This window comes from Streptosporangium sp. G12 (assembly GCF_052983175.1).
On record NZ_JBRIQO010000028.1, the window covers coordinates 1 to 54,146 of the forward strand.

The window sequence follows — 54,146 nt, forward strand, 5'->3', positions numbered from 1 at the left end:
AGGTGACGGCGATCTTGACGTTCGGGTTGTTCTGCTTGACGATCTTCAGGCCGTTGAGGATGCGGTCCTGGACGGTGAAGTTCTCGAACTCGTCGTTGTTCTCGATGTCGAAGTCGACGACCGCGGGGCCGACGGCGTCGATGACCTGCTGCACCGCGCCGGCGTAGGCGGCCGGGGTGGAGCAGTTCGGGCCGAGCTTGTTGCCCGACCAGCCGCCGAAGGAGACCTGCACGCTGCCGCCCGCGGCCTTGATCTGGTTGATCGCGGCCTGGTCGGTGCCGCCGGCCAGCGGCCTGGAGCCGTCCCAGCGCGGGGTGCAGCCGCCGCCGGACAGGATGAAAGCCATGGTGAAGGACTTCACGCCGGTGGTGCTCATGATCGTCGCCGGGCTCGGCGGGTTGCCCCAGCCCATGTAGAGGTACGGGGCTCCGGCCATCTTGCCGGCCGGCGGGGGGTCCGTGGGCGGGTTGCCGCCGTCGCTCGGGGCGTTCCACTTCTGGTTGGCGGTGCCGGTGCAGGTCCAGATCTGCAGGCGGGTGCCGTTGGCACTGGACTGGCCGGTGGCGTCCAGGCACTTGTTGGCGGCCGGGTTCACGAGATCCCGGGCCGCGCTGTAGGTCCACTGCTGGGCGGCGGTGCCGTTGCAGTCGTACAGCTGGATCTGCGCTCCGTTGGCGGTGGAGGCGGCGGTGACGTCCAGGCACTTGCCGAGGGCGCGCACGGTGCCGTCGCCGCCGCGGGTCCACTGCTGTGCCGCGCTGCCGTTGCAGTCGTACAGCTGGATGGGAGTGCCGTTGGCGCTGTTGGCCGCGGCGACGTCGACGCACTTGCCGCCGATGCCGGTGATCTGCCCGGTGGCGGCGGCGGCCGGCGTCGCGGTCGTCACGCCGGCGAGGGCGAGGACGACGACGGTGAACATCCCGCCGAGGGTGGTGGGAAGCGACATGCGACGGCGCCGGCGAGGCGACTGTCCGGTGTCCATGCGCGGATTTCCTTCCGTCTTGGGGAGTGACGTACGGGTGACGCCACGCCCCGGTGGGGACGCGACGCGCGCGCGTGACGTCACGACCCGTATCAGGGGGGTGACATGCGGGTGGTGCCGGACGCGGCGAGCGTGCTTTCCACGAGCGGCCGCACGGTGGCCCGGGGGCGGGCCCGCCCTGCGGCGGCACGCGCTTGCTCGGCGCGTCCTGGGCCCTGCCGCGACGGATACGGCAGGGAGAACGGGAGCCTTCACGGGCGGGGGGCGGCCAGTGCGCCCCGCACTCGTGACGGGGTGTGGTCAGGGCGGCGGGGCGAGCGTGATCACCACGCCCGCCGCCGTCCGGCGTCAGGGGAAGCGAGTCATGGGGGTCCCTTCACGGCAAGGTCTCGCTTGCCCGGGACCTTAGGCCAGCCTTCATTCTCAAGTCAATACAAGGAGTAAAAAAAGCATCACGGCTTCGGGTTCCGGCTTGTGCGGAACGCTGTGAACTGGTGGTAAAAAGGAAAGTTTGTTTACCGTGGAACCCCTGAAGGGAACGTTCCAGGAAGCCTTCCTGTCAGGATCTCCTGTCAGGGAATCCGGGGGCGGCGGTGGGAGAGGCGCGTGCGGCACCGGATCACAGGGCACGGCGCCGTACCGGCCGCGGCGCCCTGTGATCCGGTGCCGCGTGCGAGGCTCCGCGCCCGTGGCGGGACGGCGTCCCGACCATCCGCGGCGTGACGTTATTCAGTGTTCTTTCCGACTTTTCGTATGGTGTGATGTCCGGTAGGTGGCGAGTCCTCTCGCGCGCCGCCGCCGATCGACAGTGGGGTTTCGCTGATGCTTCGTGGAGACAGGGTCCTGCTCAGGGCCATCACCAAGGAGGACCTGGTCCCGCTCCACCGGTTGAACGACGAGGTGGAGACGGCGGCCGGAGCGACCACGGCGCCCTGGGTTCCCGAGACGATCGACCAGGTCATCGCCCACTACGAGCAGCGCAAGCCCGATCCGGCCAACGTCGGCTTCGCCATCCAGTCCCTCTCCGGGGATCTGCTCGGATCCGGCAGCGTCTGGGGGATCGACACCCTCAACCGCAACGGGCACCTGGGCATCTCGCTGCTTCCCGAGGCGCGCGGCCACGGCTACGCCCCCGACGCGCTGAGGCTTTTGTGCGACTACGCCTTCCGCATCCGCGGCCTGAACCGGCTGGGCCTGGAGACGCTGGCCACCAACAGCGCGATGATCGCCGCCGCGGAGAAGACCGGCTTCCGGCGCGAGGGCACGCTCCGCGGGCACGCCTGGGTGGCCGGGTCCTTCGTCGACGAGGCGCTGTTCGGCCTGCTCGCCTCCGAGTTCCACGACCCGCGCACCACGAAGGACGTGTGAGCGATGAAGACCTGGCTTCCGATCGGCCTCGGCGTCCTGCTCGTCCTGGCGGGCGGCCTCTGGGCGCTCCAGGGCCTCGGTTACGTGGGCGGCAGCTCCATGAGCGGTGCGCGGGAGTGGTTCTGGATCGGCCTGGCCACCCTCGCCGTCGGCCTCGTCCTCGCCGTCTCCGCCTTCCGCCGGGGCCGCCGCTCCCGGTGAGCGTGGCCGGTGCCACCGGCCGCCGGTCCCGCGCCGGCGACACGGCGCCGGGTACCGGTCGCCGGCGGGGGCTCCACACGCCTGGCATTCGTACGGTGACCCGGTTCAGGTGAACCCGGCCAGACGGTAGGGCTCAGAGGTGACGGCAGGGCACCGCCGTGTGAAGGCGGTGGCCCTGCCGGTCCCGAATGCCGCTCGGGTGCCTGCGGTCGTCGCGGCACCCGATCCGCGCATCCACGCGGGGCGGTGTGTCCCGTGCGGGGGCGCGACGGGTGCCTAGCGCTTGCCGCCGGAGCCGTCGAGCCCGGCGCGGCGCAGCGCGTCGGCCATCGCGCCGCTCGGCGCGTTGCGCTGCCGGCCGCCGCCCTCCTGGCGCTGCCGGTCGCCGCGCCCCTGCCCGCCCTGTGCACCCTGCCCGCCGCGACCCTGTCCGCCGCCCTGCCCGCCACCGCGCCTGCCGCCGCCGTCGCCCTGGCGCTGCCCGCCGCCGCCCTGCTGGTCGCGCTGGTCGCGCTGGTCGCGCGGCCCTCGGGGGCCTGAGGGCTTGACGTCGTCCTCCAGCCGGAGGGTGAGCGAGATGCGCTTGCGCGGGATGTCGACGTCGAGCACCTTCACCCGGACGATGTCGCCGGGCTTGACCACCTCGCGCGGGTCCTTGACGAAGGTGTGCGACAGCGCCGACACGTGGACCAGGCCGTCCTGGTGCACGCCGACGTCGACGAACGCGCCGAAGGCGGCGACGTTGGTGACCACGCCCTCCAGCAGCATGCCGGGCGTGAGGTCGGAGAGCTTCTCCACGCCCTCCTTGAAGGTCGCGGTCTTGAAGGCGGGACGCGGGTCACGGCCCGGCTTCTCCAGCTCGGCGAGGATGTCGGTGACGGTCGGCAGGCCGAAGGTGTCGTCCACGAACTCCTGCGGGCGCAGGGCCCGCAGCGCCGTGCCGTTGCCGATCAGGGACGCGAGGTCGCCGCCGGTGCTCTTCAGGATGCGCCGCACCACCGGGTACGCCTCCGGATGCACGCTGGAGGTGTCGAGCGGGTCGTCGCCGCCGCGGATGCGCAGGAAGCCCGCGCACTGCTCGAAGGCCTTCGGGCCGAGTCTGGGGACCTCCTTCAACGCCTTGCGGGAGCGGAACGGGCCGTTGGCGTCGCGGTGCTGGACGATGTTCTCCGCGAGCCCGGAGCCGATGCCGGAGACGCGGGTGAGCAGCGGCGCCGAGGCGGTGTTGACGTCGACGCCGACCGCGTTCACGCAGTCCTCCACCACGGCGTCGAGCGAGCGGGAGAGCTTGGTCTCGGCGAGGTCGTGCTGGTACTGGCCGACGCCGATCGACTTGGGATCGATCTTGACCAGCTCGGCCAGCGGGTCCTGGAGCCGCCTGGCGATCGACACGGCGCCGCGCAGCGACACGTCCATGCCGGGCAGCTCCTGCGAGGCGAACGCGGAGGCGGAGTAGACGGAGGCCCCGGCCTCCGACACCACGACCTTGGTCAGCCCGGGAACCAGCTTCACCAGCTCGCCCGCGAGCTTGTCGGTCTCGCGCGAGGCGGTGCCGTTGCCGATCGAGACGAGCTCCACGTCGTGCTTCTTCGCCAGCGCGGCGAGGGTGGCCAGCGACTGGTCCCACTGGCGGCGCGGCTCGTGGGGGTAGATGGTGTCGGTGGCCAGCACCTTGCCGGTCGCGTCGACCACCGCGACCTTCACCCCGGTGCGCAGCCCGGGGTCCAGCCCCATGGTCGTGCGGCTCCCGGCGGGCGCGGCGAGCAGCAGGTCGCGCAGGTTCGCGGCGAACACGCGCACCGCCTCCTCCTCGGCGGCCTGCCACATCCGCATCCGCAGGTCGATGCCGAGGTGGACGAGGACGCGGGTGCGCCAGGCCCAGCGGACCGTGTCGGCCAGCCACGCGTCGGCGGGCCGTCCCTGGTCGGAGATGCCGAAGTGGTGCGCGATGCGGCCCTCGTAGGTGCCGGTGGGCTCCTGCTCGGGCTCCAGGGTGAGGGTGAGGATCTCCTCCTTCTCCCCGCGGAACATCGCCAGGATCCGGTGCGAGGGCAGCTTGGTGAACGGCTCGGCGAAGTCGAAGTAGTCGGAGAACTTGGCGCCCTCCTCCTCCTTGCCCTCACGGACCGCCGCGACGAGGCGGCCCTTCGTCCACATCCGCTCGCGCAGCTCGCCGACCAGGTCGGCGTCCTCGCCGAACCGCTCGACCAGGATCGCGCGGGCGCCGTCCAGCGCGGCGGCCGCGTCGGCCACCCCCTCGCCGACGAACGCCTCCGCCGCGGCCCGCGGGTCGACCGACGGGTCGGCCAGGAGGCCGTCGGCGAGCGGTTCGAGCCCCGCCTCCCTGGCGATCTGCGCCTTGGTCCGCCGCTTGGGCTTGTACGGAAGGTAGATGTCCTCCAGGCGGGCCTTGGAGTCGGCCGCCAGGATCTGCGCCCGCAGGGTGTCGTCGAGCTTGCCCTGGCCCTGGATGGACTCCAGGATCGCGGTGCGCCGCTCCTCCAGCTCCCGCAGGTAGCGCAGCCGCTCCTCCAGCGTGCGCAGCTGCGTGTCGTCGAGCATCTCGGTGGCTTCCTTGCGGTAGCGGGCGATGAACGGCACGGTGGCCCCGCCGTCGAGCAGGTCCACCGCCGCACTCACCTGTCGCTCGCGCACACCCAGCTCTTCGGCGATCCGCTGATGAATAGACGTGGTCACGATCTCTCTTCCTCTGTGATGGCGGTCTCCAAGCTACCGCCTCACCCCCTGGAGGGCCGGAGAGCTGGAGGGATGAATCACCTGAGAGCAGGAAAAGAACCGTGCGGTCGTACGGGGAGCGGGGAAGTCAGGGCAGTGCCTCGAGGGTGGGGGTGAGCCGGGTCCACTCGACGGTCGCCCCGGCCGCGTTGCCGCCGGAGGTGCCGGTCACCCAGTGCGTGAGCTGGGGACTCTCCCTGCTGTCCTGGATCACCCAGGTCGCCCCGGTGTCGGCGCCGTCCCTGAACAGCCGGGCCGTCCCCGCGCTGTCCACCCGTACCCTCCAGGTCGCCGTGCGGCCGGCCGTGTCCAGCGAGTAGACCTTCTCCCAGACGGCGGAGCCCTTGCGCATCGTCCAGACCCCGCTGCGCTGGACGGTCAGCATGAGCCGCCTGGCGCCGTTGGCCACCTTCGCGCCGAGGCACACACCGTTGCCGGTACGCGGGTCGAGCGCGCTGTCGTCGTCCACCCGGCCGCGGAACTCCAGGGTGAAGTCGCATCCCTTGGAGGCGTCGAGGGGGAAGGACGCCCGGCACGCCGCGGTGCCGGTGCTCGCGAGCCGGAGCCCGCCGCCCGCGATCCGCGCGCCGCCGCCCAGCGTCCAGCCTCTCGCGTTCGCGCCGGTGGTCCAGTCGCCCGCGGCGAGGGGCGCGGGCGAGACGGGACGGGAGATGTCGAGCCTGGCGACCTTGATGTTGGTCTGGTTGTGCTCCCAGACGACGAAGAACCGGCCGGGCTCGTACTCGTCGGCGCTGGGGTAGACGTCCCATCCCCGGGCCGCGCCGCTCGTCAGCCGGGGGCCGTCGGCGAAGAGCCGCGCCGGCTCCCAGGGCTCGCCGGGCCGCCTGACCTTGTAGTAGAGCACCTCGCGATACTGGTCGGGCTTGCTCGCCGAGGAGCCGGTGAACGGCCCGGCCAGCGTGTTGAAGATGGCCAGGTGGCGGCCCGCCGAGTCGTGCGTGAAGAACGTCTTGACGTAGTAGTTGGGCAGGTCCGCGTCCAGCCTCAGCGGCGACCACGTCAGCCCGCCGTCGGTGCTGGTCGCCGTGGCGCTGTGGGCCGCTCCCGAGCGGTAGCGGGCGTCGCGCGCCGCCGCGGAGGTCCCGCTCCTCAGGTCCAGGGCGCGGGTCACCATCACGAGCGTCCCGGGGTCGTCCTGGGAGAGCGCGATCTGCGGCTCCTCGATCGCCACCCCCGGCGGGTTCTCCGCGATCCCGCCGGAGGTCCAGGTCACCAGGTCGGCGGAGCGCAGCACGCCCGCCTTGTTCGTGCCGCCCGAGTGCCGCCAGTACGGCACCAGCCACACACCGCCGAACCGCAGCGGCCTGCCCGCGACGACCACGCCCCTGGCGTTGTCCGGCACGTCGACGGTGACGGGGAAGGCGGTCCACGTACGGCCGCCGTCGGTGCTCCTCCTGACGGCCAGCGAGGTGGGGAAGCCGTCGACCTCGCCCTCCCGGTCGCGGTCGCGCTCGACGGAGATCACGCCGAGCAGCGCGTACAGCGTGCCCGCGTCGTTGAGGAGGATCACGTAGTGGTAGCGGGTCGTCGCGGTGGCGGCGGCGAGCGTGCCCACCGTCCACGTCAGGCCGCCGTCCTGCGAGCGGGCGTACATGATGGATCCCTGGTCGGTCGGCGCCGGGTCCCGCGCGTCCCGGACCCCGGCCCGCCAGGCGACCACCAGCCGCCGGTGGTCCAGGGCGACGATGTCGGGAACCCTGTTGCCCTCGTGGGCGAGCTCCCCGTCGGGACTCCTGTCCACCGTGCCGTACACGGTGACGGGAGGGCTGACGTCCGATCCGACGATCTCGGTTTCCGGCCACGGCATGGATCACAGCGAACAGGGGGCGGATGGACGGGAGGTTACCGGGGGGTGACGCCCGCACGGCCGTCGTCCCGCGCCCGGGAACGGTGCCGGCCCGCGCCCGGTGCGCGGTGTCACCGTCGGGACGTCACCGTCGGGACGTCACCGTCGGGACGTCACCGTCGGGTCGTCACCGGACGGGGCCGGAGCCGGGGCCGCCGGTCGCGATCTGGGGCCCGTGGGCGGGAATGTTCAGCAAATGAAAACCGTTATCATCGGCATCGTGCGACCCGTCAACCCGAGAGGAGCCGACCGTGGCCAGGAACGAGGTGCGCTCAGTGATCAAGCTGAGGTCGACCGCGGGCACCGGTTTCACCTATGTGACCCGCAAGAACCGGCGTAACGACCCCGACCGGCTCACCCTCGTCAAGTACGACCCGATCGTCCGCCAGCACGTTCCGTTCCGAGAGGACAGATAGCCATGAAGAAGGGCATCCACCCTGACTACCACCCGGTCGTCTTCCGCGACCCGAGTGCCGGTTTCGCCTTCCTGACCCGTTCGACCGTCGGCAGCCGCAAGACCGTCGAGTGGGAGGACGGCAACGTCTACCCGGTGGTCGACGTCGACGTCTCCTCGGCGAGCCACCCCTTCTACACCGGGCGCAGCCGGGTCGTCGACACGGCCGGGCGCGTCGAGCGATTCAAGCAGCGCTACGCCAAGCGCTGACACCGGACCGACCGGCCGGCCCTGTTCGGGCCGTGCCGGTCCCGTCAGCCGCAGGTGATCTCGGTGAAGGTCGGGGGAGTGGCGGCGGCTCCCACGAAGCCGATGTCGGAGACGGTCTCCCCCGGCGGCAGCGACGGCTTCTCCACAGGAGCATGGATCATCGCGACGGGACCGCTCTGCATGTGGGTGCCGTTCCAGGACTGCCTGAAGGTCGCCTCGCGCGGCTGCATCCACTGGATGTACCAGCCGTGCATCGGCCGGTCGGTGGTGTTGCTGATCGTCGCGGCGCCCCGGTAGCCACCCGGCCACGACTCCACCAGGGTGACCGTCGCCCGGCACCTCGCGGAGGCCTTGGCGGTGGTGTCGCGCTTGGAAGTCGCGTGAACGGGCGTGGGGGGTGAGGACGCCGGGGACGCCGGGGATGCCGGGGTGTCTCCGCGGACGGACGGGGACGCCGGGGCGGCGTGGTGGGAGGACGAGGAGGGCTGATGCGCCACGGTGTGCCCGCCCTCCGGCGTCCGGCCGGCGCAGGCCGCCACGATCAGGGCCACCGCCGCTCCGAGCGAGACGAGACCCAGCAGTGGGGCGATCTTCGTGGTGGGCGGCACGAAACTCCCTTCCGCCCTTTCGCGAGGGCGCGGCGGCCGTGGGGAGGCGGTGGTCCGGAGCGGACGCGGCGGCCCGGTGGTCTTTCCGTTCCGCCGGTGCGGGGCGGGGACGGAGCCGGGCGCGCGTCGGTCCCCGCCGGTACGCACCGGCGGGGACCGCGTCCCATTAGGGGCTGCTACAGGTGACGGAGGGGGAGCCGCTGGTTCCCGTTCCGGTGAATCCGAAGGTGGTCGAAGCACCACCCGCTATCGTCCGGTTCCACTCGACGTTCTTGGCCGTGACGGTGGACCCGGATGTGGTGTGCGTGGCGCTCCACAGACTGTTCACCGTGCTGCCGCTGTTGAGCGTCCATCTCGCCGTCCAGCCGTTGAAGGCGGCCGTGCCCGTGTTTCTCACGGTCACCTCCCCCTGGAAGCCGCCCGTCCAGGTGGTGACGATCCGGTAGGTGGCGGCGCACGCGCCGGGTCCGGGCGTCGGGGTCACGGTGGGAGTGGGAGTGGGGGTGGGGGTCGGGGTCACAGTGGGGGTGGGAGTGGGCGTCGGGTCGGTGCCCGTCCGGCCGACGCCGGTCACCTCGCCGTTGCCGCCGTCGAAGACGACGTCGGAGCAGTTGTAGAACGTCTCCGCGCTGTCGGAGCGCTTCCACACCGAGTAGATGATGTGCCGGCCGGACTTGCCCGACGGGAGCCTGGCGTTCCAGTAGTAGTGGGCGTCATTGGTGCCCGGCGAGCCGACGCTCTGCGGGTGGTCGGCCGTGTGGAACGGCTCGCTCTCCAGGTCGTCCCAGGTCAGCGCCCGGTTTGGGTTCCAGCCGTCCTTGGTGATGTAGAGGTAGAACCAGCCGGGGTGTGCGGCCCACTTGTTGTACTTGAACTGGATGGACGCGCCCGAGGTCAGGTGCGTCACCGGCCAGTTGGGGCTCGGGAGGTCGAACCCGCTGTAGCCGGGGTTGCCGCCGCTGCACACCTGGCCGTCGGGGATGAACCCGCGGGTTCGCCCGGCCCCGTCGGACCGCAGCAGACTGAACCAGTTGTACAGCGAGTTGGTCCCGCTCTGGGCCACCGCCGCCGAGCATGCCTGGTTGATCGGCACGATGTTCCCCTGCGGGGAGAGACCGTCCTGCCAGCAGAAGAAGGTCCGGCTGCCGGGCGTCATCATGGCGCCGTGCGCCGAGGCCGGTAGGGGAACGAGGACGACGGCAAGAAGCGCGGTCATGAACGTGACCACACCGGCGACAGCCATACTTCGCCATTTACTCACAGAATTACCCTCCCTTTCGAGGGGTGACGAGTCGCTGATCAATGGCGGTGAGGCGCTCACGCGAGACGGACTCTAGGTCGCCGATCCCGGCGTGTAAACGGAGTGTTTCCTCCGTGGTGCGGCAACGGCTCGTCGTACCAGTTCAGGGCGGGTGTGCGGCGGTTTCGCGAGATGAAAGGTTCACGGCCGGAGCGTGTCTTGGCGGGGTTTTCACGCGCGGGCCTCCGGAAGGTGGGAGAACGCCGTACGACAGAACGGAGGACCGGCCGGGAGGGTGTTCCGGCCGGTCTTCGCCGTGAGGGCGGGCCCGGGACGAGTTCCTTTTCCCGGTACGGCTACCGCGTGCTTCCCGCCGCGACCTTCTCCAGCGCGGGGCCGGAGAGCCGGTACCTGTCCCATTCGTCGACCTGTTCCGCGCCGATCGCCCGGTAGAAGTCGATGGCCGGGGTGTTCCAGTCGAGCACCGACCATTCGAAGCGGCCGTAGCCGCGCTCCACGCAGATGCCCGCCAGCGTGGCGAGCAGTTTCTTGCCGTACCCGCCACCCCGGTGCTCGGGGTGGACGAAGAGGTCCTCGAGATAGATGCCATGGGTGCCGAGCCAGGTCGAGTAGGAGACGAACCAGATCGCGAACCCGGCGGTCCTCTCCCCGTCGACGGCGATGTGGCAGAACACGCTGGGGGAGGGGCCGAAGAGCGCCTCGTGGAGCATGTCGGGGGTGGTCTCGACCTTGTCCAGCGCTCTCTCGTACTCCGCGAGTCCGCGGATCATGTCGATGATCGCCGGGACGTCGTCCGGCGTTGCGGGGCGAATCATGCCCGAAGTCTAGGCGCGGGCCGAGGACGAGCCGATCCTTAAAAGGGATTTTTGATGATAAAGCATGTTATATGGGGCCGCTTGGCTGGACGGAGGGTTCCTCCCGTAAGTTGTCTGCTGATCGAAGTGCGGGTCGTTGAGAGAGGTGGGTCCCATGTCGACAGAGCCCAGCGGGGAGCGGTTGGCGGAGCTCAGGCAGGCGTTCGCGGCCATCGACACCGATGGCGACGGGTTCATCACGGAAGGCGAGCTCCGCGAGCACTTCCCCGCCCTGCCCGCCGAGGCCATCGGGTCGCTGAACCAGAACGGCGACTCCGACGGCGACGGCCGGTTCTCGTTCGAGGAGTTCGTCCGCCTGGTCGCTCGCGACTGATCCGCCTCCGGCGCCCGGCAGCGGCCCCCTCGCCCGCTGCCGGAACCGGCGGCCTCCTCCGGGAGCGGGTGTCGCCGTACCCGCCCTCCGGGGGTCTCCGGCCAGGACCTCCGCACGCCACCGGCGATCGGGATCAGCGCGAGACGGGGACGACCCCGTCGGAGACCTCGCGCAGTGACTCCTCGACGGTGGAGTCGATGGGGAACGCCTCTCTCAACCTGGTCAGGTCGAGCAGGCGGCCGAGGAATCCGTGCACGCCGACGAGGCGCAGCCAGCCCTTTCGCTCGTAGGCGCGCCGCAGGCTCGTCAGCAGCACCCAGATGCCCGTGGAGTCGCAGAATCCCAGCCCCGTCGTGTCGACGACGAGGCAGACGTGGCCGCGCCTCATGAAGTCCGCGAGCCTCTCCTCCAGCAGAGGCGCCGATGACTTGTCCAGATCGCCGATCAGGGTCACCACGGAGAAGTGTGGATGCGCGTCCACAGTGACGGATAGTCGAGTCATATCGCCCCGCTGTCTACGGCAGTTGGCGACAGCGCCCTGTCGGGAGCCGTACGAAGGACGGGTGCCACTGGCCCCACCGTACGCCCGTGGCTCATGACAGTTCAACAAGAGATTACGAACAACCGGTGGTCAGGAAGGCCGGTGACCGGACGCCGCGGCCTGTTCCCGCCACCTGGCCCGGACGTCGTCGTCCCAGGTCGGCGCGGTCGAACGGGCCTTGACGCCCTCACCTCGGACGCCCACGCGGAGTGACGGGCGAGGACCCGTGGCGGGGCACCGTTTGCCCCGTCCACCCCCGGGCACGCCAGGAGGATGGGAACCACTGATCCGGCGGTGCTCACCGTCAACGCGGGATCGTCGAGCCTCCAACTTCACCTCGTCCGGGACGGACAGGTCCTGCGCACCGAGCACAGCGAGCAGAGCCCCGACCCCGGAGCGGCCGAGCGGGCGATCGCGGACTTCCTCGACGCCGCCCCCGGCACCGGCCTCGCCGCGGTCGGCCACCGCCTCGTCCACGGAGGCGAGGCCGTACGCGAGCCGACGGTCGTGGACGACGGCGTGCTGGAGGCGGTACGGGAGTACGCCGACCTCGCCCCGCTGCACGTGCCGCCCGCCCTCGCGCTCGTCGAGGCCGCCCGGCGCAGGCTGCCCGACGTCCCGCACGTGCTCTGCCCCGACACCGCCTTCCACGCGGGACTTCCCGACGCCGCCGCCACCTACGCGCTGCCCGCCGAGTGGAGGAGCCGCTACGGCCTGCGCCGCTACGGCTTCCACGGCCTGTCGTACGCCTGGGCGCTGGGACGGGCCGCGGAGCTGCTCGAGCGGCCCGAGGGAACCCTGCGGGTGGTGCTGGCCCATCTCGGCGGAGGCTCATCGGTGTGCGCCGTCCGCGAGGGGCGCAGCGTGGACACCTCGATGGGGTTCACCCCGCTGGAGGGGGTCCCGATGAGCAAGCGGTCGGGGAGCGTCGATCCCGGCATGCTGCTGTGGCTGCTGTCCGGTTCCCGGCTCACGCTCGACGAGCTGCGCGACGGCCTGGAACACCGGTCGGGACTGCTCGGGCTCTCGGACGGCAAGTCGGGCGACACCCGGGAGCTCGTCGCCTCCGGGGATCCCGCCGCCGCGCTGGCTCTGGAGGTGTTCGAGCACCGGGTGAGCCGGGAGGTCGCCGCCGCCGCGACGAGCCTGGACCGGCTCGACGCGCTCGTGTTCACCGGGGAGATCGGCTGGGACCAGCCGGAGGTCCGCGAGGCCGTCTGCCGCAGGCTCTCGCTGCTCGGTGTCGAGCCGCCCGCCCGTACCGACCTCGACGCCGACGGCACGGTCAGCGCGCCCGGCGCGTCCGTGCCCGTGCTGGTGGTCCGGCCGAGAGAGGAACTGCAACTCGCCAGGGAGACTCTCGGCGCGCTCGGCCGGCACGCGTGAGGAACCGATGCGGGGTCCGGCCGCCGCTCGGGGAGCCGTTCAGGGAAGGTGGGAAGTGATCGTGACCCGTGATCTCGTCAGGGGCGCCGAGAGCGGCGTCCTCGCCACCGCGGCGATGAGCGCGGTGATGCTCGCCGGAGACCGCGCGGGTCTCATGAGCGACCAGCCGCCCAAGAGGATCGTCCGCGCCCTGCTACCGGGCCACAGGCACCGGCCCAAACGGGGAGAGCGGGTGCTGGGCGCGCTCGCCCACTTCGGCTTCGGCGCCGCGGGCGGGGCCGCGTTCGCCCTGCTGTGCGGGGGACGCCGTGCCCCGGTGACGCTCGGGGTGACGTACGGGCTGGCGATCTGGTTCGTCAGCTACCAGGGCTGGGTGCCGAAACTGGGGGTCCTGCCCCCGATCCCCGAGGACCGGCCGGGGCGTCAGGCGGTGATGGCCGCCGGCCACGTGGTGTACGGCGCGACGCTCGCTCTCGCGGCGAACGGCCTCCGCCGCGAGACCTGACGGCCCGCACGGCACGTGCCGGGTTTCGCGGGGGAGCGGTCTCCCCGCCCGGGGCCCGGCGGGTTCGCCCGCGAGTTCCCGCGGGGCGGTCCGCCCCTTCCGTGTCCCTGCCGGGAGGGGACGGGGCGGACCGTCACACTGATCGCGGAGACGGTGGAACGGTCTGCCCCGCGAAGGGGATCCCGTCCTACGAGCGGTCACCGAGATACTAGGAGGCGGCCACCGAGGCCGAGACCGGCTGCCCGGCAGAGAGCGTCTGCCGCATCGGCTTGCCGACGGTACCGCGCGCCGCGCTGGGGCCTTCCGGCGCCTCCTCGACGTCCGCGGGGTTGATCCGGCCGCCGTGCTCGTCGTGGTGGTCCGCGTCCGCGTCGTCGAACCACACGCCGCCGTCCGCGAGATAGCGGAAGCGGATGGGCTGCCGTGCGGGGACCATCAGGCTCACCTGGTAGGTGCCGTCGTCCCTGCGCTGCATGGGATGGGCGTAGGGGTCCCAGTCGTTGAAGTCGCCGACCAGCGAGACTCCTCCGACGGTCGGGCTCTCCGTTATGCTGAAAGTCAGCTTGACCTGGCCGTTCTTGGTCGGCTTACCGCGCTTGATCACTGAAATCCTCCTGACATCACTGTCTCCGTGCGTAACGTGCCGTGATCTTGGTTGCGGAAAGACGTGAAGATCACGCCAACTACCGGATCGCGCCGACATGGACGTGACGCGACCAGGAGGCCGACGCCCAGTCACGGCCGAGCCGTCGATCCATATGGATCGTTACCGCCCGTAGCGGCAGGACAACCCGGACAGACCGATATTTGATCGGCATCACGTCCGACCTTGACCCGGCCATGATGCTTGACCGGCCCTGACCGGAGGCGGGCGCGCGTCGGCCAGGATGGTGGGGTGAACATAAGGCCGATCTCCCCGTCGTCGCTGGTGGAGGAACTCGCTGACCGGGTGGCCGCGCGACCTCGCGACTCCTGGGTGCGCGTCGCGCTCGACGGAGCTCCGGCGGCGCGGCCGGAGAACCTCGCCGACGCGCTGGCCGACCCGCTCCGGCTCCGCGGCAGGGAGGTGCTCCGGGTCTCCACCGCCGACTTCCTGCGTCCGGCCTCGCTCCGCTTCGAGTACGGCCGGACCGACCCGGACTCCTTCTACGCCGACTGGTTCGACTACGGGGGGCTGGCCAGGGAGGTCCTGAGACCGCTCGACCCCGGGCGGTCGGGGAAGGTGCTGCCCACGCTGTGGGACAGCGTCGTCGACAGGGCCACTCGCGCGCCCTACGTCACGGTTCCCCCGGGCGGGGTGCTGCTGCTGGCCGGACCCCTGCTGCTGGGCCGGGGACTGCCGTTCGAGCTGACCGTGCATCTGCGGCTCTCACCGGGCGCGCTCGCCCGGCGCACCCCGGACGAGCAGCGCTGGACGCTGCCCGCCTACGCGCGCTACGAGGAGGAGGTGACCCCGGCGGAGGCCGCGGACGTGGTCGTCCGCGTCGACGACCCGAGACACCCGGCCCTGGTCACCGTGTCATGACGCGTCTCCGGGCGGAACGGAACCCGAGACCGGGACGTGGGAGCGGGACGGGGCCGGACCTGGGAGCCGGGCGGGAGCGGCGGCGGGGACAGGGCCCGGACGGGCGGGGCCGGAACCCGGACGAGGGTGACGGGCGGACGCGGAGGCAGGACGCGTCCCTCGGACGCGCCCTGCCTCCGATCGTCCGACGGCGGGGCTACACGCCCGCGCGCGAGGGAATCCTGCCCTCGGTGTCGGTGTACGAGCCGCGGAGTGACTCCTGCTCGGCGGAGGACCGCATCTCCTCGCGGTTCTCCTCCAGACGCAGGGCGACTCCCATCGCGAAGAAGGTCGGCGCCCACTCGCCCACGAAGATCCCCCACCGGTCCGCCCGGTCGACTCCCGCGTGCTCCTTCGAGTTCGACGTGAACCACGCCGCGACCGACGCGCCGATCGAGGCGAGCCCGGCGACGTACATCATGCTGGACTTCACGCCCATCTTGTGAAGCATATTGATCATTTCATCCCCCTGATGATGGTTCGTTCTTATGGTTACCCCGGGAAATGGCGGATAACCGAATGTGACGAACCGCAGGTGGAGGTATCTCGGCCGAGTGGATCTCGTCGTCCTATGTCGTCTCGCGCGGTCTCGCGTGGTCGCGCTCGCTCTCCCCGCCGAGGCGTTTGAGGAGGTCCTCGCGCCTGGCTTCGAGCTCGCCGACGAGGATCTCCTGCTCGTCGGCCTGGTTGATCATCATCGACCGCTCGGTGGGGTCGGTGGGACCGACCTCCCCGACCTGCCTTCGCATGTCGGCGACCTCGGCACGCAGTCTCTCCAGGTCCTCTTCGACCTGCCGCAGTTCTTCCTGAACGCTCATTTGCTGTCCATACCCCTGCTTCCGGCCTCGACTCCACGGTTCTGGCCGTCTCGCCCGGTCCCGCTCGCCGGTCCCGCGATCTCGGCGTCCGGGAGGCGCTCCGCGCGGCGGCGGGAACCCGGCAGGCCCGGCCGGTGTACCTCCCGCATGAGAAGAATCCTTTTCCTCCTGGCGTTCATCGTCCCCCTGCTCGCCCTCGGCGCCCCGGCACGGGCGGGAGGCTGGGCACTCACCGTGATGGACCCGGTCCCGGTGACGAGCCCGGACACGACGTACACCCTCGGCTTCTGGCTGCTCCAGCACGGCACCCACCCGTACGAGGGCGGCGACCTGGGCGAGGTCGCGCTGAAGTTCACCGACGGCACGAGGAGTTTCACGTTCTCCGGCGTGGAGCTGAAGGAGCCCGCCCACTACGCCGCCGCGGTCTCCCTGCCCAAGGGCACCTGGGAGGTGGAGGGGATCCAGGGCTGGTTCGCACCCCACCGGATCGGCACCCTGACGGTGCCCGGCCGGCTGGAGGTCGCCCCGATTCCCGAGGACCTCAAGCGGTCGATCGCCGCCCAGCCGCAGCGGGACTACTGGGGCGTGATCCGCCCGCCGGGCGTCCCCGTCGGCGACGGCACTCCCTCCGAGTTCGCCGGCCCCACGCCCGCCGCCACTCCGGCGGCGGCGCCCGCCGGAGGCTCACCGGTGGAGACGACCACCGTCGCGGTCGTGGAGCAGGAAACCTGGTGGCGGCCCCCGTACGTGCTGGCGGCGCTTGCGGGGATCGCCGCTCTCACGGCTCTCGCCTACCGGGTACGGCGACGCTGACCGCCGGGGGCGGGCCGGGCGGCTCGCCCACGGGGCGGGTCGGGTCTGGAGTCTCGCCCGCGGCTGGGGGCGGCGGAGTCTCGCGCATGGCCCGGGTCGATGGAGTCTCGCCCGCGGCCCGGGTCAGCGGAGCAGGGATCTCGCCGTCGGCGTCAGGTTCAGCCGCTCGGGAGGAGCGACCAGGCGCGCCGACAGCTCGGGAAGCACTTCCCGTGTCCACCTCGCCGAACGCGCGAGCCGTGCGGCGTGCTCGTCGTGCCGTTCCCGGCTCGCGAAGGCGGAGAACCACACGAAGACGTCTTCGCCGGTCCGTACCGGCAATGCGGGGTAGGTGTTCTCGGCGTGTTCGGTCCGCAGGCGGGCCAGCGGGGCGGCGCCCGTCTCCGCCAGCAGCGGCGCCACCCGGTCATCGAAGAACCGGGCGAACTCGTCGCCGGGTACGTCCGGGTGGCAGACGGTCGCGGTGAACCACGACGAGGTCGCCTCGTCGCTCGCAGGGGGACCGGCCGTCGCCGCGCCGCCCGCCGCGGGACGGGCGGCGCCCGACAGGTCGAAGCCCGCTCCCGGGGCCGACGGGCGGAGCAGCAGGACGTCGTCCGAGTCGATCATCGTCCCGTTGGCCTCGTCGCGGTGGGCCTTCCACGCCGGTCCTCCGTAGAAGGCCGCCAGCGCCCCGGCCCGCGACTCCATGTCACGGAACCCGCGCAGCCAGACGAACCGCTCCGGGTCGTCCCGGTCGCGGAACTGGCCGACGACGCGCATGCCCACGGCCTCCTGGGACTCGACGAACTCCCTGTCGAACAGGGTGACCAGGTCGTCCCTCCTGCCGGGGTGCAGCGTGTACCGCCTCAGTTCGAGGATCGGGCAGCAGGTGTTCTCCGCCTGCCCGTGACGGGCGTCGTTCGTCACCGTGATCGGTCCTTCCCGGAACTGCTCAGTGGTGCCCGCATGCTAGGAGCAGGTCACTGACACCTTGCGTCAGTGACCTGCTCCCGTGGCCGGGCCGCCACCGTCGTGTCCGGCCGGTTCGAGCGCGGAGCCCGTGACACGCGAGGTGTCACGGGCTCCTTCGCCGTCAGTCGTAACCCCGTCAGTCGTCGTCCTGGTCGTCGGTGTCGGTGTCGGTGGCGTCGTCGGCGGCGTCGGCGGCCCGCTCGGCGGCGGTCTCGGTCTCCTGGTCCTGCTCCAGGATCGCGCCGCTGGTGGCGTCGACGTCGAACTCGTGCTCGACGTCACCCTCGAGGAGCTCGATCTCCCAGCTGGTGGGAATCTCGTCGCCGTCGAACTCGGCCTTGACGAGCTTGGCGCCGGGCACCTTGTCCTGAGCGATCTTGATGGCCGCGTCCCGCTTGACCTTGGCCTCCGCCTCGCCGGGCGCGGGGGTCGCGGGAGTGGTCCGGGTCCCGGGCGTCTCGGTCACCGGTACGGGAGTCGTCGCCGTACCGCTGGGGGCCGGGGTGGGCGTCGCGGTTCCGGCGAAGGCTACTGCGCCGCCTCCGGAGACGACGGCGAGAAGTCCGGCGGCGGCGATGGTGAGTTTCGTCGTGTTTCGCATGTCCCCAAGCCTGCCGGGGCTCCCGTTAGCGGCACGCTGCGGAAACCCTAAAGGCAGGTTAAGGCCGTCGAGCGGCTCCGGCTCCCTGTCTTCCCGCACCCGCCTCGGTGCGATCCGGTCGCCGGGGACCGCACGGGAATCCGGGAGATGACCGCGGGGACATCACGAATGGGGTCTTGCCGAAGTGCGGTCAGAGGATCACTGTCGGAGCAGGGGGGTTCCAACCCTGGAGGATCGCCATGACTGAAGTCACCCGGTCCCATCCGCTCGGAGTCAGCCGCCCGGATCTCGCCGTCGCGGACCTGCCCGAGCCCGAGGAGGTCTTCGGAGTCTCCCGGCTCGGCAAGAAGGAGTTGTTCAAGTACGCCGTCGGTCCCAGCCTCATCGCGCTCGGCATCTCCATCGGCAGCGGCGAGTGGCTGCTGGGACCGCAGGCCGTCGGCCAGTACGGGTTCGTCGGGGTGGGCTGGGTCATCCTGATCTCGGCCATCCTGCAGACCTTCTACAACGTCGAGTGCTCGCGCTACGTCGTGGCCACCGGTGAGGCGCCGGTGGTCGGCTGGGGGCGGGTCCCGCCCGGCTTCCAGCTCTGGGTGCCGCTCTCGGTCTTCGTCGTGATCTTCGCGTTCATCGCCGGAGGCTGGGCCGCCTCCGCCGGGCAGGGCGTCTACGCGCTCGTCCACGGGGAGATCGCACCCGCCGGAGCCGAGGAACCCCGGCTGTGGGCGATCGGCCTGCTCCTGCTCGTCTTCGCCATCACCGCCGCCGCCCGCAAGATCAGCCGGGCCCTGGAACTCGCCAACTGGGGAATGATCAGCACGATCCTGGTCGCGCTGCTGGTCATCGACCTGTTCGTGGTGCCGTTCGAGATCTGGTGGGACGCGATCCGCGGTTTCGTCACCCCCGCGGCGCCACCGGCGGGGATCACCGCCACCCAGCTCGGCGCGCTGGCCGGGTTCACCGCGCTCGCCTCCGGGCTGAACTGGTACGTCATGGGCCACTACCGCGACAAGGGCTACGGCATGGGCTACCGGACCGGGTTCATCGCCGGGATGCGCGGGCCGAAGAGCGAGCTGCTGGCCAGCGGCGTGACCTTCCCGGACGACGCGGCGAACGCGGGCCGCTGGCGCCGCTGGTACCGCCTGCTGCTGGTCGACATGTGGGGCGTCTTCTTCGTCGGGGCCGTCCTCGGGATGCTGCTGCCCACCATCCTGATGGCCAGGGCGGTCGAGCTGTCCGGCGAGCGGCCGACCCAGGAGAACGTCCCGACGTTCGTGGCGAGTGCCCTGGGCGACGAATACGGCCAGGCCATGTTCGTCGGCGCGCTGATCCTGGGAGTGCTGATCCTCTTCTCCACCCAGCTCGGCATCTTCGAGGCGATGGTCCGGGTGGTGACCGACGCCGCCCACGCCACCAGCCCCCGGCTGCGGGTGCTCATCGAGGGTGATCCCCGCAGGTTCTACTACCCGTTCATGTTCGGGCTGCTGGTGGTCATCGCCGTCGTGCTGCACCTGGCACTCCCGGTGAGCCTGGTGCAGTGGTCGGCCAACATGTCCAACCTGGGCGCGCTGATCTATCCGTTCATGCTCATGTACCTCAACGCCAGGTTGCCCCGCCCGGCACGTCCCCGCTGGTGGCACTACGTGATCCTGGTGCTGAACTTCCTGTTCTTCGGTTTCTTCTTCGTCAACTTCATCGCCGACTTCATCGGCGATCCGCTGGTCACCTTCTGACCCCTCCCGAGCCCGCCGATCCCTCTCCGGCCCGACCGCTCCTGTCCTGGCCGGTCATGTCCCCGCGTCCCCCTGTCCCCGCGTTCCCGTGCCGGACCTCCGTCGCGGGGACGCGGTGCGATGGCGGGGGAGGACGGCGGTGGAGGGGGCGGGTGACGTCGGCTGAACCCGGCACGCCGATCCTGCGTACCTGCTGGCGAAAGCGACCTCGAAACCGGTGGCGCGAGGCTGGACCCGAGCTGTGGTCCCGGCTCGCGGCCGGGCGCGATCCGCCGTCGTGCCCGCACACCCTCGATGACGCGGACCTCCACGCTGGAAGGATTGGGATGGACGACATCACGGCCTCCGTCGGGACTCTTCACCCCCGCTCTGGGGCTTCGTGCCCCTCGTGGTGCGAGCGCGAGCACTCCACCACGTACGTCACCCACGCGGCCGACATCGCCGAGTTGCGCAATCCCGACGGGTCCACGGTGACCGTCACGCTCTCCCAGCACGTCCAGCCGGGGTACGTGGGGGAGCAGGTGGTGCGCGTCTACACCTGCCTTGGCGAGGAGACCGGCATCGCCGACCTGTCGCCGGACTCCGCCGAGGCGGTCGGGCGCTCGATCGTCTCCTTCTCGCCTGACGGATCCATGCGCGCGTACGGGCTCGCCCTGCAACGGGCCGCCGCCCACCTGCTGCTTCCCGGGCTGGAGGTGTCCCGTGACGGGGCGGACGCGGCGAGGCCGGTCAAGGTGCCCGGCCGGTCCTCCGCCGAGTCGCCCTCGCAGGAGAAGCTGTTCAGGATCGCGTTCCTGTCCGGCTATCTCAACGTGACGAGGGCGCCGGAACCGTTGAGCGGGGGCGTGGTCGAGCGCCGTCTCAGCCGGGTGCTGTCGCCGAGGGAGATGAGCGAGCTGCGCGACATCGTGCGTGGCATGTTGTCGCGCCGTGCCGCCGCGAGCCGGGGAGCCTTCCGCGGCGACGCGCACGGCGACATGCGCGAGAACACGTACGACCTCGCGTCGGGACTGTAGCGCCGTGCCGGGGGGTTTCGGACACGGTCCGCCGGGTGGGAAAGCGGCGGAAAGGAGATTTGTCTCGGTATGCACTTGCGGTTGCAAGTGCATACGCAAGTGCGTGTGCAACGGAGCTGTGCGAAACGCGTTGTATATGTGAAACTGTGGCACCGTAGAGAGGTGCGACAGGGAGCCCACATGGCCAGACAGACCGCGGAAGACAGCGGCGAGCAAGGCGGCGTTCTCGCGTACGCGGGCGGTGGCGGCCCCACCATCCTGCGGATTCTCCTGGGTGCCCAGCTGCGGAGGCTGCGCGTCGCCAGGGACATCACCCGCGAGCAGGCCGGCTACGCCATCCGCGCCTCCCACGCCAAGATCAGCCGGCTGGAGCTCGGGAGGGTCGGCTTCAAGGAACGCGATGTCGCGGACCTGCTGACGATGTACGGGGTGACCGATACCCAGGAAAGGGCCCCGCTGCTCACGCTGGCCCGCCAGGCCAACGCCCCCGGCTGGTGGCACAAGTACGGAGACCTGCTCCCCAACTGGTTCGAGGTCTACGTCGGGCTCGAAGAGGCCGCCTCGATCGTCCGGACCTACGAGGTGCAGTTCATCCCCGGCCTCCTGCAGAGTCCCGAATACGCGCGGGCCGTCATCATGCTCGTGCACGGCGGCGCCACCGCGGACGAGGTCGACCGCCGCGTCGCGCTCCGCATGGCCCGCCAGGAGCGCCTGACCAGGCCGGACGCCCCGACGCTCTGGGCCGTGATGGACGAGGCCGTGCTGCGCCGGCCCATCGGCGGGCCCCAGGTGCTGCGCGCCCAGATCGACCACCTGCTCGACGTCGTCGAGTTGCCCAACGTCAGGCTGCAGATCATGCCGTTCGATCGGGGCGGTCACGCCGCGGCCGGTGGCCCGTTCTCCATCCTGCGCTTCCCCGAGCGGGACCTGCCCGACGTGGTCTACATGGAGCAGCTGACGAGCGCCCTGTACGTGGACAAGCTCGAGGAGACCGACCACTACATGCAGGTCATGGACCGCCTGTGCATCCAGGCGTACTCCGTCTCCGAGAGCAAGGGGTTCCTGCGCGACCTCCGCGAGGAGCTCTCGGACTGACCGGGCTTGCCATGGTTTCAGGGGAATCGCGATGTCCGATGACTGGGAGCTGACTTATCCAGTCATCAGGCGAAATATCGGTTCATGATCTAAAGGTGTCGGTCGCTCGTCTACCATGCGGGAAAGACGTGGTGAAGGCGAGGATATGACCGAGCACGAGCAGGCTCCGCCGGGAATCGACCCTGCGGTCCCGAGTGTGGCCCGTATGTATGACTACTACCTGGGCGGCAAGGACAACTTCGCCTCCGACCGGATCGCCGGAGAGAAGATCGTTGAGCTCGTCCCCAACGTCAAGGACGTGGCGCGCTCCAACCGGGCCTTCCTCGGGCGCACCGTGCGGCATCTCGTCGCCGCGGGGATCCGCCAGTTCATCGACATCGGCACGGGTCTGCCGACGCAGGAGAACGTGCACCAGGTCGTCCTGCGCGAGGCGCCGGACTCCCGGATCGTGTACGTCGACAACGACCCCATCGTGCTCGTCCACGCCCGCGCGCTGCTCGCCGACAACGCGCAGACCATCGTGATCCCCGGGGACCTGCGGGAGCCGGAGGCGATCCTCGACCACCCGGACGTCCGCGAGCGCATCGACTTCGACCAGCCGGTCGCCGTCCTCATGGTGTCCATCCTGCACTTCGTCGCCGACGACGAGGCGGTCTCCGGCATCGCCGCCTCCTTCGGGAAGCGGCTGGTCTCCGGCAGCCATGTGGTGATCTCCCACGTCACCTCGGGCGACCTCACCGAGGAGCAGGTCCGCCAGGGCCGCGGCGTCTACGGCACGACCACCGCGGGCGGCATCTTCCCCCGTACCCTCACCCAGATCCGAGGTCTGTTCGACGGGCTGGAGATGCTCGAACCCGGCCTGGTGCCCGTCTACGACTGGCGGCCCGACTCCGGCGACGTCGTCATCCCGCCGGGAGCCGGAGCCGTCACCGTGGGAGCCGTCGGGCGCGTCCCGTAGGACCGTCCAGCCCCCGTCCGCGCTCCTCCCGGGGAGCGCGGACGAGGATCCCCGGGGCGCACGGACGGCGGCCCCCGGGCGCGGGCGTCCGAGACACCGAGACCTCGCAACCGGACGGGGCCGCGGCCCCGCCGGCCCCCGGCTCCCTCAAGCTCCCCTCGGCCGACACCGGGCCGGGAAACGGTGAACCCGCCGGAGCCGGTGAGCGTATCTGAAGGATGTTGACACATTCGCGCCAGACCGGTGTCGCCAGGAACGCCCGGGTGGTCGCCACGGTGATTCTCGCCCTGTCCTTCTCCCTCGCCTGCAGCGCGGACCAGCCCGTGAGCTCCCCCGCCGCCGCGGCCGGAATCGCGGCCCCCGCGGGCCCGCCCCCAACCGTCGAGCAGCTCGCCAAGAAGGTCGACTGCAAGCCCCGGATCCAGGTCGACGCGGTCGACATCCGGACGGGAGCCTGCAAGACCTCCGTCGGCCAGTTCTTCATCAGCACCTTCGTCACCCAGTCCGGCAAGGACCAGTGGATGGACCAGGCTCCGGAGTACAACCCGCACCTGGTCGGGGAGCTGTGGACCGTGCTCGGCGCCAGGAAGGTCCTGGACGAGCTGCGCGTGACGCTGGGCGGAGACCTGCACCTGACCGACCACCGGGTGACCCCGACCCCCACGCCGCCCGCCGGGTGACGAGCGCGGCCGGCCCGTGCCGGGCGAACGCGCCCGGCACGGGCCGGGGCCGCGACACGTCCGGGCACCCGCCCGTCGGACATCGCTTGCCATAGCGGTGCTAGATGTGCGAGCGGCATTATTGCTAGCGGGGATCGGCTCGATAGCGGTGCTAGCATCTGCGGGATGTCCACACAGGAGCGCCGCGAGCGCGAGCGGGCGCGACGCCATCGGCTGATCGTGACGGTCGCTCGCGAGCTGGCCGAGGCCGAGGGATGGGAGGCGGTCACGACGCGCCGTCTCGCCGAGCGTATCGAATACAGCCAGCCGGTCCTCTACAGCCACTTCGCGGGCAAGGACGCCATCGTGGCGGCCGTCGCCCTGGAAGGCTTCGCCGAGCTCGCCGCCGAGCTGGGCAAGGCCCGCGCGACGGCCGGTACCCCGCGCGAGGCGCTCGCCGCCCTGACCCACGCCTACGCCGGCTTCGCCCGCCTGAACCCGTCGCTGTACGACGCCATGCTCACCCTCGCCGTCGACCTGCCCTTCGGCCGTCCCGACACCCCCGCCCCGCTCCAGGCCGCCTTCACCGAGTTCCGCGACGCGATCGCCGCCTTCGCCGCCGGCCGCGACACCGGCATCCTGGCCGAGGTCGCCTGGGGTTCCGTGCACGGTCTCGTCACCCTCACCCGCAGCGGCCGTCTTCCGGCGGACCACCACGAGCGACGGCTGGCGATGCTGATCGACCAGCTCGCCGCGTCCGCCGACCGGCGGTAGCCCCTCGGATTCCCCGCCCGGTGCCGGTGGTCTCGCGCACGCGTTTCCCGCCGGGCTCCCGGGTTCTCAGGGAGCGCGAACTTTATCCCTGAATGAAATAGATACGGCATTGCCTGCTGATTCGCCGGTCCGTAGCATCCGTCCCATGTCCATCACACGTGAGTTCGCCTACGCATCGCCCTCGCGTCCCGCTGACGGCGAGTGCGTGTGGTATCGCTCCAAAGGCGATCTCTACGACCTGATTCGCACGGGCAGCAACGGAGATTTCCGCTATCACATCTTTCATGCCCGCGACGGCCGCTATCTCCAGGCCTTCGCCTCCTGGCAGGACGGCCTGGAGTGGATCAAGGAGCGGGTCGAGGACGAGTAGTGCGGTCCGGCCGGGATCCGCGGCCCCGGTGCTCGCCGCGCCGCACGCGGAACTCCGGGGCGGAGCCGGGTCCTGGACGCCTTCCGGCGGGCACGGACATCCGAAGCCGGTGCCCGCCGGGACGGGGAGTCAGGGCACCAGGCGCAGCGCGGGGCGCTGGTCGGGCAGGTCGAGCAGCTCGCGCACCCGGGAGACGGGCCAGGCCAGCTGGGCGGCGAGTCGCGCCATGGTGAGGCCGGTCTCGGAGACGGCCAGGTCGAAGGCCCTGCGCAGCAGCACGGGCTGCTCGCCGGGATAGCCGCTGATCGGCTCGGCGGCGAAGCCAGGCTGGTCGCGCAGCGTCTTGAGCCGCTGGTAGGCGCGGCTCGCCGCCGAATCGGAGATCAGGCCGACCTCGCGGCAGCGGTACAGCAGGGAGTCGACCGACACGCCCCAGGTGTGCTTGAGCTCGACCAGCCTGCGCAGGTCGAGGCGGCCGGGCAGCTCCGGCAGGATGCTGTCGCGCGGGGTCAGGAACTCGGCGGCGAAGACGTCGGCCTCCCGCTCCTGCTGGGTGTCTCCCGACGCGGTGTCGCCGTGCAGAACCAGGTGCCCCAGCTCGTGGGCGGCGGTGAAGCGGTAGCGGTGGATGTCGTCGAACCGGTTGGCGGTCAGCACCACGATCGGACGGGGCAGCTGGGAGGTGGAGAAGGCGTCCACCGTGGTGGCGTCCTCGTCGGGCGGCGGGAGGACCACGACGATCCCGTGGGCCTCCATGTGCCGGACGATGTGCGACAGCGGGCCGGTGCCCAGCCCCCAGAGTCGCCGCAGGGCGCGAGCGGCCTGGGCGGGGTCGCTGGGAAGCTCCACGCCGGAGTGGACCTCGCCGCCGGAGAAGCCGGGGAGGGCGACGTGCGGCAGCCTGACCTGCCTCTCCAGGGCGTGGGCCAGCTCCCACACCTGCTCGACGAAGGCCGCGGCCTTGGCCCGCTGGTGCGCGCGGGTGGAGCGCAGGCTCCTGAAATGCGCCATGGACCCGTCCAGCTTGCCGTGCGGCCGGCCCAGCAGGAAGAACGCCGGCGGTACGCCGAGCGCGTCGGCCAGGCGGGGAACGAGGTCGGGCCGGGGACGGGTCATGCCCGTCTCGTACTGCCCCACCGCCGCGGGAGTGACGCCGATCCGTTCGGCCAGATCCTTCTTGGTCATCCCCGCGAGCTGTCGCGCCTGGGTCAGCCGTCCCTGGTCGAACGCGTCCGCCACGGCCTGCGGGCTCGGCCCGCCGCTCCCGGAGACGCCGGGAGCGCCGAACAGAGGGGGCTGGTTACGGTTGCTCATTGTCGCCGGTGACCACGGTTTCCTCGGGTGCCTCGCTGCTTACGGGGAAGATCTTGCCACTCTTCCGCTCGACCGGAGACCTCGTGCTCAACGCGAGGGTGGGTACGAGGCCGTCGTCGAAGCGTGACGCGGCACCGGGCTCGGCCGTCCACCGGCCACGGACGGCCCCGGGGGAGGCGGCGGTCAGCGGGATCGGCTCGTGGTGCAGCCACCGGATCCTGCCGAACTCGTCGATGAGTTCCGCCTCTCCCCAGTAGAGCCGCAGCAGGCCGGCCTGCGCGTTGCCCGCGTAGGCGATCGGGACCAGCCGGGTGTCGCCGGGCAGCCCGGTGAGGGCGGGACGCACCGTGGCCGGCCCGTCCGCCCCGGCGGACAGGTCCAGCTCCTCCTGCGCGGGCTGGACGGACTCCTCCCCGAGCGTCAGGTCCAGCTCCTCCTGGCGGTAGGAGGTCGCCGGGCCGAACCGGTCGAACAGCTCGCGCACCAGCGAGGAGATCCGGCCGTCGCTGACGCGGGCCTCGGAGATCGGTGTGCGGTCGTCCTCGGCGTAGCGGAAGGGCAGCAGCAGGTTGCCGCCCAGGACCACCAGGTGGTGCGGCGAGCCGTGCGGCCTGACCAGCTGGAAACCCGGCTCGTCGCGCAGCCCCTCGGCGATCGCCTCGTAGCGCCTGGCCATCATGGTGAAGCCGTAGGTGTACCGCTTGTCGCTGTGCCCGGAACTCTGCGCGTCCTGCGCGTTGCCCATCGCCTCCAGCAGCGACGCGGCCAGCCGCCCGCGTACGGCGTCGGCGCGGTCGCCGAACCGCTCGCTCGCCCAGCTCGACACCCGGCCCGGCACCCGGTCCGCCCCCTGGCCGGGCACCCGGCCCGACCTCGTCCTGCCCGGTCCCTCCTGGGACGATCTCGGGGACGACTCCTGGGACGACAACGACGACCCCGCGCCCATCGGCGACCTCCGCTCGGACTTCGTTCCGTGCCGGGCGATCGTCGCCGACACTTCATTTCCGCGCATCATACTCCCGCCGAAGCTCTAGTTGATGTTGCGTGTCTCTCGTGTCGCGGTTGGTGACGGTTGACTCCCCGCCGGGACCGCGGCCGGGCCGATCCCGGCAGGCAGGGGCGAGGATTAGGGGTCGAGGGTGTGGAGCCGGGGCTAAATGAACTGTGAACTGTCGGTGGGACAGGCAATGATTGCTCCCATCATGGTCATCTCCCCGTCCCTCCCGTTCACCGCCACGACGTCCCCGAGCGGCGACATCGTGGTCTTCTACGTCGGCACCGAGCCCCGCATGACACCGGAACAGGCGCTCGCGTTCGCCGACATGCTCCGTGACCTCGCGACCGGCGTGCGACGTCCCGTCCTGGCCGGAACGTCGGCCGGCGCGCATCGGCTGTCCTGATCGAGAGGCCTCGCCGGTCCTGGCCGGGTGCTCGCCGGTTCTGACCGGCGCTCGCCCGTCCCCGCTCGTCCGCGCCTGCCCTAGCCCGCCCTCGCCCGCCCTCGCCGGTCCCCGGTGCCGGACGGGCGAGGGTTCCCGCGCGTCCGGGACCGGTGTCGCGGCCCCGGCTTCGACCGCGGCCCCGGCCCCGAACCCGTCCCGGGACCCGGAGCCCGACCCCGCTCCGCACCGGAGACCCGCGGCCACGCCCGGACCCTGACCTCGGGGACCTCGGGGACCTCGGGGACCTCGGGGACCTCGGGCGGGACCGGAGCGCGCCACGGGTGCGCCGTGGGTATTCATGGCAATCCCTTTCACTCTCCGTGGTCATTGCGTAACGTTCTGGCTGGCGAGGCTTCCGGAGGGCAGGCCGTCTCGCCGATCCGCCCACCCGCTACTCCGTCGCGGTCCCGGCGTCCGATGCCCAGGGCGTTCCCGAAAGCGTCGAAGTCAGATATGGAAGGACAGAACATGCAACCCTTCGAGCTCCCTGACTTCTACCTGCCGTATCCGGCCAGGCTGAACCCCCACGTGGAGACCGCGCGCGAGCACACCAGGGCCTGGGCGCACGACATGGGCATTCTCGACCCCGAGCTCGGCATCTGGGACGAGCACAAGCTCGACGCCATGGACTACGGCCTGCTGTGCGCCTACACCCACCCCGACGCCCCCGCCGCCGAGCTCGACCTCATCACCGACTGGTACGTGTGGGTGTTCTTCTTCGACGACCACTTCCTGGAGACCTTCAAGCGCAGCGGCGACCTGACCGGGGCCAAGGAGTACCTCGACAGGCTGGCGGCCTTCATGCCGGTGCGTCCCACGGGCCCGTCCCCCGAGCCGGAGAATCCGGTGGAGCGTGGCCTCGCCGACCTGTGGGCCCGCACGATCCCGGCCATGTCCGCCGGCTGGCGGGCCAGGTTCGTCGAGAGCACGAAGAACCTCCTCGACGAGTCCCTGTGGGAGCTGGCCAACATCAACGCGGGACGCGTTGCCAACCCGATCGAGTACGTCGAGATGCGGCGCAAGGTCGGCGGCGCCCCCTGGTCGGCCAACCTGGTCGAGCACGCGGCGGGCGCCGAGGTCCCGGCCGCCGTCGCCGCGAGCAGGCCGATGCGCGTGCTGAGAGACACCTTCTCCGACGCGGTGCACCTGCGCAACGACCTCTTCTCCTACGAGCGCGAGGTCGGCGAGGAGGGCGAGCTCAGCAACGGCGTGCTGGTCTTCGAGCGCTTCCTGGGCTACGACACCCAGCGGGCCGCCGACGCCGTCAACGACCTGATCACCTCCCGGCTGCACCAGTTCGAGAACACCGTTCTCACCGAGCTGCCCCCGCTCTTCGAGGAGCACGGCCTGGACCTGAGGTCCCGCCTCGACGTCCTCGCCTACGTCAAGGGGCTCCAGGACTGGCAGTCGGGCGGCCACGAGTGGCACATGCGCTCCAGCCGCTACATGAACGGGGCCTCGCGGGCGGCCCCGGTGGCCCCGGCCCTGCTCGGCGGGCCGACCGGCCTGGGTGTCTCGGCGGCGCGCATCAGGCTGGCGCCCGGCGTCACGGGGCCGGGGGGCGTCAGAAGCCACACCCACGTCCCCCTCCGGAAGGTGGGGCCGCTGCCGCTGCCCGAGATCTACATGCCGTACACCGCCCGGATGAATCCCCACCTCGACGCCTCCCGCCGCAACGCCGTGGAATGGGCGCGCGAGATGGGGATGTTCGAGCAGCTCCCCGGCTTCCCCGGCCTGGCCGTCTGGACCGAGCACAAGCTCGACACCTACGACTTCGCCATCTGCGCCGGCGCCATCAATCCGGACGCCCCCGGTCCCGAGCTGGACATCTCGACGTTCTGGCTCACCTGGGGGACCTACGCCGACGACTACTTCCCGGTCGTGTTCGGGCCGCGCCGCGACATGGCGGGCGCGAAGGTGTTCAACGAGCGGCTGTCGGCGTTCATGCCGCTGGACCTCTCCGCCACCCCGCCGCCGGTCAACCCGATCGAGCGGGGCCTGGCCGACCTGTGGTTCCGTACGGCGGCCCCCATGTCGGAGGCCGCGCGCGCCGGGTTCCGCCGGGCCGTCGAGGACATGACGGAGAGCTGGCTGTGGGAGCTGGCCAACCACATCCAGAACCGGGTCCCCGACCCGGTCGACTACATCGAGATGCGCCGCAGGACCTTCGGCTCCGACCTCACGATGAGCCTGTCGCGGCTGGCCCACGGCCAGGCGGTGCCGCCCGAGATCTACGACACCCGGACGATGCGCGGCCTGGACGACTCGGCCGCCGACTACGCCTGCCTGGTCAACGACCTCTGCTCGTACCAGAAGGAGATCCAGTTCGAGGGCGAGCTGCACAACTGCGTCCTGGTGGTCCAGGACTTCCTGAACTGCGACGCGCGGCAGGCCGCCGACATCGTCAACGACCTGATGACGTCCCGGATGCGGCAGTTCGAGCACATCGTCGCCACCGAGCTCCCGGCTCTCTGCGACGACTTCGACCTCGACGGGGAGGCCAGGGAGGCGCTCAACGGATACGTGGCGGAGCTGCAGGACTGGATGGCCGGCGTGCTGCTGTGGCACATGAAGACGCGCCGCTACGACGAGTCCGAGCTGCGCTACCCGCCCGCGACGGTCCGCCCGGTCGGCGCTCCCGCCGGTCTCGGCACCGCGGCCGCGCGCGTCGGATCGCCGCTACGGGTGGTGCCGGCTCCGCTCCCCTGACAGGACGGGGGGTTCGGGGCCGAAGCCGTCCCGCTGTCTCCCGGGCGGGGCCGGCGCGGCAGGTGGGCGAGGGCGGCCTTGTCGGCTCGCCGGCCTTCTGGAGGGTCACGGCTGCCCGCCGGCGAGGTCAGCGCGCTCGCCGCGTTCTGAAGTCGTACCTGCGCGGCCTGGCGCGCGGCGGTGCCTGCGCCTGCGGTCGCGGCTCCGCTTCTGGCTCCGTCTCCGCTTCCGCCTGCGCCGGCGACTCCGCCCTGATCTCGGGGATCGCCGGCGCGGTGACGACCTCCGTGCGCGGCTCGCCCACGGGTCGCCGCGTGGTCAGGTCGATGACCGTGCCGTGACCGCTGGTCGCGGCGTGCGAGGCGGCGAACAGGATGAGCACGTTCACCAGCTTCAGGAACAGCAGCATGCCCACCGCGCCCGCGACGACCTGGTACGCCGGACTCGCCGAGCTGAAGTTGAGATAGACCTGTCCGATCGTCTTCAGCAGTTCCAGCCCGATGGTGATGACCAGGGCCGGTCCGATCACCCGCCGCGGCGACAGGCGCAGTCGAGGAGGCAGCGTCAGCAACGCCATCGACAGCAGGAGGTTCACGCAGATGCCGAGCACGAAGGCGACCGCGGACAGCGTCCACTGCGCCGGCAGTGCCTCGACCCCGATCGTCTGCCCGGCCAGCCAGGTCAGCGCGGTCTGGGCGCCGAAGGACAGGGTCAGCGAGACCGACAACAGCAGGCCGAGCATGACCAGTACGGCCAGGTCGATCAGCCACCGGAGGAAGAAGTCGCCCGGATACTGCTCCAGGCCCCAGACCGCCCGCATGGAGGAGCGCATCGAGTCGATCCAGAACAGGCCGGTCAGCGGGAGGCCGAACGAGGCGATCACCCCGGCCGTGTCCCGCGCGTCGCGCAGCGCCTGCACGTCCAGCCGCGGGAACGTGTCGCTCAGGTAACCCTCCACCTGGGCGATCGCGGCGGGCGTGTCCAGCACGTGACCCATGATCACGAAGGCCAGCAGGGCCAGCGCGAAGATGGCGTAGAACGCGTAGTAGGTCATGCCCGCGGACAGGCGGCCCGCGTCGGTGCGGTCGTAGTGGACGGCGGCCCGGACAAGGTGGTCGAACCAGCCGCACCGGTGCCGCATCGCGGCCCATGCCCTGACGAACCCGCTGGTCCACCGGCTCGCCCCGGGGGTGGCCTTCATGACGGCGCACTCTACCCTCAGGCGGGCGTTTCACCGCTTGTGAACCGGCCGATCGTGGTGACCTCCGGAGTGACGCGGCTCGCCGTCGTTACCAACTGCCACGAGAGAGCGGGTTCTGGCCCACTTTCGATGATCAGCTACTCAGGGTGAGCTCGGCGAGGGAATCCTGACGCTGCTTCTCTTTGTCGCGATCTTGTGACGGGTCCCTCCGTCACTACCGGATTTGTGCCGGAGGCGTTTGGTCGACAGACCTTCGCGGTCAGGTACGGCGGGCGGCCCAAACGGTGCGTTCGGTGCGTACCGTCAGGTCGTCGCGGCGCAGGATGCAGTGCGGGCTGCTGACGTCGAGGAGCTGGGCGAGCGCGGTGAGGTCCTCGGGGGAGAGCCTGTCGGCGATGACGCTGTGGATGCGCTGCAGGACCCCGAGGGCGTAGCGGCCGATCGCTTTGCTGCGGTCGCCCTCGATGTTCACGGCGATGGTGCATTCGTCTTCGACGATGAAGCCGGCGGCGGTCAGCATCGGGCCCCAGTCGGCGCCGCGGTGGGGCATGTGTTCGGCTTGGCGGCGGTCGGCTGCGGCGTGGACGCGCTCTTCCAGGCCGGACCGGTCCTTGGGGGCGCCCTCGGGCAGGAAGCGGGGATGGCCGGCCAGTTCGACGACGGCGAACAGGCCGCCGGGCGCGAGCGTGTCGTGGACGGTGCGCAGCGCGCGCTCAGGGTGGGTCATGTGGTGCATCGAGGCCGATGCCCAGATCAGGTCCGGTGAGCCGAGGTCGGGCCAGGCGGCTTCATCCAGGTCGGCCTGCACGGTGCGCACGCGTTTCTCGGCGCCGCGGACGCACGCCTTGGTGCGCAGGCGCTGAAGGTGTTCGACGGACGTGTCGACGGCGGTGACGTACGCGTCGGGGAAGCGGTCGAGAAGGGCGAAGGTGCCCGCGCCCGTGCCGCAGCCCAGGTCCACGATCTGACGCGGGCTTGTCTTCAGCGGCAGCCATGCGGTGATGGAGGCTGTGTGCTCGGCGAGGACCTCGGCGTCCAGGTCGAGGATCTCCGCCTGGCCGCTGGTGTCCTGCTCGTGGTGGTGGCCGTGCGAAGCACCGTGGTGGGAGATATGCGTATGTGTTTGGTTCATGCTCTTCACATTAGGAGCTCTATGCGCCAGAAGCGTGACATCTTGCCGTTTGCGCAAGAGGATGGTCGCGGGTGCTGCCTGGCGCGCAAGAGGTCACTGATGCGGAGCCGGTCGTGCGACTCGCGCCGTCATCCGGGAGAGCCTTGAGCGTCGCTGCCGCCGTCGTCGCGCTGGTGGCCGCGGCGTGCGTCATGGTCGAAGAGGCCCAAGATCTCGCAGGGCCCGCCCTCGGCGCCGATCGCGTGCGGCATCATCGTGGGGAACTCGGCGGCCTGGTTGGTCTCGACGCGGAAACGGCGCTGGCCGAGCAGGAGGATCGCGGTGCCGGACAGCACGACGAGCCACTCGCGCCCCGGATGGGCGCGCATGCGGGCGGGGTTGTCGGGCGGGGGGTCGGTCAGGCGCTGGCGCACCACGCTCATGCCGGGGTAGGCCTTCAGAAGCCAGCGCATCCGGCCGTGGGTGCTGTCGATCATCGGGCTGGTGATGACGTCGTCGGTGGCGGTCTCCACGAGCTGATCCAGTGTGGTGTCCAGGGCGCGGGCGAGGGTGACCAGCTGGTCCAGTGCGAGGCGGCGCTGGCCGTTTTCGATACGGCTCAGTGAGGACTGACTGAGGTGGGCGCGGGTGGCCAGTTCCTCCAGTGACCAGCCCTGCGCCACCCGCAGCGCGCGGATGCGTTTGCGCACGAGGCTGTCCAGCTCTCCACTTTCTTGCGTCATAGGCAACATTGTATGCCTTAGGTGCAATGCGGGTTAGCGTCGTGTGCAAAGGGTCCGCACCGTCCGGGACCGCGCACGACGAAAGAGCAGGAGGACATGGCTGTGACGACTTCTCCGTACGCGAGCGACGCACTGCCCGGTGGGACCGTCGACACAGTGGTGATCGGCGGGGGCGCCGCAGGGCTGAACGGCGCTTTGATGCTGGCCCGCTCCCGCCGCTCGGTCGTCGTGATCGACAGCGGCTCCCCGCGCAACGCGCCGGCTGCGGCCATGCACGGCTTCATCGTGCTGGACGGCACCCCACCGCACGAGATCCTCCGGCGGGGCCGCGAGCAGGTGCGCCAGTACGGCGGGCGCGTCGTCTTCGGCGAGGTGACCTCTGCCGCCCCGGCCGCCCCGTCAGCCGACGGGGACCTGCGTTTCACCCTCACCCTGGCCGACGGCCGCGGCATCACCGCGCGCCGCCTCCTGGTGGCCACCGGCCTGCGGGACGTGCTGCCCGAGGTCCCCGGCCTCGGGCAGCACTGGGGACACGGTGTGGTGCACTGCCCGTACTGCCACGGCTGGGAGGTGCGCGATCAGCCCATCGGCGTCCTCGCCACCGGCCCGGCCTCCGTCCACCACGCGCTCCTGTTCCGCCAGTTGACCAAGGACCTGACCTACTTCACCCACGGCACTCCCCTGGACGGGGACACCCGCACGCGCTTGGCCGCCCGCGGCATCCGCATCGTCGACACCCCGGTGCGGGAGGTCGTCAACCGCGAGGACGGCACCCTCGCCGGGCTGCGCCTGACGGACGGGCAGGTTGTGGCCCGCCGCGTCCTTGCGGTCGCCACGCAGATGCAGGCCCGCACCGAGGGCCTGGACGGTCTGAAACTGCCGATGGAGGACCTGCCCGACACCATGGGCCGCCGTTTCGTCTCCGGCATGGCCGGCACCACCGAGGTGCCGGGCGTGTGGGTGGCGGGCAACGCCACCGATCTCTCCGCCCAGGTCGGCGCCTCCGCCGCGGCCGGTGCCCTGGCCGGTTCCCACATCAACGCCGTGCTGGCCGCCGCAGACACCGACGCCGCGCTCGCCGCAGCACGGGACGAGACGCCCGCCCCCTGACATCCCCTTGGGGCCCGGCCGCCCGGCCCGCCCCGCCCTGCGTCCGCCAGGCCCCACCCACCCCTTTCACCCGCCGGCCGGCCCTGCCCGGCACCGGCTCGGCATGCCCATTCTGTGAGGAAATCATGAGTACACCCCAGCCCCGGCAAGCCGCACCGGCCAGTGGCGAAGACATGCCGGACGCGCGTCAGCTGCGTACGGTCCTGATCGCCGTCTCCCTCGCGCTGATGTCGGTCATCGCCTCGGTGTCCGGGCTGAACGTCGCGCAGACCCACATGGCCGTGGAGTTCGGCGCCTCGCAGAGCACGGTCCTGTGGATCATCAACATCTACACCCTCGCCCTCGCGGCGCTGCTGCTGCCGCTCGGCGCCATCGGAGACCGCCTGGGCCGCAAGCCCATGCTCCTCACCGGACTGGGCGTCTTCGGCGTCGCCACCGTCGTCTCGGCTCTGGCCCCGACGGCGGAGGTGATGCTCGCCGCGCGCGTCGCCAGCGGTATCGGCGCCGCGATGGTCATGCCGGTCACCCTCGCCGTCATCACCTCCACCTTCCCCGAAGAACAGCGCGCCAAGGCGATCGGCGTGTGGACCGGCGTCGCCGGCGGCGGCGGCATCCTGGGCATGTTCCTCTCCGCCCTCCTCGTCGACGTCGCCACCTGGCGCTGGCTGTTCGCTCTGCCGGTGGCCCTGATCCTCGTGGCCCTGGCCATGACCCTGAAGGCGGTTCCCAACTCCCGCGAGACCTCGGCCCACCACTTCGACACCGCTGGCGCACTGCTCTCCACCCTCGCCGTGACCGGTCTCATCTTCGTCCTGCAGGAAGGCCCCGAACGCGGCTGGACCGCCCCCGCCACCCTGATCAGCCTCGCCGTCGGCCTCCTCGCCGCCGCCGGCTTCGTGGCCTGGGAACTGCGCCGCCGCGACAGCGCACTGCTGGACGTGCGGCTGTTCCGCGAGCGCGGCCTGAGCAGCGGCTCGATCACGCTGCTGGTGGTCTTCGGTGTCCAGGCGGGCATCGGCGTGGTCCTCTTCCCGTACTTGCAGGCCGTGCTCGGTTGGTCCGGGCTGCTGTCCACGGCCGCCATGATGCCCATGGCCGTCATGATGATGGCCGCCTCCGGCCTGGCCCCCAAGCTCGCCGCGGGAATCGGTTCCCGCTCCACCATGGCGGCAGGCATCGCGCTGGCCGGACTCGGTCTCACGCTCATGGCCCTGTTCGTCTCCGTCGAAGGCGGCTACCTGTCCATCCTGCCCGGACTGCTCGCCATGGGACTGGGCATGGGCCTGTCGATGACCCCGTCCACCACTGCCATCACTGCCTCCCTGCCGCGCGCCGAGCAGGGTGTGGCCTCCGCGCTGAACGACGTCACCCGCGAGTTCGGCACCGCACTCGGCGTCGCTCTGCTCGGCGCGCTGCTGACCAACGGCTACCGCGGCGCCATCGACGACCGGCTGCACGGCATCCCCCGGGGAACCGCAGACACCGCGCGCCAAGGCGTCGCCAACGCTGTCGAAGCGGCCGGCAACGCCGGCCCGCGCGCCCAGGACCTGCTCCACGCGGCCCAGCAGTCCTTCGTCGACGGCTGGCAGCAGGCCATGTGGGCAGGAGCCGCCGTCATGGGCGTCCTGTTCGTCTACATCGCCTTCCGCGGCCCCAGGAACACGACTCCCGCGGTCACGGACGAGACAGAAGCCCCCGAGGCCGTCGCCGCCCGATGACCACGTAGGAACCGGGCGCACAGCGAAGACCTCTCGTGTCCTCGTGGCCGGCACACAGGACCCGACGGCGCCCTGCATCTGCGGCCCGAGCGCGGAGAAGGCCGACGAGCAGCCCAAACGGTCAGCGCCGCGGCGAACTCTCGTGGCAGTTGGCAGCTCGCCGTCGCCCCGGACACGGGCCCCGGCTTCGGCCCGATCCACAACGAGCCGACAAAGGTGTCGTTCTGCCGTAGCGCGAGACGCGATTAACCGTATAGAAATACGTCACCACTTCGTTTAAGGCTTGACGTAAGCGCGGCGGCGGCGAGAGAGCGCTCTCTCGGCATCCCGGTGACGTCACGCCGCCCGGTCTCGATAGGCAGGTCGATGAGAACAGCTCGTGACCAGGATGGACGCGCGACGTCGCGCGCACGCAGAGGCATCTCCTCAGTCCGTCTCCTCGCGCTGGCCACCTCGGTGGCGGCGCTCACCGCCATGGGGCTGGTGGCCGTGGCGAGCCCCGCCGCCGCGCGGCCGGGCGGAGCACCGGATTTCGGGCCCAACGTCTTCGTGTACGACCCGTCGACACCCGCCACCGAGATCCAGGCCAAGCTCGACGAGATCTTCGCGCGGCAAGAGAACAACGAGATGGGCACGAACCGGTACGCGGTGCTGTTCAAGCCCGGCCGCTACGACGTCAACGCCAAGCTCGGCTACTACACCACCGTCGCGGGGCTCGGCCGGTCGCCCGACGACGTCGACATCAACGGCGCGGTACGGGTCGTCGGCCAGCCCGACCCGAGTTCCGAGGCGGGCATCTCCGCGCTCACCAACTTCTGGCGCTCCGCCGAGAACCTGTCCGTGACGCCGACCGACTGGTCGAACCAGTGGGCGGTGTCGCAGGCGTCCCCGATGCGACGGGTCCACATCCGCGGCACCCTCTGGCTGGAGCCCGGGAACGGCGGTTTCTCCAGCGGCGGGTACATCGCCGACTCGAAGATCGACGGGGTCACGATCAACGGCTCGCAGCAGCAGTGGCTGACGCGCGACAGCCAGCTCGGCGACGCCTGGACCAACGGCGTCTGGAACCAGGTGTTCTCCGGCGTGGTGGGCGCCCCCGCGGAGGGCTTCCCGAACCCGCCCTACACGACGCTGCCCACCAGTCCCGTGACGCGCGAGAAGCCCTTCCTGTACGTCGACGACGCGGGCGCCTACCAGGTCTTCGTCCCGGCCCTGCGCCGGAACACCTCGGGCACGACCTGGGCCGACGGCCGGCAGCAGCAGGGATCGTCGCTGCCGATCCGCGACTTCTTCATCGCGAAGCCGACCGACAGCGCGAGCAGGATCAACCAGCAGCTGTCGCGCGGCAAGCACCTCCTGCTCACCCCGGGCGTCTACCACCTCGACCGGGCGCTGCGCGTCAAGCACAAGGACACGGTCGTGCTCGGCCTGGGCATGCCCAGCCTGGCTCCGGACACCGGCGACGCGGCACTGCGGATCGAGGACGTGGACGGCGTCCGGATCGCGGGCGTGCTCGTCGACGCCGGGCGGCGCGAGTCCGAGGCGCTCGTCGAGGTCGGCGACCGTCACAGCCGCCGGGACCACTCCAGGAACCCGATCTCGCTGCAGGACGTCTTCTTCCGCATCGGCGGACCCTGGGTGGGCAAGGCGAAGACGAGTCTCGTGATCAACAGCGACGACACGATCGTCGACAACATCTGGGCGTGGCGCGGCGACCACGGCAACGGGATCGGCTGGACGCAGAACACGGCCGACACGGGCGTCGTGGTCAACGGCGACGACGTGACGGCGTACGGCCTGTTCGTCGAGCACTACCAGAAGTACCAGACGATCTGGAACGGCGAGAGAGGCCGGACGATCTTCTACCAGAGCGAGATCCCCTACGACCCGCCGAGCCAGGAAGCCTGGAACAGCCCGACCGGCAAGGGCTGGGCCTCGTACAAGGTCGATCACAGGGTGCGGAACCACGAGGCGTGGGGCATGGGCGTCTACTCCTTCTTCAACCAGGGTGTGGACATCCGCGCGGACCGCGGCATCGAGGTCCCGAAGACGCCGGGGGCCAGGTTCCACAACATGGTCACGGTCTTCCTCAACGGCAGCGGCGGCATCGAGCGCACGATCAACGAGGCGGGCACCCCCGTCGTCGGTTCGTACGGGACGAGCAACGTCGTCAGCTACCCCTGACCTGACCCACTCGTCCGAGGGCGTGACCCCGTCCGCGGACCCCGTGCCGACCGTCCGCCGGCGCCGACCCGGATTCTTCCGGGCCGGCGGACGGTCACCTCTCCCGCGCCGGGGGCACGGTCACCCTCGGCCCGCGCAGCAACCACCACAGGAACGACGCCTGGATCAGCCCGGCGGCGGTGAGCAGCAGCAGATGCGCGCCGGCGGGAATCGTCTCCGCGGGGATCATCATCACCAGCCACGAGAGCGGCAGGGTCACCAGGATCAGCATGACCGCCGACAGACCCTGGTTGTCCGGCTGGCGCATGCCGACCTCGGCGACGATGTGCGCGGCGATGACGAGCAGGACGTAGAGGCCGCTGAGGACGAAGGCGAGGGTGCCCCGCCTGTACCGGGAAGTGAAACGGGCCAAGCCGCGAACTGGTCTCATGACTCCGACTCTGCCCCGGGGCCGCCGCCGAAGTCCCGGTACGAACACCTGACCTGTCCCGGTACGGATACTCGGAACCGAAGGCCCGAACCGGCCGCCGCCACGGCCGGGCCGCGTCTCACACGCGCGGCACGTCGGGGAAACCGGTCCAGCGCAGCCCGGCGGGCAGGTGGCTCATGTCGTTGAAGAAGAGGACGGCCGAGGGGCGGCCCGGCGCGTACCGGATGACCGTCAGCGCCGCGTTGCAGTGGTTGAGCCCCAGCCACCGCCACCGCGGGGCGTCCTGCGCGGCCCGCACGAGCCAGCCGGCCAGGAAGTTGTGGGTGACGACCAGCTCGTGGCGGTCCGCGTCGCCCTCCACCGGGCCCGTCAGCCGTTCCAGCGCCTCGCGGGCCAGCGCCTCGCCGCGCTCGCGCTCCTCGGCCGGGAACAGGCCGAGGAAGCGGAGCAGGTGGTCGGCCGCCTCGGGCGGCAGCTCATCCCTCTCCGGCGTGTAGGGAACGTAGTCTCCGGCGGCCTCCGAGACGTGCAGGGGGACACCGTCCAGCTGCTCGCCGATCAGCCGTGCGGTCTGGCCGGCCCGGGGCAGCGGACCGTGGTGGATCGCCGAGAGGGGAACCCCCCGAAGCCGCCTGCCGAGCAGCGCGGCCTGCCGGCGGCCGTTCTCCGTCAGCTCGCCCTCGACCGGCGAGGCCTCGCCGTGCCGGGTGAGATACAGGTAGCGGGAAGAGTACGGCACAGTGATCCTTTCGCCTTCCGGGCGACACCATACCGATTCTCACCGTCCGGGCGCCCGTCGACGACGGTCACTCGCTTGCAGGGACGCCGGCCGGGGCGGCGTGGACGCGACCGGCGAGGCAGAGGCCCCGCCGCGCGATGTGGTGCTCGTCCTCGAAGAGGATGGCGTGGGCCGGGCCGGGGGTCCGCGACCGCCGGATCGGGGGCGAATCGCCGGCCGTGACCGGTCTCGTGCGGCGAGGGCGTCTCGTCGGACCGCTCAGGGGCGGAACGCGTTGAGCACCATGTGCCCGTAACGGCGCCACAGGGCCTGGTCCCACCGGTCCAGGGTGATGAGCTGCCTGATCACTCCGCAGAGGACGACACGCAGGTCCAGCTCGCTGGCGTCCTGACGGATCCGGCCGGACGGTTTGGCGGCTTCGACGAGCCGGGCGATCAGCTCCAGGAGGCGGCCGGCGGGGACGAGCCTGCCCTCGAAGAACGCGGCGGCGAGCCCTCGGTTGCGGGTGAGGTGTTCGAGCAGGTCGGGGATGTAGTCGCGTAGTCCCTGGTAGGCGTCGTCGCTGTCGAGCGCGGCGAGCGTACGCTGCTCCAGCTGCTGGAACTGCTCTTGGACGAGCGCGACGATCAGGTCGTCCTTGGTGGGGTAACTCCGATACACGGTCGCCCGGCCGACCCCGGCCCGTTCCGCCACCTGGGGCACCGTCATCTGGAGGCCGTGCTGGGCGAGAAGTTCCCGGGCGGCCGCGATCACCCTTTCGTGGTTGCGCCGGGCGTCCAGGCGCCGATGGGAGCGGGCCGGTTCGGTCGGCGGCCGGATGATGTCGGACGAGGCCATGGAATCAGTGTGCCCCAGCATCGTCGCCGTGCTCACCCGGGACACCCGCCGGGCCGAGCCTGGCGGTGTCGGATCCGCCGGTGAGCACCGGTTCGCCGGCGCCGTACACCTTGGTGATCTCGACCTCGAGCACGGTGCAGACCCGGCTGAACGACCAGTAGTAGCCGGCGACCTGGAGAACCTCCACGATCTCGCGCTCGGTGAGGAACCGCCGGGCCTGGTCGAAGAGCTCGTCGGACACGGTGGGCCGCCGAACCACCTCGGCGGTGAACCGGATGAGGGCCCGGTCGGAGGCCGACAGCTCGGGACTGTCGAGTTCCCTGCCGCGAATGAGCCGCCTGGTGCGCTCGTCGACACCGGCCGCCTCCGACATCGGCCGGTGCTGGGCCGCGACGAACTCGCACCCGGCGTACTCGGCCACGGTCAGGATCACGATCTCCCGCGAGCGGGCCGGCAGCTCCAGCGAGCTGAACTGTGCCTTCGCGAGCCGGATGAACGGCTTCACGGTGCCGGCCGAGTGGGTCAGCATCCTGACCAGCGGGTCCGGCGGCAGGACGGCGAGGAATTCGCGTACGTCGTCCGGGATGGTCTTCGGATCGGGATCCGCGAGACGGGGCATGTCCTTCTCCACTCTCTTCAGGTCTCGTCAGGCCGGTCGGCGGGTCTCGTCCGGGCTTACGGAGAACCCCGTCTCGCTGAGGTGCTGGAAGCGGCCGTCCTCGGCGAAGGAGCCGAAGACGAAGACCTCCCGCCGGAGAGTGGAACCGTCCACCATGGTGATCTCGAAGACATGCCGCTCGGCATAGGTGGGACCGTCCCGGAGCTCGTCGAGCACGGTCACCGTGCCGCCGGCTATCCGGCTCCGGGTGCCGGCCACCATCTCGGCGAACTCGACGCGGTCGAGGGACGTCCCGTCACTGCGGTGGACGTAGCCGGGGGCGTAGTACTTGTCCAGGGCCTCGTCCAGCTCAAGCCTGGGCTCGAAGACCAGTTCCCGGAGGGCTTCGCTGATACGCGAATGGTTCATCACTCGAACTTCCTTCTGCGTGGCGAATCGACGTGGAAACGGACTCAATGGTCCGTTTAGTGATGAACAGTACCGGACTGGCGAGTCCGTTTCATGAAAAGTCAGCTGATAGTGACCATCGTCATACTTCTGGTGGCGCTTCCCGCGCCGTCGACGACCTGGCCGTTCAAGACCTGCTCGGCGGCTTCGGCACCGGAAGGGCCGTCGTCGGGGGAGAGCGTCATTCGCCGGGCGGGCGCGACGAAGATCGTTCCTCGTGTGGTCCGCGTCGGCCGCGTCCCCGGGGCGCGGTGATTGCCCGATGAAGGATTTCGGCCCGGCGCGGTAACTACAGGTGACCTCATACGCCAGGAAAGGCCAACATGTATGACAATCCCCCGCGAAGCCATCGAGGTCGATGACGCGACCCTCATCGAGAGGTCGCTGAACGACCCCGAGATCTTCGCCGTCCTGTTCGACCGGCACGCGCCGCTCCTGCACCGCTACGTGACCAGGCGACTGGGCCCCAGCGAGGCGGAGGACGTCGTGGCGGACACCTTTCTGGCCGCCTTCCAACGCCGGAGCGATTATGACCGGGGCCGCTCCGACGCCCGCCCGTGGCTGTACGGCATCGCCTCCAACGTGATCGGCAAGCGGCGGCGCACCGAGACGAACCTCTACCGCGCGTACATCCGCAGCGGCGTGCATCCGGCGGAGATACCCGGCCTCCAAGTGGAGGACGGAGTCAACACCCTGGCCGTCAACCGGCCGCTGGCACGGGCCCTGCTGGAACTCAAACGAGCCGATCGCGACGTGCTGCTGCTCGTCGCCTGGGCCGAACTGAGCTACCAGGAGGTCGCCGACGCGCTCGCCATCCCACCGGGCACCGTCGCCTCGCGGCTCAACCGAGCCCGTCTCCAGATCCGCCAAGCCCTGAACCAGGAAGAACGAGGAGAATGACGATGGACACACTGAAGGCCATGTGGGAGACCATTCCGCCGGCCACCCCGGAGGAGCTCGCCGGAGCGCGGCGACGGCTCCTCGACGGGATGCACCCCCGGCGGCGCTTCGTCACCGCCCCCCGGCTGCTGGTCGCGGCCGGTGTCGCGGCGGCGGTCGCGGTCATACCGCTGATCATCGGAAACGACACTCCCGCCTACGCGCTGGCCAAGAGCTCGGACGGCACGCTCACGGTGACCGTCAACGAGCTACGCGACCCCGAAGGGCTGCAGGCCAAGCTGGGCGCGGCCGGCATCAAGGCGGACGTGACGTTCCTGGCCGCGGGCACGCGGTGCGTGGCTCCTCGGTTCGCCGGTGTGGATCCGAGCTACGACGGGCCGCCCACCACGGGACCGGACGAGTTGCGTTCACTCGTGAACGAATCGCGTTCGCTCAAGGCCGCCACGGTGACCTCCGTACGGACGATCCGGATCTCCCCCGAGCACATCAGGCCGGGCGAGACGCTCGTGATGGAGTTCCGCGACAACCCGAACGCACAGGTGCCCTGGCGACTCGGCACGTGGCTGGCCCAGGCGGACACCCCCGTGCAGCCGTGCACGCCCGTCGCGGACACCGGCTGAGGGGTTCTTGCCGCCACGGTCCCGCCGGGCATGCCGCTGCTAGGACGCCAGCTGCCGTTGCACCAGCAGGCGGAAGGCCTCGGTCGCGGGATGAGAGGGCCTGCTCGGCCACACCAGATACACCGTCACCGGGGCGGCATCGGACAGGGGCAGGTAGCGGATGCCCGGGTGAGGGTGGTTGTAGCCGATGCCCGCGGTGGTCACCCCGACGGCCTCCCCGGTGGCGATGGTGGTGAGCCATTCGTCCACGCCCGGCACCTGGAAGGTCGGGGGCCGCTGGGTGTCGGGCCACAGGTCGGCGCGCGTGGTCGAGGCGGTCGAGCACAGGACCACGGGCCGGCCCGCGAGATCGGCCAGGCGCACGGCCGAGCGCCGGGCGAGCGGGTCCTCCTCGGACACGGCCGCCATCCGCTGCTCGCGAATGAGAGAACAGCTCGCCAGGCTGGGATCCGGGGTGGGCTCGGCGCGCAGGAAGGCCATGTCGGCCTCGCCTCGCCGCACGGCCGTCTCGGGGTCGTCCACGCGCCGGACGTGCACGGGTGTGTCGGGGTGGCGGTCACGCCAGGCGCGAAGGAGGGGAACCGTGTGGCTGCCCAGCGCGGACCAGGCGAAGGCCACCCGGATGGAGCGCGACCGCGTCCCGGCGACCGCCTCGGCCAGCGCGGTGTCCACCTGGTCGAGAATGCGGTGGGCGTGCTCCCACAGTCGCCTCCCGGCTTCGGTGAGCGCGAGGCTGCGAGTGGTGCGCTCCACCAGCCGGGTACCCAGACGGCTCTCCAACTGCTCCAACGTGCGTGAGAGCGCGGGCTGGCTCATGTGGAGAGCGAGCGCGGCACCGGTGATGGTGCCCTCGTCTCCGATCGCCACCAAGGCCCGGAGGTGCCGCAGTTCCACATTCATAATCGCCGAGCATAAATGCCGCCTGAAGAGCATTTCACTACCGGTTCCGTACCACCGTAACGTTGTCGCCATGAAGATCCTCCTCATCGGCGCCGGCGGCACACTCGGCACCGTCTTGCGCGAGACCCTGCTCGGGCGTGACCACGATGTGCTCACCGTCGGCCGAAGCAGTGGTGACCTCCGCCACGACATCTCCGACCCCACTCAGATCACGGCTCTGTACGCAAAGGCGGATGCGGTCGAGGCCGTGGTCAGCGCTGCCGGCGACGTCCCCTGGAAGCCGTTCGTCGAGATGACGCCAAAGGACTACCGGGCGGCGTTCGACGGCAAGGTGCTCAGCCAGATCGAGCTGGTGCGTCAGGGTGTTCCTCACGTCTCCGAGCGCGGGTCCTTCACCCTGATCAGCGGAGTGCTGGCTCGTGAGCCCGTCGTCACGGGCAGTGCCGCGTCCCTGGCCAACGGCGCGGTGGAGGCGTTCGTGCGGGCGGCCGCCATCGAAATCGCCCCCCAGCGGATCAATGCCGTCTCCCCGACGGTCTTCACCGAGGATCTCGACAAGTACGGGGCCTACTTTCCCGGCTTCCCGCCGGTGGACCTCAAAGATGTCGCCGCGGCTTACGTCCGCTCGATCGAAGGCGCCCAGACCGGCCAGATCTACTCCCTTCCGTAGTGCCGGGGAGCAGGAACATTCGGAAACTGCTTACGGTCTCGCGTTGCAACGTCGATCATCCCGGAGTCGAGGTGCCCCCACCGGAGGCTGTTCCTGTCGACTCTGCCGCTAGGAGGTTGGGCGGTGCCAGGGGTGGTCTTCGTAGCGGAGGACATCGATCAGATGTCGGCTGTATCCGCTGGCCTGCACGACTTCGTCGATCTTGTCGGTGCGCGAGTGGTGGGGGAGGAGCTGCTGTACGAGGCCTGCGATCTCGGCGCGGATTTCTCGAAGCTCAAGGGCCATGTAGCGCTCTTCTTCGATGAGCCTGCCGAGTTCGGAGTAGCGACTGTCTGAAGGTGGTGTGCTCTCGGCCATGTCGTCACTGTGGGCGGCGGGCCGGTGGCCGGCGAGTGGGTCAGGTATGGCGGGTGCGCGGGTCGGTGGACGGCCCAGGGCGCCGCCGGCCGGAATCGGCGCCCACGCCGCACGCCTGGACGGCGGGCGGCGGAGGGCTGGGTACGGCGCGGCACGCCGCCGCTTGATTTTCATGAGAACAATTCGGGAATGTTCCTCAACGGCACACCTGCGGCTGCCTGAGGGGTGTGTCCCCTTGGCAAGCGAAAGACCAGGTCAGCGCGTGGATGAACTGGTCTCGGCAGCGCACCCTGCAGGATTCGAACCTGCGACCGTCGGATTAGAAGTGGAGTGCGGCTCGTCCACCGGGTGGTGTCGTGATCTGCGCTCTTCCACCTCATGGGTCAAGGGCGGATGAGTTCATTCCGCACATGTTCCGGATCTTCAGGTAGCAGGGTCGCCTGATCCGTCTCAACGTCTACAGCGACGATCAGTGAGGACTTCCTCAACCAACGTGCAAGTCTGGGGCGGGCGGAAAACGTGAAAATGACATGAGGACGTGGGCCGTCCGGGCCGGGGATCTCCTCCAGCCTGTGCCAGTCGTCTTCCTCCCACACCTTCCTGTCGTACCCGCAGGCGGTCAGCTCGACCTCTGCAGCGATTCGGGCCGTTCGGATCCACTTCCCGAGTCGTGACGCCTGGTCGTACGTGTCATGGTCTCCGCGGTCAGGGAACAGATGGCGATGGTCGTAGCCGACTTGGGCGAAAGCCTCTCGCAGCCATCGGCGCTTGTCCGGGCCGGCGGTCCTCCAGGTATAGGTCAGGTTCCATGTGATCTTCTCAGGAGATCGGGGCCGGCGGACCATGGCGGCCAGGCACGACGGCAGTTGGTCACCGAGGTCCGACAGCATATGGATCTTCTGGAGGTAGGCGGTTGATTCGGGCCCGGGGTCATCGCTGTCCAGCCAGAGCGGCTTGCGGTAGCGGACCATGTGACGGATGTCGGTGAAGGCCCGATGAATGACATGAGCAAGAGCCTCTTCGGCGCCCGGCGGGTATGGGGGCCGCCCCGGCACGAACCGGTTCGTGATGCGCATTCTCATGCCCCTCTGTCGGATCACCCGCTATCTCCACCCAGCCTATGAGCCGTGTTCACTCGGAAAAGGGCTGCTCAAAAGACGTGGCTGCCTGCTGCCGATTCCTGGCATCATCGCCAGGTGTTCGATTTCGGGATCGCCGGTTACAAGCCGGTGTGGCTGCGGGGGCGTTCGGCGATCTTCGCCGCTCACGGCCGGAGACTGGCCCTGCTGAAGGGGCGGCGACTGACCCGCGCCTTGCTGGTGTGGGATCTCGACGAGAGCGCCTGGTTCTGCGACGGCCTGGTCCTGTTGGACTTCGAGGGTGAACAGGTCGAGGTCGTTCACCACAAGTTCGATGAGATCTCGATCACGTGGAACATCGTCGATCCGGCACAGCCCTTGAGTTGGGCCGGACAGGGATTCCGATTGGCCTGGCGAAGAGATGCGCCAGGTGAGCTGGCCGCGCTGGCAGGGCAGAGACTGCGCGCTGTGGAGCTTCTCGAATGGGACGGTGAGGACATAGCCAAGGGGATGGTAGCCGTCAGTTTCGTCTTCCCGGACGGCAGAATGACGATCTACAACGCCCTCGACGAGAACGGCATGGAGTTCGGGCTTCCCGATCCTCGGTACACGAGACACGGCCTCGGCGTGTAACAGATCACGTCTGACCTTGCCGGCGATCGAACATGGTCAGAGCGCTACCTCCCAGCTAGCGGTTTTCAAGAGGGCCACGTTCCCAGCGGAGACAGGCCTCTCACCAGAGCGGCAGCATCTTTCCCGAGCTCGACCGCCGAAGATCATCCCGTGCATATACCGCGCGGCCGACTGGGTACCTTGGTGATGTGTCGACACTTGTTGCGGCATTGGTCATGCTGTTGATTGCGCCCTCTGTGGTTCCGCGTGAGAGTCTTCTCCCGACGGGCACGTAGCAGACGATCCGTTCGCAGTGCAGGTCACTCAAGGAACCGCGTCCTGGACCCGACCCGTCAAGGCCAGGTATTCCTCGTGTGGCAATCTGCGTGCTTCGAACCCCAGGATGTTCCGTCCGGCGAAGCGCTGCGTATCCTCTGTATTCCACCGTCCGGGTAGGTGCACCAAGGGCTGACCGGGCTCGCCGAACACCATCAAGCCATGCACGTCCGACTCGGATGTGTAGCACAGCAACAGATCGGCCTGGGGAATCAGACGCAGGCCATCCTCCGACTCCAGCGCCGTCTGACCGTGCTCGGCGAAGAGGTGACAGGCCCGGCCGTCCAGACGCGAGAGTTCATGACCGCCTGATCTGTGAGGTCGATTCAGCCGGGCATGGGCACGACGGGCTCGCATATCGGACCACATATTGATGATCATCTTGATGTAGCGGAATTGGTTCACGGGCTCGAGTAGGTGCATGCGTGGGCTCTCATGGGAAGCAGGCGGGTCCGTGGGGGCAAGCCCCTTCCAGCCCGGGGCGCGACGGGCCAAGGCGACCCTCGCCTCCGCGGAGGTTCCGTATCGCCGGAACTCGAAGATCAGCCCCTGGTCGGCGGCGAATTCCTCCAGCTCATGCCGGGATCCGGCCCCCGGCGAGTAGAACAGGACCAGCCCGTCCCCGTCCAAGACCGCCACGCCGTACATCGTCCTGTTCTCTGCGGGGTAGCCGTAGGAGAGGAGCGTCGTGGCGCGTCCGGCGAGTGCTCGGACGCGCGGGGCCAGGTTGATCAAAATGCGTCGCCCTTCGGCTGGTATGAGGCCAATACATGATCGATCGGCACCGCCTGTTTCCCCTTTTGGCGATGATGACGGACAAGACGGATATAAAGTTCCGGTCGAGTTGGACGAAGCGCTGAAGCAGAGACGCCAGAATCAATCACGCGCTATCAGCTTGGGAAGCATCTACTGACCTTGCTGCCCTGAGTTGGGAAAACAGGGGTGCAGGTCAGAGTGGGCCGAGTCCCCGTGACTCCCCGTGAGTGACCGTGGTTCCCCACTCGTTCTGGCACGCATCTGGCACGAAGTCTCGATGTCAAGACACCGCTGATACGGCGGTTGGGCTGGGGTAAGCGCAGACGCTTACGTAGACTCAGAGGTATGACTGCCGGGCACGCGCACGAGGAGCTCCACCATCTGGTCGATCGGCTTTCTCCGGACCAGGCGCGTCGTCTGCTGCGTCTGGTGAAGACGGATCCGGAGTTGGCTGAGACCGTGGACGAAGAGACCGATGAGCCGGTTCGGCGTCGGCGGTTGTCGATCGCGGGGATCGGGGCCTCCGGTGAAGGGGATCTGTCGGAACGGGTCGAAGATCTGCTGGCGGAGCGGTTCAATCGGTCAACGTGACTTCCACGCTCCTGGACACTGGCCCCTTGATCGCTGTCGTTGATCGAGATGATAAGCACCATGCCTCATGCGTGCGTCTTCTCGAAAAGTTGGAGGGGCCGCTCCTGCTGCCCTCGACTACTTGATCGAGGCGGGGTGGACCATCAACAGGCACATGGGACCTCGCGTGCATGCGCAGTTTCTCGATCTGGCGGTTGAGGAGTTTGAACTGGTCGATCTGGTGCCAGCCGATGTGCGACGAATGGCAGGGCTCGTCCGCACCTACCGAGATGCTCGACTCGACCCGGCTGACGTGTCCGTGGTCGCCATCGCAGAACGCCTGAATATTACTCAGATCGCGACGCTGGACCGACGTGACTTCACTTTGATCCGACCTCGACATGTGCCGGCGTTCACGCTTCTACCGAAAGTGCTTGGCTGACCTGGTCTTACAAGGGTGGAGCGGGTGACAGGAATCGAACCCGCGCTGTCAGCTTGGGAAGTGCATCGATCACGCCTTGTAGAGCGGCTGAGCTGGGCGTTCGGCCGGTCGTGAGTGACCGTGGTTGACCCCTCGTCACCCTGGTTAATGGCCTGCTAATGGCCCGACGAGCGAAGTTCTTTCAGTTGTCGGCGGAGCGCGTCACGCTCGACGATCAGCTTCTCTACGTCATCCAGGGTGAAGAGCGTTTTGGAAGGGCCGTTCACGGTCCAGCCGTGTTGGCCGGGCTCCCAAAAGATCTCAACCTCGGTGCCTTCGTGGGGGTCTCCGCCCGCTGTGGCGTCTTGGGCGGTGGTGACATTGACCTCCTCCACACGGAGGTACCAGTCCCCGGCATTGACGTCGATCACAACGGGGGTTTCATCGGGTAAACCGGTGAGGTAGTCGAGGAGCTGGCGGACGGTGAGCATAGGCGCAGAGTGGCATGGATTGCGCACCTGCGCACGCCCCGCCCGCCGGATCTTCCCGTCTGCCTCGTCCCACCCCAGAGGGGCAACAGCTCGGGGACGGAGGGTCAAGGCCGTCTTCGCGTGTACGCCGGCCGGTGGACGTTCCTCGGCCATGGGATGCCGACGGTCACAGACGGCCTTGATCCGGAGAAGTCGAGCTGTTGGGCTTGCCTGGGACGTGGCAGACGGGAAGATCCGGCCTCACCTCAGCCGGCTACGGCTCCGCGATCGGCAGTCTCGATCATCCCGGAGCGGAATCCCCCGCCGGAGGCGTCAGCTTCGAAAGAGCCGGATAAGCGCGATGGCTATCACCATGGGGATGACGACCGCTGATACAAGTACGAGAAGAAGGAAGATCGCGAACGGATAGTGAATCACGGCCTGCTCCTGTCGACAGGCTGATCATATGCATGCCCAGGAAGCGGAGCGGCGGCGGGCCGGCGGGCGGCGAGAGCCTTGGATACGGCGGGCGCGCGGGTCGGTGGACGGCCCGGGGCGCCGCTGACCGGGACCGGCGCCCACGCCGCACGCCCGGTCGGCGGGCGGCAGAGGGCCGGGTACGGCGGCGCGGCGCGCCGCCGCTTGACCTACCGTCGCAAGCGGGCGGTCTTTCATCACGTGCTGGAGTACGCGGTGGAGATGGAGGAGCTTCCGGCGAATCCGCTGTACACGGTCAAGCTCCGCAAGGCGAAGTCCGGCGGTGAGATCGATCGGCGTTCGGTGGTCAATCCGGCTCAGGCCCGTGAGTTGCTGACCGCGGTGACCTACGTGGACCGGTCGCGGGGGGGGGGGGGGGGGGGGGATGCTCGCGGCGCTCTTCGCCTGCATGTACTTCGGTGGCCTGCGTCCGGGGGAGGCGGCGGGGCTCCGCAAGAAGGACTGTCACCTTCCGGCGTCCGGCTGAGGACTGCTCACCCTGGAGAAGACCAAGCCGCAGAGCAACAAGCGGTTCACCGACTCGGGAGACCCACGGCGAGGGTGGTCTCAAGCACCGCGACGAGAAGGAGACGCGGCCGGTGCCGATCCCGCCGGAGCTGGTGGCCATTCTGCGTGATCACATCGACCGTCACGGCGTCACCGCCGATGGCAGGCTCTTCCGGACCCGTGCGGGCGGGCTGATCTCCGGGTCGGCGTACGCCAAGGTCTGGAAGGAGGCTCGGACGTACGCCTTCACCCCCGATCAGGTCGCCTCCCCTCTGGCGGGCAGGCGTACGACCTGTGGCACGCGGCGGTCTCCCTCTGGCTCAACGCCGGGGTGCACGCGCCGGAAGCCGCGGAGAGGGCCGGTCACGGGGTGGACGTGATGCTCAGGGTCTACGCCAAGTGCATCGACGGCCAGCGCGAGGTGGCGAACCAAAGAATTTTGGCAGCGCTCGTCACATGGCACGGATCATGCTCCATGAAGGACCCCGGGACACCTCGGGGTCCTTCGTCGTTCCGGCCCCGGAATCGCCCCTCGAGGCTCCGGAACCCTCGGGCTCACCTGGGGAAACGGGGCCTCGGGTATTCCGCGTATGTTCCGCGACCGGTGGCATACGGCTGCTTTCGGCCGCCTGCGGCTGCATGAGGGGGTTGGGTCCCGGACAAGCAAAAGACCAGGTCAGCGCGTGGATGACCTGGTCTTGGCAGCGCACCCTGCAGGATTCGAACCTGCGACCGTCGGATTAGAAGTCCGATGCTCTATCCAGCTGAGCTAAGGGTGCTCCCGCTCAATTGTGCATGATCCGGGGAGTGCCCACGTAACGGTTTTGGGCCGGTGTCGTGAGGATCACTCTGTGGATCACCCGCTCTGCGGGGAGAGTGACCGCTCACCCGCTTCGGCTCAGGTGGGTGAGGGCCGTTCGAAAGGGGGGAGCCGGAACGGCGAGGGACTCCTCTGTGCGTCTGACCTGCGAGTTCTTCCGCCGGGCGCGGCGGGGGCGGGGGCAGGTGTTCGGAAGGGCGGGGATCGGGCGTTCGGAAGGGCGGGGATCGGGCGTTCGGAAGGGCCTGAAGTCCTTCGGGGCTGTCCGTCCGGTGGGAGCGGTCTGCCCGAATCGTTCTCTCGAAGAGGCGAGGCGGTCTAGGCTCGTATGCCATGTTCGTCACCACGGTCCAAGAGGAGATCCCCCTTCTGGGCGGTGATGTCACCGACGGGGTGGTGCGGGTCGGGGACACCGTCCGGCGGCCCAGCAGGGCCTCCACGGGGTCGGTGCACGCGCTCCTGCGCCATCTGGAGCGCTCCGGGTTCGAGGGTGCTCCCCGGGCGCTGGGAGTCGACGAGCGGGGCAGGGAGATCCTGAGCTATGTGGAGGGCGAGTCCGCGGCCAGGCCGCTGCCCTCGTTCGCGCTCACCGGGGAGTCGCTGGCCGCGCTGGCGCGGTTGCTGCGCGGTTTCCACGACGCGGCGGAGGGTTTCGTCCCGCCGCGAGGGGCCGTCTGGGAGGCCGGGTCCAACGACGACGCGGCACCGCAACTGATCGGGCACTGCGACGTCAACCTCGACAATGTGATCTTCCGCGACGGGCTGCCCGCCGCGCTGATCGACTTCGACATGGCCCGGCCGACGACCCGGCTGTTCGACGTGGTCACCACGCTGCGCCACTGGGCGCCGATCGCCGATCCCGTCGATCTGGAGCCGCTCCAGCGCCGCCTCGACGTCGGTCCCCGGCTCCGGCTGTTCTGCGACGAGTACGGCCTGACGCCCCGCGACCGCCGCCGCCTGCTGGATCTCGCCCGGCTCCGCTTCGACCGCTCGTACCACGCGATGCGGACCAAGGCCGAGGCGCAGGGCGAGGGCGGCGGATGGGCCCGGATGTGGGCGGGCGGGGCGGGGGAGCGCATCCGGCGGGCCCGCGTGTGGCTGGAGACCCACCAGGATGAGCTCCATGAGCATCTCGTTTAGGCGGCCGGAGATCAGGGTGAGGGGAAGGCGGCCGGGGGTGGCCGAGGGGGTGGGGATGCTCGCCGGGGTCGTGATCGACGCCGTGCTCGCCGACCCCCGGCGCGGGCATCCGGTCGCGCTGTTCGGTACCGCCGCCGCCGGGGTGGAGAGGCGGGTCTACGGAGACGGCCGGGCCCGGGGCGTCCTCCACGTGGCCCTGTGCGTCGTCCCGGTGGCGCTGCTCGGCCACGCCGCGACCCGGTCGCGCAACCCGGTGGTGCGGGCCGCGTTGAGTGCGGCGGCGACGTGGACGGTCGTCGGCGGTACGACGCTGGGCCGCGAGGGCGCGGCGATGGCCGGGCTCCTGGAGGACGGTGATCTCGCGGGGGCGCGGGGGCGGCTGTCGCACCTGTGCGGGCGCGACCCGTCCGGGCTGGGGGAGGCCGGGCTCGCCAGGGCCACCGTCGAGTCGATCGCGGAGAACACCTCGGACGCGGTGGTGGCGCCGCTGTTCTGGGGGGCGGTGGCCGGGGTGCCCGGCCTGCTCGCGTACCGGGCCGTCAACACGCTGGACGCGATGGTCGGCCACCGGAACGCGCGCTACGAGCGCTTCGGCTGGGCGGCGGCCCGCCTCGACGACGCCGCCAACTTCGTGCCCGCCCGGATCACCGGACTGCTCGCCGCGCTCGGCGCCCCCCTGGTGGGGGGTTCGGCGCGGCGCGCGGTGGCGGTGCTGCGCAGGGACGGTCACCGCCACCCCAGTCCCAACGCGGGCCGCTGCGAGGCCGCCTTCGCGGGGGCGCTGGACCTCACGCTGGGCGGGGTCAACGTGTACGGCACCCGCGTGGAGCACCGGCCGGAGATGGGCGACGGGCCCGAGCCCTCGGTCGCGGACATCCGCAGGTCGGTACGGCTCGCGCGGGCGGTGGGCCTCGGGGCCGCGGCCCTGGCGGTCCTGGCCGTCCTGCGGCGCCGGTAGGCGGCCGAGGAGAAGGGGCCGTGAAGGGGCCGTGAAGGGGCCACGGAGGGGATCAGGCGTACCGGAAGGACACGGCCGGAGGGCGAAAGGGCCTGTTCGGGAGTCCGGGTGGGCGGCGCGGGCGCGGGGGCGGCATGCTGGTCGCCATGATGGTTGATTCCCCCGGAGAACCGCCCGCGGTTCCGATCTGTCCTGATGCCACCTGCCGTCCCGGTGTCACGGGTCGTCGCGGTGCCGTGCGTCGTGCAGGGTTCGCCGCTCCTCGGGCCGGGGCGAAGGCGTGAAGGGGGCGAAAGGGGCTAAAGGGGCGCTGCTGGTCGCGGGGACGACCTCCGACGCGGGCAAGAGCGTCGTCACCGCCGGGATCTGCCGCTGGCTGGCCCGGCAGGGGGTGAGGGTCGCGCCGTACAAGGCGCAGAACATGTCGCTCAACTCCTTCGTCACCGCCGACGGCGCCGAGATCGGCCGGGCCCAGGCGATGCAGGCCGCCGCGTGCGGGCTGGAGCCCAGCGCGGACATGAACCCGATCCTGCTCAAGCCGGGCAGCGACCGGCGCAGCCAGGTCGTGGTGATGGGCAGGCCGATGGCCGAGGTCGACGCGATGGAGTACTGGGACGTCAAGGAGCGGCTCCGCCAGGTCGCGGTGGACGCGCTGGAGCGGTTGCGGGGCGCGTACGACGTGGTGGTCTGCGAGGGGGCGGGCAGCCCGGCGGAGATCAACCTGCGCAGGGGGGACATCGCCAACATGGGCCTGGCCCGTGCCGCGAACCTGCCGGTCGTCGTGGTCGGCGACATCGACAGGGGCGGGGTCTTCGCCGCGCTGTACGGGACGGTGGCGCTGCTGGAACCCGCCGACCAGGCGCTGGTCGCCGGGTTCGTGATCAACAAGTTCCGGGGGGCGCCCGAGCTCCTCGAACCGGGGCTGGACATGATCAGGGAGCTGACCGGCCGCGAGGTGTACGGGGTACTGCCCTGGCTGGACGGCCTCTGGCTGGACGTCGAGGACTCCCTGGCCCTGGACAACCGGCCCGCGATCGGAGCGCGCGCCCCGTACGGCAGGCAGACCCTGCGGGTGGCGGTGGTGCGGCTGCCGCGGATCTCCAACTTCACCGACGTGGACGCGCTGGCCTCGGAGCCCGGGGTGGCGGTCCGGTTCGTGACCTCCCCCGGCGAGCTGGACGACGCCGACCTGGTGGTGCTGCCCGGTTCCCGGGCCACGGTCTCCGACCTGGCGTGGCTCCGCGCCACCGGCCTGGCCGCGGCCCTGCCGGGCCGGGCGGTGCTGGG

At 70.2% G+C, this 54,146-nt stretch carries 57 protein-coding genes and 1 tRNA gene (1 of these 58 running past the window's edge); 30 read left to right on the plus strand and 28 right to left on the minus strand.

Features of this window, described 5'->3' with window-relative positions; all coding sequences use genetic code 11:
- Positions 1-982, minus strand: a 982-nt coding sequence (locus ACVCAG_RS35295; RefSeq protein WP_447191170.1) for a ricin-type beta-trefoil lectin domain protein, incomplete at its 3' end; no start/stop codon positions are given.
- A gap of 822 nt (positions 983-1,804) precedes the next feature.
- On the opposite strand from ACVCAG_RS35295, the gene ACVCAG_RS35300 reads away from it, so the two are divergent.
- Both ACVCAG_RS35300 and ACVCAG_RS35305 read left to right on the plus strand, forming a co-directional pair.
- Positions 1,805-2,350, plus strand: coding sequence for a GNAT family N-acetyltransferase (locus tag ACVCAG_RS35300; RefSeq protein WP_440081380.1), 546 nt, complete (start codon positions 1,805-1,807; stop codon positions 2,348-2,350).
- A gap of 3 nt (positions 2,351-2,353) precedes the next feature.
- A complete protein-coding gene (locus ACVCAG_RS35305) occupies positions 2,354-2,551 on the plus strand; it encodes a hypothetical protein (RefSeq protein WP_440081379.1) in 198 nt (65 codons plus the stop codon).
- A 276-nt stretch (positions 2,552-2,827) separates the two neighbouring features.
- Here ACVCAG_RS35305 and ACVCAG_RS35310 read toward each other — a convergent pair whose 3' ends face one another.
- Together ACVCAG_RS35310 and ACVCAG_RS35315 are read right to left on the minus strand one after the other, a co-directional pair.
- On the minus strand, positions 2,828-5,248 hold the full coding sequence (locus ACVCAG_RS35310) for a helix-hairpin-helix domain-containing protein (protein ID WP_440081378.1): 2,421 nt from the start codon (positions 5,246-5,248) through the stop codon (positions 2,828-2,830).
- Positions 5,249-5,375: 127 nt separating this feature from the next.
- Positions 5,376-7,115 (minus strand): sialidase family protein, encoded by a 1,740-nt coding sequence (locus ACVCAG_RS35315; RefSeq protein ID WP_447191171.1) that lies wholly within the window; start codon positions 7,113-7,115, stop codon positions 5,376-5,378.
- Between the two features lie 290 nt (positions 7,116-7,405).
- Between ACVCAG_RS35315 and rpmG the strand changes: the two genes are divergently transcribed.
- Both rpmG and ACVCAG_RS35325 read left to right on the plus strand, forming a co-directional pair.
- Positions 7,406-7,570, plus strand: a complete 165-nt coding sequence (gene rpmG / locus ACVCAG_RS35320; RefSeq protein ID WP_329084587.1) for a 50S ribosomal protein L33 — start codon at positions 7,406-7,408, stop codon at positions 7,568-7,570.
- A 2-nt stretch (positions 7,571-7,572) separates the two neighbouring features.
- Positions 7,573-7,818: a type B 50S ribosomal protein L31 gene (locus tag ACVCAG_RS35325; protein WP_440081376.1), complete on the plus strand. Its 246-nt coding sequence runs from the start codon at positions 7,573-7,575 to the stop codon at positions 7,816-7,818.
- A gap of 44 nt (positions 7,819-7,862) precedes the next feature.
- On the opposite strand, the gene ACVCAG_RS35330 is transcribed toward ACVCAG_RS35325, so the two are convergent.
- From ACVCAG_RS35330 to ACVCAG_RS35340, 3 genes are all read right to left on the minus strand, one after another.
- A complete protein-coding gene (locus ACVCAG_RS35330) occupies positions 7,863-8,426 on the minus strand; it encodes a cellulose binding domain-containing protein (protein WP_440081375.1) in 564 nt (187 codons plus the stop codon).
- 166 nt (positions 8,427-8,592) lie between these two features.
- The gene (locus ACVCAG_RS35335) at positions 8,593-9,642 is read right to left on the minus strand and encodes a lytic polysaccharide monooxygenase (protein WP_440081374.1); all 1,050 of its coding nucleotides are present in this window, start codon (positions 9,640-9,642) and stop codon (positions 8,593-8,595) included.
- Between the two features lie 380 nt (positions 9,643-10,022).
- Positions 10,023-10,502, minus strand: a complete 480-nt coding sequence (locus ACVCAG_RS35340; protein ID WP_440081373.1) for a GNAT family N-acetyltransferase — start codon at positions 10,500-10,502, stop codon at positions 10,023-10,025.
- A gap of 154 nt (positions 10,503-10,656) precedes the next feature.
- On the opposite strand from ACVCAG_RS35340, the gene ACVCAG_RS35345 reads away from it, so the two are divergent.
- On the plus strand, positions 10,657-10,875 hold the full coding sequence (locus ACVCAG_RS35345) for an EF-hand domain-containing protein (RefSeq protein WP_440081372.1): 219 nt from the start codon (positions 10,657-10,659) through the stop codon (positions 10,873-10,875).
- A gap of 133 nt (positions 10,876-11,008) precedes the next feature.
- Here ACVCAG_RS35345 and ACVCAG_RS35350 read toward each other — a convergent pair whose 3' ends face one another.
- Positions 11,009-11,356 carry an STAS domain-containing protein gene (locus ACVCAG_RS35350; RefSeq protein ID WP_362687222.1) on the minus strand — a complete coding sequence of 116 codons (348 nt, stop codon included), beginning with the start codon at positions 11,354-11,356 and terminating at the stop codon, positions 11,009-11,011.
- Between the two features lie 333 nt (positions 11,357-11,689).
- Between ACVCAG_RS35350 and ACVCAG_RS35355 the strand changes: the two genes are divergently transcribed.
- Positions 11,690-12,802, plus strand: a complete 1,113-nt coding sequence (locus tag ACVCAG_RS35355; RefSeq protein WP_440081371.1) for an acetate/propionate family kinase — start codon at positions 11,690-11,692, stop codon at positions 12,800-12,802.
- 61 nt (positions 12,803-12,863) lie between these two features.
- On the plus strand, positions 12,864-13,307 hold the full coding sequence (locus tag ACVCAG_RS35360) for a DUF6789 family protein (protein WP_440081370.1): 444 nt from the start codon (positions 12,864-12,866) through the stop codon (positions 13,305-13,307).
- Between the two features lie 208 nt (positions 13,308-13,515).
- Here ACVCAG_RS35360 and ACVCAG_RS35365 read toward each other — a convergent pair whose 3' ends face one another.
- The gene (locus tag ACVCAG_RS35365; protein WP_440081369.1) at positions 13,516-13,911 is read right to left on the minus strand and encodes an isoamylase early set domain-containing protein; all 396 of its coding nucleotides are present in this window, start codon (positions 13,909-13,911) and stop codon (positions 13,516-13,518) included.
- A 291-nt stretch (positions 13,912-14,202) separates the two neighbouring features.
- Here ACVCAG_RS35365 and ACVCAG_RS35370 point away from each other — a divergent pair, with 291 nt between their 5' ends.
- A complete protein-coding gene (locus ACVCAG_RS35370) occupies positions 14,203-14,832 on the plus strand; it encodes a uridine kinase (RefSeq protein ID WP_440081368.1) in 630 nt (209 codons plus the stop codon).
- A 196-nt stretch (positions 14,833-15,028) separates the two neighbouring features.
- On the opposite strand, the gene ACVCAG_RS35375 is transcribed toward ACVCAG_RS35370, so the two are convergent.
- The gene (locus tag ACVCAG_RS35375; RefSeq protein ID WP_440081367.1) at positions 15,029-15,331 is read right to left on the minus strand and encodes a hypothetical protein; all 303 of its coding nucleotides are present in this window, start codon (positions 15,329-15,331) and stop codon (positions 15,029-15,031) included.
- A gap of 109 nt (positions 15,332-15,440) precedes the next feature.
- Positions 15,441-15,689, minus strand: a complete 249-nt coding sequence (locus tag ACVCAG_RS35380; protein WP_440081366.1) for a hypothetical protein — start codon at positions 15,687-15,689, stop codon at positions 15,441-15,443.
- A 147-nt stretch (positions 15,690-15,836) separates the two neighbouring features.
- On the opposite strand from ACVCAG_RS35380, the gene ACVCAG_RS35385 reads away from it, so the two are divergent.
- Positions 15,837-16,502: a hypothetical protein gene (locus tag ACVCAG_RS35385; protein WP_440081365.1), complete on the plus strand. Its 666-nt coding sequence runs from the start codon at positions 15,837-15,839 to the stop codon at positions 16,500-16,502.
- Between the two features lie 123 nt (positions 16,503-16,625).
- Here ACVCAG_RS35385 and ACVCAG_RS35390 read toward each other — a convergent pair whose 3' ends face one another.
- Entirely contained in the window at positions 16,626-17,411 is a 786-nt protein-coding gene (locus ACVCAG_RS35390; protein ID WP_440081364.1) for an NIPSNAP family protein, read from the minus strand.
- 181 nt (positions 17,412-17,592) lie between these two features.
- Positions 17,593-18,057, minus strand: coding sequence for a PepSY domain-containing protein (locus tag ACVCAG_RS35395; RefSeq protein ID WP_447191172.1), 465 nt, complete (start codon positions 18,055-18,057; stop codon positions 17,593-17,595).
- A gap of 239 nt (positions 18,058-18,296) precedes the next feature.
- On the opposite strand from ACVCAG_RS35395, the gene ACVCAG_RS35400 reads away from it, so the two are divergent.
- The 7 genes from ACVCAG_RS35400 (at position 18,297) to ACVCAG_RS35430 (ending at position 24,662) form a co-directional block, all read left to right on the plus strand.
- On the plus strand, positions 18,297-19,790 hold the full coding sequence (locus ACVCAG_RS35400) for an Nramp family divalent metal transporter (protein ID WP_447191173.1): 1,494 nt from the start codon (positions 18,297-18,299) through the stop codon (positions 19,788-19,790).
- Positions 19,791-20,116: 326 nt separating this feature from the next.
- Positions 20,117-20,806, plus strand: a complete 690-nt coding sequence (locus ACVCAG_RS35405) for a hypothetical protein (protein WP_440081361.1) — start codon at positions 20,117-20,119, stop codon at positions 20,804-20,806.
- A 180-nt stretch (positions 20,807-20,986) separates the two neighbouring features.
- A complete protein-coding gene (locus ACVCAG_RS35410; protein ID WP_440081360.1) occupies positions 20,987-21,901 on the plus strand; it encodes a Scr1 family TA system antitoxin-like transcriptional regulator in 915 nt (304 codons plus the stop codon).
- Between the two features lie 145 nt (positions 21,902-22,046).
- Complete coding sequence (locus ACVCAG_RS35415; protein WP_447191174.1) at positions 22,047-22,859, plus strand: SAM-dependent methyltransferase; 813 nt, start codon at positions 22,047-22,049, stop codon at positions 22,857-22,859.
- Positions 22,860-23,077: 218 nt separating this feature from the next.
- Complete coding sequence (locus tag ACVCAG_RS35420; RefSeq protein ID WP_440065840.1) at positions 23,078-23,539, plus strand: hypothetical protein; 462 nt, start codon at positions 23,078-23,080, stop codon at positions 23,537-23,539.
- 165 nt (positions 23,540-23,704) lie between these two features.
- Positions 23,705-24,292 carry a TetR/AcrR family transcriptional regulator gene (locus ACVCAG_RS35425; RefSeq protein ID WP_447191175.1) on the plus strand — a complete coding sequence of 196 codons (588 nt, stop codon included), beginning with the start codon at positions 23,705-23,707 and terminating at the stop codon, positions 24,290-24,292.
- Between the two features lie 145 nt (positions 24,293-24,437).
- Positions 24,438-24,662, plus strand: coding sequence for a hypothetical protein (locus ACVCAG_RS35430; protein ID WP_440065842.1), 225 nt, complete (start codon positions 24,438-24,440; stop codon positions 24,660-24,662).
- 129 nt (positions 24,663-24,791) lie between these two features.
- Here the strand turns inward: ACVCAG_RS35430 and ACVCAG_RS35435 are convergent, their stop codons facing one another.
- On the minus strand, positions 24,792-25,976 hold the full coding sequence (locus ACVCAG_RS35435) for an ImmA/IrrE family metallo-endopeptidase (RefSeq protein ID WP_440081357.1): 1,185 nt from the start codon (positions 25,974-25,976) through the stop codon (positions 24,792-24,794).
- Complete coding sequence (locus tag ACVCAG_RS35440; RefSeq protein WP_440081356.1) at positions 25,963-26,973, minus strand: hypothetical protein; 1,011 nt, start codon at positions 26,971-26,973, stop codon at positions 25,963-25,965. Before ACVCAG_RS35440 ends, ACVCAG_RS35435 begins: the two co-directional genes overlap by 14 nt.
- Before the next feature lie 190 nt (positions 26,974-27,163).
- Between ACVCAG_RS35440 and ACVCAG_RS35445 the strand changes: the two genes are divergently transcribed.
- Complete coding sequence (locus ACVCAG_RS35445; RefSeq protein ID WP_440081355.1) at positions 27,164-27,376, plus strand: hypothetical protein; 213 nt, start codon at positions 27,164-27,166, stop codon at positions 27,374-27,376.
- A 510-nt stretch (positions 27,377-27,886) separates the two neighbouring features.
- On the plus strand, positions 27,887-30,127 hold the full coding sequence (locus ACVCAG_RS35450) for a family 2 encapsulin nanocompartment cargo protein terpene cyclase (protein ID WP_447191176.1): 2,241 nt from the start codon (positions 27,887-27,889) through the stop codon (positions 30,125-30,127).
- A gap of 127 nt (positions 30,128-30,254) precedes the next feature.
- Here the strand turns inward: ACVCAG_RS35450 and ACVCAG_RS35455 are convergent, their stop codons facing one another.
- From ACVCAG_RS35455 to ACVCAG_RS35465, 3 genes are all read right to left on the minus strand, one after another.
- Entirely contained in the window at positions 30,255-31,328 is a 1,074-nt protein-coding gene (locus ACVCAG_RS35455; RefSeq protein WP_447191177.1) for a YihY/virulence factor BrkB family protein, read from the minus strand.
- A 259-nt stretch (positions 31,329-31,587) separates the two neighbouring features.
- Positions 31,588-32,460, minus strand: a complete 873-nt coding sequence (locus ACVCAG_RS35460; protein ID WP_447191178.1) for a class I SAM-dependent methyltransferase — start codon at positions 32,458-32,460, stop codon at positions 31,588-31,590.
- Between the two features lie 128 nt (positions 32,461-32,588).
- Positions 32,589-33,182, minus strand: a complete 594-nt coding sequence (locus ACVCAG_RS35465; protein ID WP_440081351.1) for a helix-turn-helix domain-containing protein — start codon at positions 33,180-33,182, stop codon at positions 32,589-32,591.
- A gap of 102 nt (positions 33,183-33,284) precedes the next feature.
- Here ACVCAG_RS35465 and ACVCAG_RS35470 point away from each other — a divergent pair, with 102 nt between their 5' ends.
- The 3 genes from ACVCAG_RS35470 (at position 33,285) to ACVCAG_RS35480 (ending at position 38,194) form a co-directional block, all read left to right on the plus strand.
- Positions 33,285-34,292, plus strand: coding sequence for an NAD(P)/FAD-dependent oxidoreductase (locus ACVCAG_RS35470; protein WP_447191179.1), 1,008 nt, complete (start codon positions 33,285-33,287; stop codon positions 34,290-34,292).
- 173 nt (positions 34,293-34,465) lie between these two features.
- Complete coding sequence (locus tag ACVCAG_RS35475) at positions 34,466-36,010, plus strand: MFS transporter (protein ID WP_447191180.1); 1,545 nt, start codon at positions 34,466-34,468, stop codon at positions 36,008-36,010.
- A 366-nt stretch (positions 36,011-36,376) separates the two neighbouring features.
- Positions 36,377-38,194 (plus strand): adenylyl cyclase, encoded by a 1,818-nt coding sequence (locus ACVCAG_RS35480; RefSeq protein ID WP_440081348.1) that lies wholly within the window; start codon positions 36,377-36,379, stop codon positions 38,192-38,194.
- 94 nt (positions 38,195-38,288) lie between these two features.
- On the opposite strand, the gene ACVCAG_RS35485 is transcribed toward ACVCAG_RS35480, so the two are convergent.
- From ACVCAG_RS35485 to ACVCAG_RS35505, 5 genes are all read right to left on the minus strand, one after another.
- The gene (locus ACVCAG_RS35485) at positions 38,289-38,624 is read right to left on the minus strand and encodes an SCO4225 family membrane protein (protein ID WP_447191181.1); all 336 of its coding nucleotides are present in this window, start codon (positions 38,622-38,624) and stop codon (positions 38,289-38,291) included.
- A gap of 118 nt (positions 38,625-38,742) precedes the next feature.
- Complete coding sequence (locus tag ACVCAG_RS35490) at positions 38,743-39,363, minus strand: histidine phosphatase family protein (protein WP_447191182.1); 621 nt, start codon at positions 39,361-39,363, stop codon at positions 38,743-38,745.
- 258 nt (positions 39,364-39,621) lie between these two features.
- Positions 39,622-40,200 (minus strand): TetR/AcrR family transcriptional regulator, encoded by a 579-nt coding sequence (locus ACVCAG_RS35495; RefSeq protein WP_447191183.1) that lies wholly within the window; start codon positions 40,198-40,200, stop codon positions 39,622-39,624.
- 4 nt (positions 40,201-40,204) lie between these two features.
- Positions 40,205-40,819 carry a carboxymuconolactone decarboxylase family protein gene (locus ACVCAG_RS35500; RefSeq protein ID WP_447191184.1) on the minus strand — a complete coding sequence of 205 codons (615 nt, stop codon included), beginning with the start codon at positions 40,817-40,819 and terminating at the stop codon, positions 40,205-40,207.
- A gap of 27 nt (positions 40,820-40,846) precedes the next feature.
- Positions 40,847-41,227: a hypothetical protein gene (locus ACVCAG_RS35505; protein WP_440081343.1), complete on the minus strand. Its 381-nt coding sequence runs from the start codon at positions 41,225-41,227 to the stop codon at positions 40,847-40,849.
- Positions 41,228-41,593: 366 nt separating this feature from the next.
- Between ACVCAG_RS35505 and ACVCAG_RS35510 the strand changes: the two genes are divergently transcribed.
- Both ACVCAG_RS35510 and ACVCAG_RS35515 read left to right on the plus strand, forming a co-directional pair.
- The gene (locus ACVCAG_RS35510; protein WP_447191185.1) at positions 41,594-42,166 is read left to right on the plus strand and encodes an RNA polymerase sigma factor; all 573 of its coding nucleotides are present in this window, start codon (positions 41,594-41,596) and stop codon (positions 42,164-42,166) included.
- A 2-nt stretch (positions 42,167-42,168) separates the two neighbouring features.
- Positions 42,169-42,786, plus strand: a complete 618-nt coding sequence (locus ACVCAG_RS35515; RefSeq protein WP_440081342.1) for a hypothetical protein — start codon at positions 42,169-42,171, stop codon at positions 42,784-42,786.
- A 39-nt stretch (positions 42,787-42,825) separates the two neighbouring features.
- Here ACVCAG_RS35515 and ACVCAG_RS35520 read toward each other — a convergent pair whose 3' ends face one another.
- Positions 42,826-43,686: a LysR family transcriptional regulator gene (locus tag ACVCAG_RS35520; RefSeq protein ID WP_447191186.1), complete on the minus strand. Its 861-nt coding sequence runs from the start codon at positions 43,684-43,686 to the stop codon at positions 42,826-42,828.
- A 70-nt stretch (positions 43,687-43,756) separates the two neighbouring features.
- On the opposite strand from ACVCAG_RS35520, the gene ACVCAG_RS35525 reads away from it, so the two are divergent.
- Positions 43,757-44,356, plus strand: coding sequence for a short chain dehydrogenase (locus tag ACVCAG_RS35525; protein ID WP_440081340.1), 600 nt, complete (start codon positions 43,757-43,759; stop codon positions 44,354-44,356).
- Positions 44,357-44,464: 108 nt separating this feature from the next.
- On the opposite strand, the gene ACVCAG_RS35530 is transcribed toward ACVCAG_RS35525, so the two are convergent.
- Both ACVCAG_RS35530 and ACVCAG_RS35535 read right to left on the minus strand, forming a co-directional pair.
- Positions 44,465-44,713 (minus strand): hypothetical protein, encoded by a 249-nt coding sequence (locus ACVCAG_RS35530; protein WP_440081339.1) that lies wholly within the window; start codon positions 44,711-44,713, stop codon positions 44,465-44,467.
- A 383-nt stretch (positions 44,714-45,096) separates the two neighbouring features.
- Complete coding sequence (locus ACVCAG_RS35535) at positions 45,097-45,789, minus strand: hypothetical protein (RefSeq protein ID WP_440081338.1); 693 nt, start codon at positions 45,787-45,789, stop codon at positions 45,097-45,099.
- Between the two features lie 120 nt (positions 45,790-45,909).
- Between ACVCAG_RS35535 and ACVCAG_RS35540 the strand changes: the two genes are divergently transcribed.
- Complete coding sequence (locus ACVCAG_RS35540; protein ID WP_440081337.1) at positions 45,910-46,425, plus strand: hypothetical protein; 516 nt, start codon at positions 45,910-45,912, stop codon at positions 46,423-46,425.
- Positions 46,426-46,728: 303 nt separating this feature from the next.
- Here the strand turns inward: ACVCAG_RS35540 and ACVCAG_RS35545 are convergent, their stop codons facing one another.
- Positions 46,729-47,475 (minus strand): hypothetical protein, encoded by a 747-nt coding sequence (locus tag ACVCAG_RS35545; protein WP_440081336.1) that lies wholly within the window; start codon positions 47,473-47,475, stop codon positions 46,729-46,731.
- Positions 47,476-47,841: 366 nt separating this feature from the next.
- On the opposite strand from ACVCAG_RS35545, the gene ACVCAG_RS35550 reads away from it, so the two are divergent.
- Positions 47,842-48,087, plus strand: coding sequence for a hypothetical protein (locus ACVCAG_RS35550; RefSeq protein ID WP_089211966.1), 246 nt, complete (start codon positions 47,842-47,844; stop codon positions 48,085-48,087).
- A 67-nt stretch (positions 48,088-48,154) separates the two neighbouring features.
- Positions 48,155-48,508: a PIN domain-containing protein gene (locus tag ACVCAG_RS35555; RefSeq protein ID WP_440081335.1), complete on the plus strand. Its 354-nt coding sequence runs from the start codon at positions 48,155-48,157 to the stop codon at positions 48,506-48,508.
- Positions 48,509-48,663: 155 nt separating this feature from the next.
- On the opposite strand, the gene ACVCAG_RS35560 is transcribed toward ACVCAG_RS35555, so the two are convergent.
- Together ACVCAG_RS35560 and ACVCAG_RS35565 are read right to left on the minus strand one after the other, a co-directional pair.
- A complete protein-coding gene (locus tag ACVCAG_RS35560; RefSeq protein WP_440081334.1) occupies positions 48,664-48,978 on the minus strand; it encodes a hypothetical protein in 315 nt (104 codons plus the stop codon).
- Positions 48,979-50,646: 1,668 nt separating this feature from the next.
- Positions 50,647-50,720, minus strand: a tRNA-Arg gene (locus ACVCAG_RS35565).
- Positions 50,721-51,094: 374 nt separating this feature from the next.
- On the opposite strand from ACVCAG_RS35565, the gene ACVCAG_RS35570 reads away from it, so the two are divergent.
- The 3 genes from ACVCAG_RS35570 to ACVCAG_RS35580 form a co-directional block, all read left to right on the plus strand.
- The gene (locus ACVCAG_RS35570; RefSeq protein WP_440081333.1) at positions 51,095-51,901 is read left to right on the plus strand and encodes a phosphotransferase; all 807 of its coding nucleotides are present in this window, start codon (positions 51,095-51,097) and stop codon (positions 51,899-51,901) included.
- Positions 51,885-52,859 carry a cobalamin biosynthesis protein gene (locus ACVCAG_RS35575; RefSeq protein ID WP_447191187.1) on the plus strand — a complete coding sequence of 325 codons (975 nt, stop codon included), beginning with the start codon at positions 51,885-51,887 and terminating at the stop codon, positions 52,857-52,859. The genes ACVCAG_RS35570 and ACVCAG_RS35575 overlap by 17 nt, the downstream gene beginning before the upstream one ends.
- Positions 52,860-53,139: 280 nt before the next feature.
- Positions 53,140-54,146, plus strand: partial view of a cobyric acid synthase gene (locus ACVCAG_RS35580; RefSeq protein WP_440081331.1) — the 5' portion only. The gene runs 535 nt beyond the window's last position; the window shows 1,007 of its 1,542 coding nt (coding positions 1-1,007); its start codon is at positions 53,140-53,142; its stop codon lies off the right edge, out of view.

What these genes read in the sequence shown, in the direction of transcription:
- ACVCAG_RS35300 (WP_440081380.1), top strand. Translation starts at nt 1,805, where the DNA reads ATGCTTCGTGGAGACAGGGTCCTGCTCAGGGCCATCACCAAGGAGGAC.
- ACVCAG_RS35305 (WP_440081379.1), top strand. Translation starts at nt 2,354, where the DNA reads ATGAAGACCTGGCTTCCGATCGGCCTCGGCGTCCTGCTCGTCCTGGCG.
- ACVCAG_RS35315 (WP_447191171.1), bottom strand. Translation starts at nt 7,115, where the DNA reads ATGCCGTGGCCGGAAACCGAGATCGTCGGATCGGACGTCAGCCCTCCC.
- ACVCAG_RS35325 (WP_440081376.1), top strand. Translation starts at nt 7,573, where the DNA reads ATGAAGAAGGGCATCCACCCTGACTACCACCCGGTCGTCTTCCGCGAC.
- ACVCAG_RS35335 (WP_440081374.1), bottom strand. Translation starts at nt 9,642, where the DNA reads ATGACCGCGCTTCTTGCCGTCGTCCTCGTTCCCCTACCGGCCTCGGCG.
- ACVCAG_RS35340 (WP_440081373.1), bottom strand. Translation starts at nt 10,502, where the DNA reads ATGATTCGCCCCGCAACGCCGGACGACGTCCCGGCGATCATCGACATG.
- ACVCAG_RS35345 (WP_440081372.1), top strand. Translation starts at nt 10,657, where the DNA reads ATGTCGACAGAGCCCAGCGGGGAGCGGTTGGCGGAGCTCAGGCAGGCG.
- ACVCAG_RS35355 (WP_440081371.1), top strand. Translation starts at nt 11,690, where the DNA reads ATGGGAACCACTGATCCGGCGGTGCTCACCGTCAACGCGGGATCGTCG.
- ACVCAG_RS35375 (WP_440081367.1), bottom strand. Translation starts at nt 15,331, where the DNA reads ATGATCAATATGCTTCACAAGATGGGCGTGAAGTCCAGCATGATGTAC.
- ACVCAG_RS35380 (WP_440081366.1), bottom strand. Translation starts at nt 15,689, where the DNA reads ATGAGCGTTCAGGAAGAACTGCGGCAGGTCGAAGAGGACCTGGAGAGA.
- ACVCAG_RS35385 (WP_440081365.1), top strand. Translation starts at nt 15,837, where the DNA reads ATGAGAAGAATCCTTTTCCTCCTGGCGTTCATCGTCCCCCTGCTCGCC.
- ACVCAG_RS35395 (WP_447191172.1), bottom strand. Translation starts at nt 18,057, where the DNA reads ATGCGAAACACGACGAAACTCACCATCGCCGCCGCCGGACTTCTCGCC.
- ACVCAG_RS35400 (WP_447191173.1), top strand. Translation starts at nt 18,297, where the DNA reads ATGACTGAAGTCACCCGGTCCCATCCGCTCGGAGTCAGCCGCCCGGAT.
- ACVCAG_RS35405 (WP_440081361.1), top strand. Translation starts at nt 20,117, where the DNA reads ATGGACGACATCACGGCCTCCGTCGGGACTCTTCACCCCCGCTCTGGG.
- ACVCAG_RS35410 (WP_440081360.1), top strand. Translation starts at nt 20,987, where the DNA reads ATGGCCAGACAGACCGCGGAAGACAGCGGCGAGCAAGGCGGCGTTCTC.
- ACVCAG_RS35415 (WP_447191174.1), top strand. Translation starts at nt 22,047, where the DNA reads ATGACCGAGCACGAGCAGGCTCCGCCGGGAATCGACCCTGCGGTCCCG.
- ACVCAG_RS35420 (WP_440065840.1), top strand. Translation starts at nt 23,078, where the DNA reads ATGTTGACACATTCGCGCCAGACCGGTGTCGCCAGGAACGCCCGGGTG.
- ACVCAG_RS35425 (WP_447191175.1), top strand. Translation starts at nt 23,705, where the DNA reads ATGTCCACACAGGAGCGCCGCGAGCGCGAGCGGGCGCGACGCCATCGG.
- ACVCAG_RS35430 (WP_440065842.1), top strand. Translation starts at nt 24,438, where the DNA reads ATGTCCATCACACGTGAGTTCGCCTACGCATCGCCCTCGCGTCCCGCT.
- ACVCAG_RS35435 (WP_440081357.1), bottom strand. Translation starts at nt 25,976, where the DNA reads ATGAGCAACCGTAACCAGCCCCCTCTGTTCGGCGCTCCCGGCGTCTCC.
- ACVCAG_RS35445 (WP_440081355.1), top strand. Translation starts at nt 27,164, where the DNA reads ATGATTGCTCCCATCATGGTCATCTCCCCGTCCCTCCCGTTCACCGCC.
- ACVCAG_RS35450 (WP_447191176.1), top strand. Translation starts at nt 27,887, where the DNA reads ATGCAACCCTTCGAGCTCCCTGACTTCTACCTGCCGTATCCGGCCAGG.
- ACVCAG_RS35455 (WP_447191177.1), bottom strand. Translation starts at nt 31,328, where the DNA reads ATGAAGGCCACCCCCGGGGCGAGCCGGTGGACCAGCGGGTTCGTCAGG.
- ACVCAG_RS35460 (WP_447191178.1), bottom strand. Translation starts at nt 32,460, where the DNA reads ATGAACCAAACACATACGCATATCTCCCACCACGGTGCTTCGCACGGC.
- ACVCAG_RS35465 (WP_440081351.1), bottom strand. Translation starts at nt 33,182, where the DNA reads ATGACGCAAGAAAGTGGAGAGCTGGACAGCCTCGTGCGCAAACGCATC.
- ACVCAG_RS35475 (WP_447191180.1), top strand. Translation starts at nt 34,466, where the DNA reads ATGCCGGACGCGCGTCAGCTGCGTACGGTCCTGATCGCCGTCTCCCTC.
- ACVCAG_RS35480 (WP_440081348.1), top strand. Translation starts at nt 36,377, where the DNA reads ATGAGAACAGCTCGTGACCAGGATGGACGCGCGACGTCGCGCGCACGC.
- ACVCAG_RS35485 (WP_447191181.1), bottom strand. Translation starts at nt 38,624, where the DNA reads ATGAGACCAGTTCGCGGCTTGGCCCGTTTCACTTCCCGGTACAGGCGG.
- ACVCAG_RS35495 (WP_447191183.1), bottom strand. Translation starts at nt 40,200, where the DNA reads ATGGCCTCGTCCGACATCATCCGGCCGCCGACCGAACCGGCCCGCTCC.
- ACVCAG_RS35500 (WP_447191184.1), bottom strand. Translation starts at nt 40,819, where the DNA reads ATGCCCCGTCTCGCGGATCCCGATCCGAAGACCATCCCGGACGACGTA.
- ACVCAG_RS35505 (WP_440081343.1), bottom strand. Translation starts at nt 41,227, where the DNA reads ATGAACCATTCGCGTATCAGCGAAGCCCTCCGGGAACTGGTCTTCGAG.
- ACVCAG_RS35510 (WP_447191185.1), top strand. Translation starts at nt 41,594, where the DNA reads ATGACAATCCCCCGCGAAGCCATCGAGGTCGATGACGCGACCCTCATC.
- ACVCAG_RS35515 (WP_440081342.1), top strand. Translation starts at nt 42,169, where the DNA reads ATGGACACACTGAAGGCCATGTGGGAGACCATTCCGCCGGCCACCCCG.
- ACVCAG_RS35520 (WP_447191186.1), bottom strand. Translation starts at nt 43,686, where the DNA reads ATGAATGTGGAACTGCGGCACCTCCGGGCCTTGGTGGCGATCGGAGAC.
- ACVCAG_RS35525 (WP_440081340.1), top strand. Translation starts at nt 43,757, where the DNA reads ATGAAGATCCTCCTCATCGGCGCCGGCGGCACACTCGGCACCGTCTTG.
- ACVCAG_RS35530 (WP_440081339.1), bottom strand. Translation starts at nt 44,713, where the DNA reads ATGGCCGAGAGCACACCACCTTCAGACAGTCGCTACTCCGAACTCGGC.
- ACVCAG_RS35535 (WP_440081338.1), bottom strand. Translation starts at nt 45,789, where the DNA reads ATGCGCATCACGAACCGGTTCGTGCCGGGGCGGCCCCCATACCCGCCG.
- ACVCAG_RS35550 (WP_089211966.1), top strand. Translation starts at nt 47,842, where the DNA reads ATGACTGCCGGGCACGCGCACGAGGAGCTCCACCATCTGGTCGATCGG.
- ACVCAG_RS35555 (WP_440081335.1), top strand. Translation starts at nt 48,155, where the DNA reads ATGCGTGCGTCTTCTCGAAAAGTTGGAGGGGCCGCTCCTGCTGCCCTC.
- ACVCAG_RS35560 (WP_440081334.1), bottom strand. Translation starts at nt 48,978, where the DNA reads ATGCTCACCGTCCGCCAGCTCCTCGACTACCTCACCGGTTTACCCGAT.
- ACVCAG_RS35570 (WP_440081333.1), top strand. Translation starts at nt 51,095, where the DNA reads ATGTTCGTCACCACGGTCCAAGAGGAGATCCCCCTTCTGGGCGGTGAT.
- ACVCAG_RS35575 (WP_447191187.1), top strand. Translation starts at nt 51,885, where the DNA reads ATGAGCATCTCGTTTAGGCGGCCGGAGATCAGGGTGAGGGGAAGGCGG.